The organism is Ornithinibacillus halophilus, from assembly GCF_900129485.1.
GTDB classification, from domain to species: domain Bacteria; phylum Bacillota; class Bacilli; order Bacillales; family Amphibacillaceae; genus Ornithinibacillus; species Ornithinibacillus halophilus.
On sequence record NZ_FQVW01000022.1, the window covers coordinates 1 to 48,773 of the forward strand.

At 34.7% G+C, this 48,773-nt stretch carries 48 protein-coding genes; 24 read left to right on the forward strand and 24 right to left on the reverse strand.

The annotated features are described in order from the left end of the window. Positions 1-129: 129 nt before the first annotated feature. The 5 genes from lpdA to BUB12_RS09990 form a co-directional block, all read right to left on the reverse strand. Positions 130-1,536 (reverse strand): dihydrolipoyl dehydrogenase, encoded by a 1,407-nt coding sequence (lpdA, locus tag BUB12_RS09970; RefSeq protein WP_072890549.1) that lies wholly within the window; start codon positions 1,534-1,536, stop codon positions 130-132. Positions 1,537-1,540: 4 nt separating this feature from the next. After that, the gene (locus BUB12_RS09975) at positions 1,541-2,821 is read right to left on the reverse strand and encodes a dihydrolipoamide acetyltransferase family protein (RefSeq protein WP_072890550.1); all 1,281 of its coding nucleotides are present in this window, start codon (positions 2,819-2,821) and stop codon (positions 1,541-1,543) included. Between the two features lie 14 nt (positions 2,822-2,835). Further along, positions 2,836-3,813: an alpha-ketoacid dehydrogenase subunit beta gene (locus BUB12_RS09980; RefSeq protein WP_072890552.1), complete on the reverse strand. Its 978-nt coding sequence runs from the start codon at positions 3,811-3,813 to the stop codon at positions 2,836-2,838. A gap of 3 nt (positions 3,814-3,816) precedes the next feature. Further along, positions 3,817-4,860 (reverse strand): pyruvate dehydrogenase (acetyl-transferring) E1 component subunit alpha, encoded by a 1,044-nt coding sequence (pdhA, locus tag BUB12_RS09985; protein WP_200801053.1) that lies wholly within the window; start codon positions 4,858-4,860, stop codon positions 3,817-3,819. A 463-nt stretch (positions 4,861-5,323) separates the two neighbouring features. Further along, the gene (locus BUB12_RS09990; protein ID WP_234982648.1) at positions 5,324-5,980 is read right to left on the reverse strand and encodes a YkyA family protein; all 657 of its coding nucleotides are present in this window, start codon (positions 5,978-5,980) and stop codon (positions 5,324-5,326) included. 273 nt (positions 5,981-6,253) lie between these two features. Between BUB12_RS09990 and def the strand changes: the two genes are divergently transcribed. From def to rnjA, 3 genes are all read left to right on the forward strand, one after another. Further along, positions 6,254-6,805, forward strand: coding sequence for a peptide deformylase (def, locus tag BUB12_RS09995; RefSeq protein WP_072890555.1), 552 nt, complete (start codon positions 6,254-6,256; stop codon positions 6,803-6,805). Between the two features lie 638 nt (positions 6,806-7,443). Continuing rightward, complete coding sequence (locus BUB12_RS10000; RefSeq protein ID WP_072890557.1) at positions 7,444-7,653, forward strand: DNA-dependent RNA polymerase subunit epsilon; 210 nt, start codon at positions 7,444-7,446, stop codon at positions 7,651-7,653. A gap of 3 nt (positions 7,654-7,656) precedes the next feature. Further along, the gene (gene rnjA, locus BUB12_RS10005) at positions 7,657-9,324 is read left to right on the forward strand and encodes a ribonuclease J1 (protein ID WP_072890558.1); all 1,668 of its coding nucleotides are present in this window, start codon (positions 7,657-7,659) and stop codon (positions 9,322-9,324) included. Between the two features lie 209 nt (positions 9,325-9,533). On the opposite strand, the gene BUB12_RS10010 is transcribed toward rnjA, so the two are convergent. The 9 genes from BUB12_RS10010 to cbpB form a co-directional block, all read right to left on the reverse strand. Further along, complete coding sequence (locus BUB12_RS10010; RefSeq protein WP_072890560.1) at positions 9,534-10,199, reverse strand: potassium channel family protein; 666 nt, start codon at positions 10,197-10,199, stop codon at positions 9,534-9,536. Between the two features lie 92 nt (positions 10,200-10,291). Next, positions 10,292-12,133 carry an ABC transporter ATP-binding protein gene (locus tag BUB12_RS10015; RefSeq protein ID WP_072890562.1) on the reverse strand — a complete coding sequence of 614 codons (1,842 nt, stop codon included), beginning with the start codon at positions 12,131-12,133 and terminating at the stop codon, positions 10,292-10,294. Positions 12,134-12,145: 12 nt separating this feature from the next. Further along, positions 12,146-13,894: an ABC transporter ATP-binding protein gene (locus tag BUB12_RS10020; protein WP_072890564.1), complete on the reverse strand. Its 1,749-nt coding sequence runs from the start codon at positions 13,892-13,894 to the stop codon at positions 12,146-12,148. A gap of 199 nt (positions 13,895-14,093) precedes the next feature. Next, complete coding sequence (locus tag BUB12_RS10025; RefSeq protein ID WP_072890566.1) at positions 14,094-14,546, reverse strand: TlpA family protein disulfide reductase; 453 nt, start codon at positions 14,544-14,546, stop codon at positions 14,094-14,096. A 104-nt stretch (positions 14,547-14,650) separates the two neighbouring features. Then, complete coding sequence (locus BUB12_RS10030; RefSeq protein WP_072890567.1) at positions 14,651-15,193, reverse strand: peroxiredoxin; 543 nt, start codon at positions 15,191-15,193, stop codon at positions 14,651-14,653. A gap of 994 nt (positions 15,194-16,187) precedes the next feature. Beyond that, positions 16,188-16,430, reverse strand: coding sequence for a YkuS family protein (locus tag BUB12_RS10035; protein WP_072890569.1), 243 nt, complete (start codon positions 16,428-16,430; stop codon positions 16,188-16,190). Between the two features lie 70 nt (positions 16,431-16,500). Next, positions 16,501-17,625 carry an N-acetyldiaminopimelate deacetylase gene (locus BUB12_RS10040; protein WP_072890570.1) on the reverse strand — a complete coding sequence of 375 codons (1,125 nt, stop codon included), beginning with the start codon at positions 17,623-17,625 and terminating at the stop codon, positions 16,501-16,503. Positions 17,626-17,637: 12 nt separating this feature from the next. Beyond that, a complete protein-coding gene (gene dapD, locus BUB12_RS10045; RefSeq protein ID WP_072890572.1) occupies positions 17,638-18,357 on the reverse strand; it encodes a 2,3,4,5-tetrahydropyridine-2,6-dicarboxylate N-acetyltransferase in 720 nt (239 codons plus the stop codon). Between the two features lie 154 nt (positions 18,358-18,511). Next, positions 18,512-18,958: a cyclic-di-AMP-binding protein CbpB gene (cbpB, locus tag BUB12_RS10050; RefSeq protein WP_072890573.1), complete on the reverse strand. Its 447-nt coding sequence runs from the start codon at positions 18,956-18,958 to the stop codon at positions 18,512-18,514. 468 nt (positions 18,959-19,426) lie between these two features. On the opposite strand from cbpB, the gene BUB12_RS10055 reads away from it, so the two are divergent. From BUB12_RS10055 to BUB12_RS10065, 3 genes are all read left to right on the forward strand, one after another. Beyond that, complete coding sequence (locus BUB12_RS10055) at positions 19,427-20,278, forward strand: metallophosphoesterase (protein WP_072890575.1); 852 nt, start codon at positions 19,427-19,429, stop codon at positions 20,276-20,278. 129 nt (positions 20,279-20,407) lie between these two features. Continuing rightward, positions 20,408-20,992: an SCO family protein gene (locus BUB12_RS10060; RefSeq protein WP_072890576.1), complete on the forward strand. Its 585-nt coding sequence runs from the start codon at positions 20,408-20,410 to the stop codon at positions 20,990-20,992. A gap of 113 nt (positions 20,993-21,105) precedes the next feature. Next, on the forward strand, positions 21,106-21,576 hold the full coding sequence (locus BUB12_RS10065) for a YkyB family protein (protein WP_072890578.1): 471 nt from the start codon (positions 21,106-21,108) through the stop codon (positions 21,574-21,576). A gap of 20 nt (positions 21,577-21,596) precedes the next feature. On the opposite strand, the gene BUB12_RS10070 is transcribed toward BUB12_RS10065, so the two are convergent. After that, positions 21,597-21,974 carry a hypothetical protein gene (locus BUB12_RS10070; protein WP_072890579.1) on the reverse strand — a complete coding sequence of 126 codons (378 nt, stop codon included), beginning with the start codon at positions 21,972-21,974 and terminating at the stop codon, positions 21,597-21,599. Positions 21,975-22,203: 229 nt separating this feature from the next. Here BUB12_RS10070 and BUB12_RS10075 point away from each other — a divergent pair, with 229 nt between their 5' ends. From BUB12_RS10075 to BUB12_RS10085, 3 genes are all read left to right on the forward strand, one after another. Continuing rightward, positions 22,204-23,124 (forward strand): DMT family transporter, encoded by a 921-nt coding sequence (locus BUB12_RS10075; RefSeq protein WP_072890585.1) that lies wholly within the window; start codon positions 22,204-22,206, stop codon positions 23,122-23,124. A gap of 76 nt (positions 23,125-23,200) precedes the next feature. Next, positions 23,201-23,902, forward strand: coding sequence for an iron-sulfur cluster repair di-iron protein (gene ric / locus BUB12_RS10080; protein WP_407668444.1), 702 nt, complete (start codon positions 23,201-23,203; stop codon positions 23,900-23,902). A 120-nt stretch (positions 23,903-24,022) separates the two neighbouring features. Next, complete coding sequence (locus BUB12_RS10085; RefSeq protein ID WP_072890587.1) at positions 24,023-25,186, forward strand: aminotransferase A; 1,164 nt, start codon at positions 24,023-24,025, stop codon at positions 25,184-25,186. A gap of 10 nt (positions 25,187-25,196) precedes the next feature. On the opposite strand, the gene BUB12_RS10090 is transcribed toward BUB12_RS10085, so the two are convergent. Continuing rightward, positions 25,197-25,364, reverse strand: coding sequence for an aspartyl-phosphate phosphatase Spo0E family protein (locus tag BUB12_RS10090; RefSeq protein ID WP_072890632.1), 168 nt, complete (start codon positions 25,362-25,364; stop codon positions 25,197-25,199). Between the two features lie 177 nt (positions 25,365-25,541). Between BUB12_RS10090 and lepB the strand changes: the two genes are divergently transcribed. The 3 genes from lepB to BUB12_RS10105 all read left to right on the forward strand — a co-directional run bounded on the left by lepB (position 25,542) and on the right by BUB12_RS10105 (position 28,724). Beyond that, on the forward strand, positions 25,542-26,075 hold the full coding sequence (lepB, locus tag BUB12_RS10095; RefSeq protein WP_072890588.1) for a signal peptidase I: 534 nt from the start codon (positions 25,542-25,544) through the stop codon (positions 26,073-26,075). A 304-nt stretch (positions 26,076-26,379) separates the two neighbouring features. Then, positions 26,380-27,561, forward strand: a complete 1,182-nt coding sequence (locus tag BUB12_RS10100; protein WP_234982650.1) for a zinc ribbon domain-containing protein — start codon at positions 26,380-26,382, stop codon at positions 27,559-27,561. A gap of 26 nt (positions 27,562-27,587) precedes the next feature. Further along, complete coding sequence (locus BUB12_RS10105) at positions 27,588-28,724, forward strand: S1C family serine protease (protein WP_072890591.1); 1,137 nt, start codon at positions 27,588-27,590, stop codon at positions 28,722-28,724. A 78-nt stretch (positions 28,725-28,802) separates the two neighbouring features. Here BUB12_RS10105 and BUB12_RS10110 read toward each other — a convergent pair whose 3' ends face one another. The 3 genes from BUB12_RS10110 to BUB12_RS10120 form a co-directional block, all read right to left on the reverse strand. Continuing rightward, complete coding sequence (locus tag BUB12_RS10110; RefSeq protein WP_072890593.1) at positions 28,803-30,767, reverse strand: GGDEF and EAL domain-containing protein; 1,965 nt, start codon at positions 30,765-30,767, stop codon at positions 28,803-28,805. A gap of 31 nt (positions 30,768-30,798) precedes the next feature. Further along, entirely contained in the window at positions 30,799-32,163 is a 1,365-nt protein-coding gene (locus BUB12_RS10115) for a TrkH family potassium uptake protein (RefSeq protein ID WP_072890594.1), read from the reverse strand. Between the two features lie 358 nt (positions 32,164-32,521). After that, positions 32,522-32,935, reverse strand: a complete 414-nt coding sequence (locus tag BUB12_RS10120; RefSeq protein WP_072890596.1) for a YwpF family protein — start codon at positions 32,933-32,935, stop codon at positions 32,522-32,524. 367 nt (positions 32,936-33,302) lie between these two features. Between BUB12_RS10120 and BUB12_RS10125 the strand changes: the two genes are divergently transcribed. The 12 genes from BUB12_RS10125 (at position 33,303) to BUB12_RS10180 (ending at position 42,590) form a co-directional block, all read left to right on the forward strand. Continuing rightward, entirely contained in the window at positions 33,303-34,043 is a 741-nt protein-coding gene (locus tag BUB12_RS10125) for a hypothetical protein (protein ID WP_072890597.1), read from the forward strand. Positions 34,044-34,055: 12 nt separating this feature from the next. Next, positions 34,056-34,799, forward strand: a complete 744-nt coding sequence (gene nfsA, locus BUB12_RS10130) for an oxygen-insensitive NADPH nitroreductase (RefSeq protein WP_072890599.1) — start codon at positions 34,056-34,058, stop codon at positions 34,797-34,799. Positions 34,800-34,926: 127 nt separating this feature from the next. Continuing rightward, positions 34,927-35,133, forward strand: coding sequence for a DUF1657 domain-containing protein (locus tag BUB12_RS10135; protein WP_072890600.1), 207 nt, complete (start codon positions 34,927-34,929; stop codon positions 35,131-35,133). Positions 35,134-35,209: 76 nt separating this feature from the next. Further along, on the forward strand, positions 35,210-35,674 hold the full coding sequence (locus tag BUB12_RS10140; RefSeq protein WP_159431566.1) for a YhcN/YlaJ family sporulation lipoprotein: 465 nt from the start codon (positions 35,210-35,212) through the stop codon (positions 35,672-35,674). A 19-nt stretch (positions 35,675-35,693) separates the two neighbouring features. Next, the gene (spoVAC, locus tag BUB12_RS10145; RefSeq protein ID WP_072890604.1) at positions 35,694-36,173 is read left to right on the forward strand and encodes a stage V sporulation protein AC; all 480 of its coding nucleotides are present in this window, start codon (positions 35,694-35,696) and stop codon (positions 36,171-36,173) included. Continuing rightward, positions 36,174-37,190 carry a stage V sporulation protein AD gene (gene spoVAD, locus BUB12_RS10150; protein ID WP_072890606.1) on the forward strand — a complete coding sequence of 339 codons (1,017 nt, stop codon included), beginning with the start codon at positions 36,174-36,176 and terminating at the stop codon, positions 37,188-37,190. It begins immediately after the preceding gene. After that, a complete protein-coding gene (spoVAE, locus tag BUB12_RS10155) occupies positions 37,187-37,537 on the forward strand; it encodes a stage V sporulation protein AE (protein WP_072890614.1) in 351 nt (116 codons plus the stop codon). Before spoVAD ends, spoVAE begins: the two co-directional genes overlap by 4 nt. A 15-nt stretch (positions 37,538-37,552) precedes the next feature. Continuing rightward, complete coding sequence (locus BUB12_RS10160; RefSeq protein ID WP_072890616.1) at positions 37,553-37,756, forward strand: DUF1657 domain-containing protein; 204 nt, start codon at positions 37,553-37,555, stop codon at positions 37,754-37,756. Between the two features lie 14 nt (positions 37,757-37,770). After that, complete coding sequence (locus BUB12_RS10165) at positions 37,771-38,628, forward strand: DUF421 domain-containing protein (protein WP_072890617.1); 858 nt, start codon at positions 37,771-37,773, stop codon at positions 38,626-38,628. 96 nt (positions 38,629-38,724) lie between these two features. Next, positions 38,725-40,242 (forward strand): spore germination protein, encoded by a 1,518-nt coding sequence (locus tag BUB12_RS10170; protein WP_234982652.1) that lies wholly within the window; start codon positions 38,725-38,727, stop codon positions 40,240-40,242. A 13-nt stretch (positions 40,243-40,255) separates the two neighbouring features. Then, positions 40,256-41,356 carry a GerAB/ArcD/ProY family transporter gene (locus BUB12_RS10175; RefSeq protein WP_072890619.1) on the forward strand — a complete coding sequence of 367 codons (1,101 nt, stop codon included), beginning with the start codon at positions 40,256-40,258 and terminating at the stop codon, positions 41,354-41,356. Beyond that, entirely contained in the window at positions 41,337-42,590 is a 1,254-nt protein-coding gene (locus BUB12_RS10180) for a Ger(x)C family spore germination protein (RefSeq protein WP_072890620.1), read from the forward strand. The genes BUB12_RS10175 and BUB12_RS10180 overlap by 20 nt, the downstream gene beginning before the upstream one ends. Before the next feature lie 202 nt (positions 42,591-42,792). Here the strand turns inward: BUB12_RS10180 and BUB12_RS10185 are convergent, their stop codons facing one another. The 5 genes from BUB12_RS10185 to BUB12_RS10205 form a co-directional block, all read right to left on the reverse strand. Continuing rightward, positions 42,793-43,776 (reverse strand): quinone oxidoreductase family protein, encoded by a 984-nt coding sequence (locus tag BUB12_RS10185; RefSeq protein WP_072890622.1) that lies wholly within the window; start codon positions 43,774-43,776, stop codon positions 42,793-42,795. Further along, positions 43,773-44,717: an ArsA family ATPase gene (locus BUB12_RS10190; protein WP_072890623.1), complete on the reverse strand. Its 945-nt coding sequence runs from the start codon at positions 44,715-44,717 to the stop codon at positions 43,773-43,775. The genes BUB12_RS10185 and BUB12_RS10190 overlap by 4 nt, the downstream gene beginning before the upstream one ends. 51 nt (positions 44,718-44,768) lie before the next feature. Beyond that, positions 44,769-45,026 (reverse strand): cory-CC-star protein, encoded by a 258-nt coding sequence (locus BUB12_RS10195; RefSeq protein ID WP_072890625.1) that lies wholly within the window; start codon positions 45,024-45,026, stop codon positions 44,769-44,771. Positions 45,027-45,087: 61 nt separating this feature from the next. Then, entirely contained in the window at positions 45,088-46,842 is a 1,755-nt protein-coding gene (locus BUB12_RS10200) for a carbon starvation CstA family protein (RefSeq protein ID WP_072890627.1), read from the reverse strand. A gap of 240 nt (positions 46,843-47,082) precedes the next feature. Further along, positions 47,083-48,462, reverse strand: coding sequence for a Glu/Leu/Phe/Val family dehydrogenase (locus tag BUB12_RS10205; protein WP_234982653.1), 1,380 nt, complete (start codon positions 48,460-48,462; stop codon positions 47,083-47,085). Between the last annotated feature and the right edge of the window lie 311 nt (positions 48,463-48,773).

A 48,773-nucleotide genomic window follows, 5' to 3' on the forward strand; every position in this document is an offset into this window, starting at 1 on the left:
TGTCATCCAGTCGTTTCACCTCAGTGACGTCTCTGTCCTAAAAGAGATAAAACAGGCGCTTAGTTGTCAGCGCCACGTGTAACTGCCCGTCGCACAAAAAAGAGCTGCACTCGCAGCTCTTTTTCTATCTTATAACATATGAATTGGTGTACCTATAGCAACTTCAGCTGCTTCCATTGTAATTTCACCTAATGTTGGATGCGCATGAATTGTTAAGGCAATATCTTCAGCAGTCATACCTGATTCAACTGCTAATCCTACCTCAGAAATCATATCACTTGCATTAGGACCTGCAATTTGGCCACCTAATACTAATCCATCTTCTTTACGAGTCACTAATTTTAAGAAACCATCAGCATTATTTAAGGAAAGTGCACGACCATTTGCAGCAAATGGGAATTTAGCAACTTTCACATCGTAGCCAGCTTCTTTTGCTTCACTTTCACTCATACCAACTGTAGCAAGTTCTGGTTCAGTAAATGCAACTGCTGGGATACCAATGTAATCAATCTCAGATTTTTCACCTGCAATTGCTTCAGCAGCAATCTTACCTTCGTAAGATGCTTTATGTGCAAGTGCAGGACCTGCAACGATATCACCAATTGCATAGATGTTCTCAACATTAGTACGACATTGCTTATCTACTTTAACAAGTCCTCGATCATCCATTTCAATACCCACTTGTTCTAAACCAAGTTCACTAGTGTTAGCACGACGACCTACTGTTACTAGCACATAATCAGCATCAATTTTTTCTTCTTTACCTTTTACTTCGTAAGTTACAGTTACGCCATCTTTTGTTTCTTCTACACCTTTAGCCATCGCTTCAGTGATAATTTTTGCACCTTTTTTCTTAAGGCCTTTTTTAACAAGTTGAGTCATTTGTTTTTCAAATCCACCCAAGATGTCTTTAGCACCCTCAAGGAACGTTACTTCTGTACCGAAGTTTGCATATGCAGTACCTAACTCGGTACCAACATAACCGGATCCAATAACAACTAATTTCTTAGGAATTTCTTTTAAGTTCAATGCACCTGTTGAATCCAATACACGGTCAGAGAATTTGAACGTTGGAATTTCAATTGGTGATGAACCAGTTGCAATAATACAATTATTGAATTTGTAAGTTTGAGAAGACTTCTCATCCATTACTTTTACAGTATTTTTATCAACAAAGTATACTTCGCCTTTAACGATATCTACTTTATTTCCTTTTAATAACCCTTCAACACCAGAAGTTAGCTTTTTAACAACAGAAGCCTTCCATTCTTGGACTTTTGAAAAATCAACTGTAACATTATCAGTTTTAATTCCTAAATCTTCACTTCCATGAGCATTCTCTACTTGGTGTCCTGCTTGAATCAGTGCTTTTGAAGGAATACATCCTACATTAAGACAAACTCCTCCTAATGCACCTTTATCAACAATCGTTACTTTTTGTCCTGTTTGAGCAGCTCTAATTGCAGCTACATATCCCCCAGGTCCTGCTCCTACAACTAAAGTATCCAATTCGATTGGAAAATCTCCTACTACCATAACCTTACGCCTCCATCATGATTAATTGTGGGTCATTCAATAAACGTTTGATTTGATTTAAGGCTAATTGAGCTGTAGCACCATCTACAATACGGTGGTCAAAGCTCAATGATAATGCAAGTACTGGAGCAATAACAATTTCTCCGTCACGTACAATTGGTTTCTCCGCAATACGGCCAATACCTAAAATAGCAGCTTCTGGATAATTAATAACAGGAGTAAACCACTGACCACCAGCAGAACCAATGTTTGTAATTGTACTTGATGCACCTTTCATCTCATCAGGTGCTAGTTTACCACTTCTTGCCTTATCTGCCAATTCATTAATTTCGGAAGAGATAGCAAAAATTGATTTACGATCCGCATTTTTAACCACTGGAACTAATAATCCTTTTTCTGTATCTGCAGCAATTCCAATATTGTAATAATGTTTTTGAACAATTTCGTCTGTAGCATCATCAATAGAAGCATTTAGAATTGGGAATTGTTTTAATGCAGAAACTAACGCTTTAACTACGTAAGGTAGATAAGTTAATTTAATTTCTTGGTCTAAAGCTACTTGTTTAAATTTCTTACGGTGGGCAACTAGCTCTGTTACATCAACTTCATCTAATAATGTAACATGAGGTGCTTTCGTTTTAGAATTAACCATAGCTTTTGCAATAGATTTACGAATAGGACTCATTTTCTCTCTAGTTTCAGGGAATTCACCTTCAACTGGAGCAGAAGAAGTTTTAGGTTGTTGTGCACTTTCTGCTGCTGGTTTTTCAGTTTCTTGAGCTTTAGGTACTGCCTGTTCCCCACCTAAGAAGCTGTTAATATCTTCTTTCGTTATGCGTCCATTTTTACCAGAACCATTTACTTGTGCAATGTTTACATTATTGTCACGAGCATATTTACGAACGGAAGGCATTGCAATAACACGTTTACCTTCTTCTTGTTCTTCGGTTGATTGTTCACTGTTGGTTTGAGGTGAATTCTCAGCAGTCTCTTGAGGAGCTTCTGAAACTTCAGGTGCTTCTTCCTCTTCACCTTCATCCTCATAACCTTCTGCATCAAAGCTAATTAATTTATCACCTACAACAGCTACAGTACCTTCTTCAACATGTATCTTAGTAACTTTACCTTCAACTGGTGACGGGATTTCTACAACGGCTTTATCATTTTGCACTTCACAAAGCACATCGTCTTCTTTTACTTCGTCACCTTCATTTACAAACCACTTTACAATTTCACCTTCATGAATTCCTTCACCGATATCCGGTAATTTAAATACGAAAGCCATAAACTACTACCTCCTTAAAAGTTCATTACGTTGTTTACTTTTTCTACGATGTCATTATGATTTGGTAGCCAAACTTCTTCAGCTTCAGAGAAAGAATATACTGTATCTGGTGCAGCAACTCGTAAAATAGGTGCTTCTAGGTGTAAAATAGCTCTTTCCTGAATTTCTGAAACAATATTAGCTGCAACACCTGCTTGTCTTTGAGCCTCTTGAACCACAACAACCCGATTAGTTTTCTTAACAGACTCTACGATTGTTTCAATATCAATTGGTGATACTGTTCTTAAGTCAATTACTTCAACACTAACACCATTTTTCTCTAATTCTTCAGCAGCTTTTAGAGAAGCATGAACCATCGCACCATAAGTTACAATAGTAACATCTGTTCCTTCTCTTTTTACGTCAGCTTTTCCTAACTCAATTGTATATTCTTCTTCAGGTACTTCCCCACGGAAAGAACGATAAAGTTTCATGTGCTCTAAAAATATAACTGGGTCATTATCTCTAATAGATGCGATTAGCAATCCTTTCGCATCATATGGAGTTGATGGGATTACAACTTTTAGTCCTGGTTGTTGTGCCATTAATCCTTCTAGAGAGTCAGCATGTAATTCTGGCGTGTGTACCCCACCACCAAAAGGTGAACGAACAGTTATTGGAGCAGTATGAGTTCCACCTGAACGATAGCGCATACGTGCCATTTGACCACTGATGGAATCAATTACTTCATATACAAAGCCAAAGAATTGAATTTCAGGAACAGGTCTGTAACCTTGTAATGCTAAACCAATTGCTAAACCACCTATTCCAGATTCTGCTAATGGCGTATCGAATACACGATCTTCCCCAAATTCTTTTTGCAGGCCTTCTGTTGCACGGAAAACACCACCATTTTGACCTACATCTTCACCAAATACGAGCACATTTTCATCTTTTTTTAGTTCTGTGCGCATAGCGTCAGTGATTGCTTGAATCATTGTCATTTGTGCCATGATTTACTTCGACTCCTTTGCTTTGTATTCTTCCATCTGCTCTTGGAGGTTAACAGGAAGTTCTTCAAACATATTTGAAATTAAATCCGTTACTTTTTGTTTTGGATAATTGTCTGCTTCTTTAATAGCTTTCTTGATTTCTTCTTTCGCTTCATCAATTACTTTGTTTTCTTCTTCTTCAGACCAAAGATTTTTAGATTCTAAATATTTACGGAAACGAACTAAAGGATCTTTCTTCTCCCACTCAGAATCCATTTCAGATGAACGATAACGAGTTGGGTCGTCCCCTGCCATTGTATGTGGACCATAACGGTACGTAATTGTTTCTATTAACATCGGTCCTTCACCATTGATTGCACGCTCACGAGCATGTTTAGTTGCTGCATAAACTGCTAGAACGTCCATACCATCAACTTGAATTCCTTCGATTCCAGCTGAAACTGCTTTTTGTGCTAATGTCTTTGCTGCTGTTTGTTTTTCACGAGGTACAGATATAGCAAAGCCATTGTTCTGTACTATAAATATATTGTTTGCTCCATAAGCTCCTGCAAAGTTTATCCCTTCGTAGAAGTCACCTTGGGAAGTACCACCGTCACCAGTGTAAGTAATAGCAACTGCTTTTTTACCACGTTTTTTCAAACCTAAACCAACACCAGCAGCCTGTACATACTGTGCACCAATAATAATTTGTGGAGGTAGAGCATTTACACCTTCAGGCATTTGGTTCCCATGAAAATGTCCTCTAGAGAATAGGAATGCTTGATAAAGAGGAAGTCCATGCCAGATTAACTGAGGCACATCACGATACCCTGGTAAAATAAAGTCTTCTTTTTCAAGAGCAAAATGACTCCCTAATTGTGAAGCTTCTTGCCCAGCTGTCGGTGCATAGAAACCTAAACGCCCTTGACGATTTAAAGCAATCGAACGTTGATCTAAAATACGAGTGTATACCATACGACGCATAAGTTCCTTTAATTCATCATCAGATAAATCAGGTACATCATCCTTATTAACTATTTCTCCATCTTCATTAAGAATCTGGAACATTTCGAACTGACTTTCCACACTTTCTAATACGTGTTTCAAAATAGTTCACCTCTTCCTTTCTTATATCCATTATTATTATCTTTACTATCCTTCCCAAAACATGAGAAATTCTGTACCATTTTTAAGCATATTTCTATAGTTGTAAAAAAGAGAGTGAGTAATTCGTTAAGTATAAACTGTTACATAAAAACCTTAAAAATAACTGGTACAATTTTTACTCATCTAAAGTTTATCTCATCACCACATTATCGGTCAACTACTTTGTTTATCAAATAATTATACTGATAACAAGTTTTTTCATTTTACAAATATCAATAATCTGTTACAGAGACATATTCACCTCTGTATCAATATCTTTACTACATTATTAATAAACATAGAAAAAGAGCCTGCCATCTTTACCACAGCCTTTTCTTGATAGGCACGTAGGTAATTGATTAGCAAACTCTTTCAATAAGTAAGCTTATTCAGAATAACTTACATTAATATCGGCAATTTCATAATATTCTTTCTTTAAATCATTATACTGTACAGTATACTCGTTAAATTGATTGTTAGCTTCGATCACAGTTTGGTAACTACTATTTACTTTCTGAATATGTTCGGTTATCTCTTCTTGTTTAATGTCCTCAGATTGTAGCATTGTATATAACTCTTCTTCTAATGACAATGAATCAGAATAGGCTTGATATAAATCATCGTACGCATTATAACGTTCTTCCATTGTCTGGTACATCTTTTCTGCCGTTTCTTTTGCTTTTTCTTCTTCAATTTCTGTAATTAATGATTCTGTATTCAGAAATTCCTCTCGAGCTGAATCAATGCTTTCTTTTTCAATATCAATTTTTTCCTGTCTTTCAGCAATAATAGCTAATGCTTCTTTTGATAGTTCTTTAATTTGGTCAAAATCATCTATACCAAGTTCAATTATTTGGCTATAAATTTCTTGTTCCTGCTTCTCTAACTTTGCAATAGTCTCTTGTTGTTCCTCATAACCCTCTTCTAAAGTCACTGCTTCTTCTAAGTGGTTATAGATTTCTGTATCGACAGACTCTCCACATGCAGTTAAAATAGCTGCCATACTTATTGTTAATGCAATAGCTGTTTTTTTAAATCTCACGTACCTTTCCCCCTCTTGTGTTCATGCTGAGTATCATATTATGTATGCATTTCATAATTTTTAGTATACCATATATAATACATTTATATCATAAAAATATTGATAGATTTTTACTAGGAGTTAATAGTTAATTTATGATTTATGTACAAACTTTATGATAAACTTAATAATTAGCACAACATATCATATTTATAGAATAAATTACTGTACATGGTTAATCGTGAAGTTTAACTTATAATTTATTTCTAATGACATACTGGGGGTATTATGAAGATGATAACAATGGAAAATATCGTAAGAGAAGGCCACCCTTCATTACGTAAAGTCGCAAAAGAAGTTAACCTTCCACCTACAGATGAAGAGAAACTACTTTTGGAAGATATGCTAACTTTTTTGAAAAATAGTCAAGACGAAAAAATTTGCTCACAATATAATTTGCGTCCTGGTGTAGGTCTAGCAGCACCACAGTTAGGAATTGAAAAGCGAATGTTGGCTGTTCATTTTGAAGATTTAAATGGGAAACATTATAGCTACGGACTTTTCAATCCTAAAATTGTTAGCCATTCTGTAGAAAAAGCTTATTTAGCTGCGGGTGAAGGTTGTTTATCCGTTGATAGAAATGTAGAGGGATATGTGCCACGCTACGCTCGAATAACTATAAAAGCAACTGACTTAGAAGGAAATCAAGTGAAATTACGACTTAGAGACTATGCTGCTATCGTATTCCAGCATGAGATTGATCATCTAAATGGGGTCATGTTCTATGATCACATCAATTCCGAAAATCCATTTTCAATTCCAGAAAACTCTAAAGCAATTGAATAAAGTCGAAATTAAAAGCCAGCAAAATGATGCTGGCTTTTTTATATCTAGTTGAATCATGAATAAGAAAGCTAACTTCGTAAAAAATATACGTAGATAAACACGAAACCTAGCCTAATTTCTAGTGTTTTCTTCTAGCTTTACGTTATAGAATATTGAATTTGGATAGAATAGGAAAGTTGATGAAAAAAGTTTTTTATTAAAATATAGGTGATTTTTATTTCAAAAAATCAAAATCCGTACTATACTATAACTAATAGGGATTGGATCGGTAGAACGTTTTTACGCTTTTCTTGAAATTAACGAAAGGAGATGGATCTTCCATGTTAAAGCGTTTGAAAGAAAAGCTAAAAAAACGCTGGAAGGATTTCATAGGCCAAGGACGTGTACCAACAACATATAAAGATTAAAGGTGCAACTATAACGTTGCACCTCATTATCTACCGCAATGATTAATATTACTCCCATCGAAATAGTCATCATATTCTTTAATCATGGTACTATTATGTTGATAAGTTAGGAGTTTCGGGAAAACATGTATTATGGCAACGGTAATAATTGTGCGTTTTTTTAACATAGTACATAGGCAGTTAAATACTTGAATGGTAATTTTTAGAGAAATAGATGTTAGGAGAGATAAAATGATTTTTAAAGTATTATATCAGGAAATTCCGAATGAAGTTCCTGTTCGTGAAAGAACAAAAAGCTTGTATCTAGAAGCAAATTCTGCTAAAGAAGTCCGACATAAACTTAGTGATCGCAAAATAAATATTGAATTTATCCAAGAGATTGATGGAGCACATTTAGACTATGAGAAAGATTCGGAAACATTCGAGTTGGAGACAGTTTAGATTATGAAATTTGTAAAAAATGATCAAGCAGCTGTTTTCGCACTAGGTGGACTAGGTGAGATTGGAAAAAATACGTATGGAGTCCAATTCCAGGATGAAATTATACTAATCGACGCTGGTATTAAATTTCCTGAGGATGAATTATTAGGTATCGATTACGTAATTCCTGACTACACTTATCTAGTTCAAAATCAAGATAAGATAAAAGGGCTATTTGTCACTCACGGTCATGAAGACCACATTGGTGGCATTCCCTATTTATTACGTGAAATAAATGTACCCATTTACTCTGGTAAACTTGCGATTGGACTCATTAGAAATAAATTAGAAGAACACGGTTTATTAAGAAATGCCAAGTTACACACCATTCAAGAAGACGATATTATTAAATTTAGAAAAACTGCCGTTAGCTTTTTCCGTACAACCCATAGTATTCCAGATTCATTTGGTGTAGTTGTTAAAACACCACCAGGGAACATTGTTCATACTGGGGATTTCAAATTTGATTTCACTCCAATTGGCGACCCTGCTAATTTAACAAAGATGGCTGAGATTGGAAAAGAAGGAGTATTATGCTTACTATCTGATAGTACAAATAGTGAGATTCCTGGCTTTACACTCTCTGAAAAGGTTGTAGAGGGTAATATTCATGATATATTCGGACGTGTTGATGGACGAATTATTTTTGCAACTTTTGCATCCAACATCTACCGTTTGCAGCAAGTCGTATCTGCTGCAGTGAAAAACAAACGTAAAATTGCTGTATTTGGCCGCAGCATGGAGTCTGCAATCAATCTAGGACAAGAACTTGGATATATCCAAGCACCAAAAGACACCTTTATTGATGCAAATCAGATTAATCGCCTTCCAGCAGATGAAGTAACGATTCTATGTACAGGATCTCAAGGTGAACCAATGGCTGCTCTTTCCAGAATTGCTAATGGAACACACCGTCAAATCCAAATACACCCTGGCGATACAGTTGTATTTTCGTCATCTCCAATCCCTGGAAATACAATTAGTGTTAGCCGAACTATCAATAAACTTTACCGCGCCGGTGCAGACGTAATACACGGAAAGCTTAGTGATATTCATACATCTGGTCATGGTAGTCAAGAAGAACAAAAATTAATGCTACGATTAATGAATCCAACCTACTTCATGCCTATTCATGGTGAATATCGTATGTTGAAAGAACATACGAAACTTGCTGAGCTTTGTGGAGTAGAACCTGACAATTCCTTTATTATGGACAACGGTGATGTATTAGCGTTAGGCAAAGACACAGCCACAGTTGCTGGTAAAATACCATCCGGCGCCATTTATGTTGATGGTAGTGGAATTGGCGATATCGGAAACATTGTTCTAAGAGATCGACGTATCCTTTCTGAAGAAGGGTTAGTAATTGTTGTAGTAAGTATTAATATGAAAGAGTTCCAAATCTCTGCAGGTCCTGATATTATCTCAAGAGGATTTGTTTACATGAGAGAATCAGAAGACTTGATTAATGAGGCACAAAAACTTGTTTCTAAACACTTGAATAAAGTTATGGAAAGAAGAACTTCTCAATGGTCCGAGATTAAGAATGAAATTATTGACACAATTGCACCATTCTTATATGAAAAAACAAAACGCCGTCCAATGATACTACCTATCATTATGGAGGTATAATAAGAAAAGCTAGAGAGCGCCCGCTTTGCGACGTACGGACTGGACTGAGGCGTAGGAGATAAAGGAAACACGACGACCAACGGGAGTCGATGTTGACTTATCGTACGGAGGCGAAGGAAGTCTCGCTAGTCGCAGGCGCTCGGAGCTAGACATCTAAAAAAAGAGGTAAGTACTATCACATTCGATAGTAACTTACCTCTTTTTTGATTTTAATCATCTATAACTAAGTGTTTTTCAAATCTAGAAATGTCCTTATCTGCACCAACAACAATCAAAATATCTCCTTCATATAAAACATCAGTTGGTCCTGGCGAAACATTGATTTGCTTGCCTTGCTTTATTGCTACAACGTTACAACCATAATTTGCACGAATATCAAGTTCTACCACAGATTTACCAACCATTCGCTTCCCTGCTTTAACCTCAACAATACTATGGTCATCGGATAACTCTAAGTAATCTAAGATATTATTAGAGATTATACTATGAGCAATTCTTTTCCCCATGTCTCGTTCTGGATGAACAACGGTATTAGCCCCTATCCTATTCAAAATCTTTTCATGGTAATCATTCTGTGCCTTAACTGTAATTTTTTTAATTCCGAGGTCGGTTAAGATTACTGTTGTTAAGATACTTGCTTGAATGTTATCCCCTATCGCCACAATAACATGATCAATATTTTTTATTCCTAACTCCTTAAGTGACGCTTCATCTGTAGAATCTGCAATAACAGCATGAGAAGCAATATTTTTAAATTCATTTACTTTATCTTCATCATTATCAATTGCCAGTACTTCCATTCCCTCTCTACTCAATTCCTGGCAGATACTTCCTCCGAATCTCCCAAGGCCAATAACCGCAAATTCTCTTTTCATAACAGTTCCTCCAAATACTTCTTTCTATAATAATTAACTCTACCAAGTGAACCAAAAAGAAGCAACCTCTTTCTAAGAGATTGCTTCCTAAATTATATGGCATCTAGCATTTGAAATTGTGATTTAACCAAATCATAGTATTCACCTTTTTGTTGCATTAGCTCTTGGTGATTTCCATTTTCTAATACTTTTCCTTGTTCAAGAACGAATATATTATCAGATTCACGAATAGTTGATAATCGATGGGCAATAATTATAGCCGTTCTTCCTTTTAATAATTTCTTTAATGCTAACTGAATTTTCACTTCTGTTTCAGTATCAATACTTGCTGTTGCTTCATCAAGAATTAGAATTCTCGGGTCAGCTAACAACGCTCTTGCAAACGACAATAACTGCCTTTCCCCAGCAGATAGAATGTTTCCTCGTTCTTCTACTTCCGTATGATAGCCATTTGCAAGCCTTTGGATAAATTCATCAGCCCCAACAACTTTTGCTGCTTCCATTACTTCTTCATCAGTAGCACCTGGATTACCAAAACGGATATTCTCAAGTATTGTACCTGAGAAGATAAATGTGTCTTGTAATACAACGCTAATTTGTTGGCGAAGACTGTCTAATTTTACATCTCGTAAATCATGGCCATCAATTTTAACGGCTCCTTTTGTCGGATCATAAAAACGACTTATTAAGTTAGCAATTGTAGATTTACCACTTCCTGTATGCCCTACAAGCGCTATTGTTTGCCCAGCTTTTATATCTAAGGAGATTTCATGCAAGGCAATTCGTTCTTCGTCATATGAGAATTGAACGCGTTCAAACTCGATATGTCCATCCATCTCTGTTAATTCTTTCGCATCTGTTTTTTCCTCTACATTTGGTTGCTCATCTAAATATTCAAAAATACGTTCTGATGCTGCCATTGCCATTAATAGTTGATTGTACATTTGGCCCAAGCGTGAAATTGGTTCCCAGAACATACCTAAGAAGAAAGTAAATATGACAAAGGTACCAATTGCTATTCCACCATTTTCTTCTCCTAACAGAATTAAGTACGCACCATAAGAAATTAATATAATTGTACCTATTGCATTACAAAGTTCCACCATTGGTCGGAACATCGCACTCTTTTTAGATGCTACTCTCCAACTTTCGAAGTTATCTGTATTTACACCATTAAAGAATTCTGTGTTTTCTTTTTCCTGAGAAAATGACTGTGTAATTCTAATTCCTTGGATGCTTTCATTTAAGTGAGAATTCATCCGTGATTGTTGGATACGAACATCTTGCCAAGAGCGACGAATATTCCTTCTTAGCTTCGTTGAAATATAGAACATTAATGGAATAATGACCATAATCGCTAATGCCAATTTTACATCTAATACCAGTAAAATTATGATAATACTAGTTAACGTAATAATATCCATAATTAGATTGATGATCCCATTTGTAAATAGTTCTTGTAATGAGTTTGTATCATTCATAATACGAACTAGAATTGACCCAGCTGAACGTTGGTCAAAGAAACGATGTGATAATCGTTGTACATGTGAAAATAATTTCTGCCTTAAATCATAAATTACATTCTGCCCTAAAATGTTTACCCATTTTATACGGAAAACATTTCCTATATAGCTAACTAGGTATAACGCTGCTATCCCAAATACCAAATAGGTTAGTAGAGTGGTATCCTCATTAGCAAGTGCAATATCAATAGCAACCTTACCAATTAAAATTGGAACAAGTAATCGTACAGCAGTAGATACCAACATCGCTAATAAAGATGCAGGCAAATAATTTTTAGAGTATGGTTTTAGGAAAACCAATAGTCTCCAAAGCTGCTTCCAGTTGAATGGTTTTTCAATTGCATGTTCAACAGTATAATGAAATCGTTTTAGGTGCCGATCTTCTTTTATTTTTTCCTTTGTTTTAGCCATTGATTTCCCTCCTTAATGCGCCACACTCATGATCGCTTCACGATCTTGATATTGTATGTCATAGATTCGTTGGTATGGTCCATTATTACTTAATAAGAAATCATGCTGACCACGTTCAATAATTTTTCCATCTTCTAACACTAATATTTCATCTGCATGTTTCAATGACGAAATTCGGTGAGCAATAATAAATGTTGTTCTACCCTTCATTACTTCTTTTAATGCTTTTTGGATCTTAAATTCTGTCTCCATATCGACAGCTGAAGTTGCGTCATCTAACACTAGAATACTAGGGTTAACACAGATCGCACGAGCAATCGCAATTCGTTGCTTTTGACCTCCGGATAATCCCATTCCTCTTTCACCGAGTAACGTATCATACCCATTTGGCATATCCGTAATAAAGTCATGGGCTTGCGCTCGTTTTGCTGCATCGATGATTTGTTCATCCGTTACATCAGGGTTTCCATAAGCAATATTTTCCCTAATGGTTGTGGAGAATAAGAATGACTCCTGTAAGACAAATCCAATATGGCTTCTTAACGTCTTCAATTGATAATCTGAAACAGGTCTTCCATCTACAAGTACTTCGCCTTCTTCTGGTTCGTAAAATCTAGTAATCAGTTGAGTAATACTAGTTTTACCAGAGCCTGTCGCTCCAATTAACCCGATTACTTTACCAGGTGGTGCGTCGAAACTTATATTTTTAAGGGCCGTATCATCATCTTCTACATACGTTAATGAAACATTGTTGAAAGTTACATGCCCTTTAATTGGTGTACTTACTGCATTTTCCTTTTCGGTAATATGTTCTTCTTGTTCAAGTATCTCTAATAATCGTTCCCCAGAAGCCTTTGCTTGTGAGAATTGGTTCACGACAAACCCTAAGTTCATAAGTGGTCCAAGTATATACCATACTAAGTTAAAGAATGCTACAAGTACCCCAAGTTCAATATTACCTGAGACTACAAGATACCCTCCAAATGCAAGCAAGGCAACCACACAAATATTCCCAATAAATTCCATGAACGGCATGTATTTAGACCATATATTCGATGTGAAAAGGTAATTTTGACGATAATTATCGTTGTTTTCCGAGAATCTTCCAATCTCGAAGTCTTCTCTTGATAATGATTTTACTGTATTCATCCCACTGACATTCTCTTGAACTCTTGTATTTAATCGACCAAATGATTTACGTATTCCTCTAAAAGCCGGGTGTACACGTTTATCAAACTTAAATACAACAATTGCTAGAAACGGCATCGCAGCCATAGTAACTACAGCAAGTGGTACTGAATAATAAAACATTACGCTTAAACTAAATAAGATTAGTAATGTAATTCTTATTAATTCTGCGAAACCAACGGAAAGGAAAAATCGAAATCCTTCAACGTCTGCTGTTAATCTGGACATGATGTCACCAGTTTTAGCATTATCATAATATTTAAATGACAATACCTGTAGTTTTTCATAAAGTCGATTTCTTACTTTATAAACGGATGTAATCCCAAATAAATCCCCTAAATACTGGTGAAAATAGGTTGATACACCTTTTACAATCATTAGTAGTAAAAATCCAATTGAAATATAAGGGATTAAATCATATTGGTCCCCCAAAACAACTTCATCAATTGTTAATTGTAAAATAATTGGATACACAACCGTTATCGCCGTTACAAATAGTAAGAAAAACAAAGATGTAAAGAAGTATTTCCTATAAGGCCAATAAAATTTCTTTAATTTTTTAAATGTATCCATTTAATTTCCCCTCCTCTAAGAAGTTTTTTTTATTACGTAATTACTAATATAACGGTTTCCGAAATAAATTGCTACACTTTTTACTTAAATTTTTAAAAATTATATTTAATCTAAATGGAATTATTAGTAAATCAATAATTTCTACACAAAAAAAGCGTCGCCACTTAAGTACGACACTTTTTCAGTATTGAAATATGTTTTATTTAACGGGTTTCCCCAACACCCTATTGACACGTTTACGAAGCATTTTCATGCCTCCACCACCCGCTTGGAAATGACGCAGCTTTCCTGTTCCGTCAAAGACATAATACGCTGGAACATATTTATTATCAAATGCATCTGTTAGTTTATGTTGGTTATCAACGAAGATCGGTTGTGTAATATCATGTTCTGCTGCTACTTCTTTAACTTGATCTAAGTCTGTATCTTTTTCAGAACGTGGCATATGAACGGCAATTACATTTAATTCATCTTTATACTCATCACGGAATTCATTTACGTTAGGCATTGCCTCTTTGCATAGCCCACAGCTAACAGACCAAAAATGAATTAATGTTGGTTTTTCCCCTAATAATTCATCTTTTGTTATTGGATTACTATTGTACCAAGTTGTAGCTCCCTCTAGCTCGGGCATCTGATCTCTTAACTTCATTTCGTTACCTCCTATAGTTGTATCAAAAAGAGCTGACTCACTTAAAATGCCTTATCAGAGTCAGCTATAATATACTATTCAACTTATCGATAAGTTGTCGATGCTTATAACGTTTCTTGACCCGGCTTCCAGTTCGCAGGACAAAGCCCACCAGTTTGCAATGCTTGTAGGACACGTAATGTTTCGTCAACATCTCGGCCAATATTATTATGAAAAACAGTTTGATATTGTAGTTCACCTTCTGGGTTGATGATAAACAAACCTCGAAGCGCTACACCTTCATCTTCAATAAGCACACCATAATCTTTTGCAACAGAATGATTTGTATCTGCAGCTAATGGATATGCTAATTCGCCTAATCCGTTGTCATCACGTGACGTATTAATCCATGCTAAATGAGTATGTATCGTATCAGTTGATACCCCAACTACCTCGGCATCTAGATCTTCAAATTCATCATATCGATCGGACATTGCTGTGATTTCAGTTGGACATACAAATGTAAAGTCCATTGGATAAAAGAATAGGACTGTCCACTTATCTTCTTTCATAATCTCTTCTAAACTAATTTTACCGAATTCCTTATCAGGCATAACAGCATCCATTTCAAATCGTGGTGCTTGTTTACCTACCATTCTTTCTGCCATATGTAATCCCTCCAATTAAGATATTTATCCGCCCCATCTATAATTATATGGAGCTATTTTTTTCAAAGTCAATGCAGTTTTGACTACCTTACTAACGATTCAATTTATTGTCACAAGAAAGATACATTATTTTCACAATTAGTAGTATAGCCAGTCCCTGAATTATATAAACATCTATTTGAAAGGAAATAGCAATCGTATAAGAATTGTGATTAATGATTGTTACTAGATTATAAAATTGGGCTAAGGGGCATTGAAGGGCTCTATCGATTACCGTAGCTTTGGTTTGAGTTGAGCTTCCGGCATCGAGAACCTTCCTCGGTTACCGTAGCAGCGGATTGAGTTGGGCTTCCGGCATCGAGAACCTTCTTCGGTTACCGTAGCAGCGGATTGAGTTGGGCTTCCGGCATCGAGAACCTTCTTCGGTTACCGTAGCTTTGAGTTGGAGTGAGCTTCCGGCATCGAGAACCTTCTTCGGTTACCGTTGCCTTGGATTGGAGTGAGTTTCCGGCATCGAGAACCTTCCTCGGTTACCGTAGCTTTGGATTGGAGTGAGTTTCCGGCATCGAGAACCTTCCTCGGTTACCGTAGCTTTGAATTGGAGTGAGCTTCCGGCATCGAGAACCTCCCTCGGTTACCGTAGCAGCGGATTGGATGGAGCTTCCGGCATCGAGAACCTCCCTCGGTTACCGTAGCTTTGGTCTGGAGTGAGTTTCCGGCATCGAGAACCTTCCTCGGTTACCGTAGAGCTGGATTGAGTTGGGCTTCCGGCATCGAGAACCTCCTTCGGTTACCGTAGCCTTGGATTGGAGTGAGCTTCCGGCATCGAGAACCTTCCTCGGTTACCATAGCTATGGATTCTCTTAGGCTTCCGGCATCGAGAACGACTTTCCTTTAACCAGAGTCCCTATAATTCTATAAAAAGCCAAACACTGCCATAATAAAAAAGCTACCTCACCTTAGCTATTACTATGGAGGTAGCTTTATTTAACGATTAGCTCAACTTATTATTAACCATTTGACAAACGTCTTCAGCGTTTTGTCCACCGGCATTAATGACAGGACCAGCCATACTTGCATTGGCAATACCCATTACGTCTTTATCCTGACCAGAAATCACACAACAATCACATTGTGCAGTATCTGCTTCTGAACGTAAATCTACAACTTCATGTCCCATTTCCATTAATGCATCTTTTACATCAGAAAGTGTACCTTCCACACCGATACGTGCCATTTACTTCACTCCTCTAAGTAAGTATGTAAATTTCTTACTTAGTTTGAGCGTTATAGAAGTAAATATTCATTTATTTTTTCGAAAGATATTTTAACGTGTTTACTACGGCCTTTACTCCTACTTCTAATGCTTCTTCTTTTGGATTTAATTTAGAACTATGTAATCCAAATGGAGAATCCACTCCAAGCCAAAACATGAATCCGGGAATTTCTTTCAACATATAACCGAAGTCTTCTCCAGTCATTGCTTTTTGTGCTTCCACATAGGATATACCTGTTTGATCAATGCTTTCTTTAAAATATTCTACATATTTTTTATCGTTATAAACTTGATAATAATTTGCGCCATAATCCACATCGATCTTACAGTCATAGCTTATTTCAAAACCACGCATTAAAGCTTCTAATCGTTCTTTTACAACATCAATAGTTTCAGGCTTTAAGGACCGAATGGTTCCTTCAAGGCGAGCTTGTTCTGCAATAGCATTTTGAACATAGCCACTTTCCATTTTACCTATAGTTACTACTGCACTATCTAATGGATCGATATTTCTTGATACGATTTGTTGAAGTTGAACGATAAAATTGCTCGCTGCAACTGTCATATCTTTTGTTAAATGCGGGAACGCAGCGTGTCCACCTTTGCCTTCAAAATCGATAAATAGCTCACTAGTATTTGCAAATAATAACCCTTCTTTTGTAGAAACGGTTCCAACAGGTAGTTCTGGAGCAATATGTAGAGCAAATATACAATCCGGTTTCCGTCTAGTAAATTCAGTAGATTGAATCATAGGTAATGCTCCACCAGGACCTTCCTCTGCAGGTTGGAAAATGAAAACAACATGATCATCAATAGGGTTATTAATAATAGATTGTAACGCTCCTAATGCAATCGTCATATGAAAATCATGTCCGCACGCATGCATTCTTCCTTCGGTTCGTGAAACAAACTCTAATTCAGTTTCTTCCATAATAGGAAGTCCATCAATATCAGCTCGATACCCAATTGTTTTTGACGGATTCTTACCAGAAACTTTTACAAGAATACCAGTCTTCCATGTTTCAATCTCAACACGTTCATTAGCGAATTCTTTAATTTTATTTAGCAAGTAATGCTGTGTTTCGTTCTCTTGGAACCCTAACTCTGGTATTTGGTGTAAATCACGTCTTATCGTTCTTAAAGTCGTTAAGTCCATGTATATCGCCTACTAATTATCTAATTTGCGTAACTCATGTTTAATCTCTGTTTTGGATTTCGTATTTTCATCAATCTCTTTTAATACTTTTGCAGGTGTGCCTGCTACTAGAGTATTAGGCGCAACATCTTTTGTTACAATTGCACCCGCTGCTACGATAGCACCTTTCCCAATCGTAACTCCTTCTAATACTACAACATTTGCACCAATTACAACATCATCCTCAACCACAACAGGTTTTGCTGATGGTGGTTCAATAACCCCAGCTAAAACAGTACCTGCACCAATATGACAGTTCTTTCCTACCGTAGCGCGACCTCCGAGTACAGCATTCATATCAATCATTGTTCCTTCTCCAACTACTGCCCCTATATTAATCATTGCTCCCATCATAATTACAACGCCATCACCTATTTCAACTTGATCACGAATTACAGCACCTGGTTCAATACGGGCATTAATATTCTTCAGATCAAGTAAAGGTATAGCCGAATTTCTACGATCATTTTCTACAACATAATCAGCGATCACTTCTTTATGGTTATCCAATAGTGAGGAAATCTCTTTCCATTCTCCAAATAAGACACCACTTTGTTGCTCAACAAAAGCTTGAATAGAATCACCATAATTTATAGAATCCAGTTTCTCACCCTTCACATATACTTTAACAGGGGTGCTCTTTTTACTATTTGAAATAAAGCTAATAATTTCATTTGCATCCATCATTTTCATATTCGGATAGCCTCCTTATGTAGTATTCTTTATTACTTTATCAGAGCACAAAAATAGTGGCAACAAATATTACCTAAAAAGTCGGAAGGTTATCTCATTTCTTTGCAAATACAAAAAATCACCCTTTACATAAAGGATGATTTTTTATCGATTATTAATTTGTATTATTTGTATAAAAATTTTTTCGAACTTGCTTTAAAATAGCACGTCTAGTTAATATTCCATCAAAATAGCCATCAGAGTCAGTCACACATATGAATGGATAATTTATTAATGCATGTAATCCATCTAATAATGAAGCTTCTTTTGATAAGCATGGTATATCGGTGTTCACAATTTCATGTACTCGCATATCGGATAATTTTTCGAATTCAAACCGCTCAAGACCTAATATTTGGTTTAATATAATTGTTTTGCCTAATGTACCAACTAATTTATAAGATGCATCTAATACAGGTACAGCAGAATATCCTGACTTCACAAGAACTAACAGCGCATGTTCTAAAGGATTGTTTACTTGGACGTGAGCTACTTTTTCAGATGGTATCATTAACTCACCCACTGTAATCGCTGTCAATTTTTCATCTTGAATAACACTCATTTCAATCGCTCCTTTTAAAACTGAAACTTTAAACGATCGGAGGGGATTAATTTCCTCCTTTTGTTACCGCTCCCTAAAAAATAAACAGACTACAATAAAGTGCGGTTTGCTTGGTAATTACAACCCTTCCTCAAAAAGGAGTTTTTGTATCTAATTATAGTGTAGCATAGTTCAAGCTGTAGAATCATTAATTACGTTGTAGTTAATTAAAAACAATACATTTTACTAATTAGAAAAACCGAGGCCAATAGATGTTAACAAATATTTATTAAGTAAAAGGTAACTCTGTAAATGGAATAGCAATAATTGTAATTTATACATTCTATGAATCGAAACACCATTTTGGTGCAGCATCGTATCCTAAGTCTCACTAGTATTTTAGTTTTCTTTTTTTGGAAGTATTGAATAGTTAAAATGAAATGAAACATGATATAATCTTTAAGAATGAATACGAGAAAGGTTGTCATTATGAACAGAAGATCTTTTCTTAAACGAACAATAGGTAGTCTTCTGACACTTGTCGGTGTAAGTGGTGGTACCTATTACTACGCTCGTGATATTGAGCCTTCCATGTTAGCCATTAAGCAAGAGACTATTCGTTCCCAAAAAATACCGAGTAGTTTTAACGACTTTAAAATTGTACAATTCTCCGATACTCACATTGGTTTTCATTATTCCATAGAACAATTTAATGATTTAATTAAGCAAATGAATACATTAAATCCTGATATAGTCGTTTTCACCGGTGACCTTGTTGATGAACCAAGTGAATATCAATGGGATAACCATATTATCCAATCACTAAAAAATATCAAGGCTAGTTATGGGAAATATTGGATATACGGAAATCATGACCATGGTGGATACGGGACTGATATTATTAAACAAGTGATGGAAAAAAGTGATTTTCAACTCTTAATGAATAACCATCATCAGATCGAAATTGGTAATGATCGAATTACTTTAGCTGGAATTGACGATGTTATGTTAGGGAAACCCAATTTAACAAAAACTTTAGATACAGCTAATCCCGATTTATTTACGATATTATTAGCCCACGAACCAGACTTTGCAGATCAAGCTGTTAATTATCCAGTCGATATTCAGTTATCTGGTCATAGTCATGGTGGACAAGTTCGATTTCCTTTTATTGGACACCTCTATACCCCTTCATATGCTGAGAAATATGTACAGGGAAAATATAGTTTAGACAATGGAAAATTATTATTATATGTCAATAGAGGAATTGGCACAACGAGAATGCCTTACCGGTTCTTATGTAAACCTGAAATACACATGTATACATTAAACAGAAAATAGATTTCAACTATTTCATGACAATTAATAGAATAAAATAGGATTAAAGTGTGAACTTACAATCTATAAAATAGTTTTGTGTATAAAAAAATGCTACACTGTTTTTGAGATTGTATTATGGAGGTACATATTATGAACATTAACTTTAAGAAGCTCATTCCTATTCTCTTGCTAACTCTTATTTTGGCTGCGTGTGGTCCGAAATATGAAGGTGACTTCTCCTATGAAATTCAAGATTTCACTTTCACCAATCAAGATGGTGAAGAAGTTTCAAAATCTGATTTTGAGGATAAATTCTGGATTGTTGATTTTATTTACACCACCTGCGATACGGAATGCCCGCAGATGACATATAATAAACAAAAAATCGAAAGTGCTTTAAATGATGCAGGAATCAATGATGTAGAATTTGTGTCATTTAGTGTCGATCCAGAAACGGATACACCAGAAGTATTGAAAGAATATGGTGAAGCTAGAAATATTACTTTTGATAATTGGACATTCCTTACTGGTTATGATTTTGAAACAATCCAAAACATAGCTGAAGAGTCTTTTAAAACAAGAGTTGAACAATATCCAGATGATGACGCATTACTTCACGGAGTTAGTTTCTATTTAGTATCACCTGAAGGAAATGCAATTAAGAGCTATAATGGATACATCTTACAAAAAGAACAAATTGACCAAATTGTTGATGATATTAAAAGCATGCAATAGACTCAAGAGAGCTACTAAGCTCTCTTTTTTGTTTTATTTTCCCTTGAATCCGGACAAGCATTCATATACTATATAGGTACACGTATTCTATTAGTTAGAGAGGGGGAAAAATAATGTCACAAGAAGCAATTCCTGTTAGTGAATTAGCTAAAGCAATCTATACGGTGAACCGTCATGCTAAAACTGCTCCTGAGCCAGGTCACCTTTATCACATTAAAAAAGAATCTATTAATCGTTTACTACAGGAAAGACGTGCCAAAAAAGTCGGCCTTCACTTTTCCGATCATCCTAAGTTTAGTAATCAGCATTCTACACTACTAGTAAAAGTGGACAATTATTACTTTCACATTCCTCCATCGAAAGAAGACTTCCAAGAGTTGGAGCATTTGGGTACACTCGATCACGACTATCGTAACCCCCAAACGAAAATGTCCTTATCCCAAGCCAAGAAACTAATCTATCAATATATAAATTGGCAACCAAAACCTAAGCAACGTAGGAAGAAAGAATATTCTTCATCCTACTTTACTCCATCTTCACTAGGTAAAATGGAATGGCCTCCTACCAAACGTTTTAGTAAATAAGAAAAGAGTGTATGATCCAATCATGCACTCTTTTTTGTCTTAACATTTAAAACAATCCATTTTACTCCATTCATTAGTAACAGTCCTCCACCTAATATGCTTAAACCTTGTAGCGCAAACCCAAGTACTTTATATGAATCTACTGTTATTTCTCCTTTAATTAGAATGACACTAAAGAATAAGACAAAAAATAATAAACTGCTAACTAAATAACTAAGTAACCGCTCAGCTTTTAAAGAGAGTATCAACCGAATAATTGGTTGAATAATGAAATAACATCCAATAATTCCGCCTATAACAATCCCGTATAATAATATTTCTTCCGTAATTCCTAATGATTGCAAATGTGGCATCTTAATCCATGGAATAAGTGAACTGATAACAATAGAATTAAACATCTCCCTCACCTCTCATCCCTGATTGAATCTTATCAACATCATTAACTGGAAATCATTCGATTATACATATACATATACTCTAAAACTTCACTCCCTCTTCCTTCTGTTACAAAATTTATAAAAAATCCTTTTATGCCAATTTATCAAAAAATTTGCTATAATTATTGTAATTGAAAAAATCCAACTATTTATATTAGGATTTATCATACATAGAATGAGGTGTACATTTATGAATAAAGCTTTCTTTTTCATCATTTTAGGAGCTGCTTTGTGGGGAACGATTAGTTGGTATGTTAAAAATTTGTATGCTTTTGGCTTCACACCTATGGAAGTTGTAACACTTAGGGCTTGGACAACTGCTATCATCCTACTAATTTATTTTCTTATTACTTCACCTAAGAAGCTAAAATTACAGTCTGTCGGTGATCTTAAATATTTTATAGGTACAGGTATATTAAGTATTATCTTTTTTAATTATTGTCTTTTTACTGCAATTGAGCTATCAACAATCCCTATTGCAACAGCATTACTATATACTGCACCTGCATTCGTAACGATACTATCGTTCTTTTTCTTCAAAGAGCCTTTAACTAAAGTAAAAATAGTTGCTTTAGCTATAACCCTTTTCGGCACCTGCTTTGTAGTTGGATTAATCCCTATCAACTTACAATCAATTCAGATAGGAAGTATACTCTTTGGGATTGGGTCTGGAATTGGATATGCATTTTATAGTGTTTTTAGTAAATTTGCTGCCAAGAAATATACTAGCTTAACAATTACAACATTTACTTTTATAGTCGCAGCAATTGCATTACTTCCATTCTTCCCTTATTCTGAAAAAATACATTTACTACTAGATCCAACTGTTTTGCTCTATGCATTTGGGTTAGGACTATTACCAACTGCTTTTGCCTATATCATATATACATATGGATTGATGCAAATAGAGGCATCCAAAGCATCTATATTAACAACTATAGAACCTGTTGTAGCGACGATAATTGGTATATTTATTTTCGAAGAGGCATTTAGTCTCCTTCAAATGGTAGGGATGGCTTGTATTATTGGAGCAGTTATTTTGATTCAACTATCCATGAAATCTAATAAAGAATCTCAGCTATTGGTAAATAAGAGGAAAAATGCTGTATAAGTGTGATACAGGTCACGACACAAAGTAATGAAAACCATTATCATTTAACTATATTCACCTATAGGAGGTCTAAATGATAATGAATACTTTTACAATTGAACAAACACCAGCTGATATAGTTAAAATTTTTCCGAAAGCAAGTGACTTCTTTAAAGAACGTAGAATCGACTTTTGTTGTGGTGGTGATAAACCATTAACTAATGTTTTCTCAGAAAAACAGTTAGATGGCGAGGTCGTATTAAAAGAATTAAACGACTTATATCAAGAGTGGAGCAAAGAAGACCATGATGTTACAGATTGGGACGCAATACCTGCATCACAACTAATCGATCACATAGTCCATACTCACCACGCATATTTAAACGATGAATTAGCACCACTAGGTCAGTTTGTAACTAAGATATTCCGTGTACACGGTGCGAAACATCCACATCTAAAAGAATTACATCGTATATATCATGAATTAAAATTGGAATTAGAAGAACATACAATAAAAGAAGATGAAGAAGTATTTCCATTAATTAAAGAATATGAATTAAACCCTAGTGAAGCATTACTAGAAAAGATTCGTATTGCAAATGGTGGTTTGGAAGATGAACACGATGTTGCTGGAGATTTACTAAAACGTATCAGAGTGATTACAAATGATTTCACACCACCAGTAGAAGCTTGTAATTCCTATAGAATTACGTATGCTAGACTAGCTGATTTAGAATCAGACACATTCCAACATATTCATTTAGAAAACAATGTCCTATTCAAAAATTTAGCTAAATAACGATAAATATATGTCCATATTACAGGAGGGTGTTTTTATATCCCTCCTGTTTTTTTACGCACTTTGATACTAATGTATGGTATGATATTGAACGTAGAATACATAGGTGGAGGGTTTAATTTGGAGAATTATTTAAATAGGCAAGTGAAGTCTATCGAGATTTCTGGTATAAGAAAATTCTTTAATATGGTTCAACATGAAAAAGACGTCATTTCCCTAACAATTGGGCAACCAGACTTTCATACACCAGAACATATAAAACATGCTACTACTCGAGCACTTGAAAATAATAAAACTACATATACAAACAATGCAGGAATTATTGAGTTAAGAAATGCCATATCTGATTTTTATGAGACTAAATATGGAATAAGTTATGATCCAAAAAATGAAATCATTGTTACAACTGGTGCATCACAAGCAATCGATATTACATTTAGAACGATACTAAATCCAGGTGATGAGGTACTATTACCAGGGCCAATTTATCCAGGATATGAACCCTTAATTACGTTAGCAAACGCCAAGCCAATTTATGTAGATACAACGAAAACAAATCTTAAACTAACGAAAGAAACTTTGAAAAACAACATAACCGATAAAACAAAATGTGTAGTGCTCCCCTACCCTTCCAATCCAACAGGAGCATCCTATTCGTACTCAGAATTAAAAGATTTGATTTCCGTTTTAAAAGATCGAGATATATTTATCCTTGCCGATGAAATATATAGCGAGTTAATCTATGATCAAACACACCATTCCATTGCAGCATTTTCAGAAGTTCACGACAAAACAATTGTTATAAATGGATTATCAAAATCTCACTCAATGACAGGATTTCGAATTGGTTACGTATTGGCACCACAGTGGCTTTCCAAACATATTATTAAAGTTCACCAGTATAATGTATCTTGCGCTTCGTCTATTAGCCAGTATGCAGCTCTCGAAGCTTTAACAACTGGAATCCATGATCCAGAAGAAATGCGTAATGTATATCATCAAAGAAGGGAATATGTTTATAGCAGATTAATTAAGATGGGTTTAGAAGTTAATAAACCAGAAGGAGCATTTTATTTCTTTCCTAAGTTCCCAGTCAAGGATATGTCATCCTTTGACCTAGGTTTAACCTTAGTTAAGAAGGGAAAGGTTGCTTTAGTACCGGGAAGTAGTTTTTCACACTTGGGTGAAGGATATATGCGACTATCTTATGCTTACAGCCTTGAAGCTTTAGAAGAAGGATTAAACCGGCTGGAAACATTTCTACTAAATGAAAAATTATATTAGCATACCCATATTACTTATGGATTTTAGAAATTTCATTATTATAGATGTTTAACAAACGGTCTAATTCCTGACTTAAGGCTATCGATTCTAAACTAGTTATCCCTTTAGAAAGAGCAACTTCAGACATCTGCTTTCGTACATTTTCTATCTCTTGAAGTAGTTTTTCAGTTTCATTCATAGGATTCACAAAGGTTGCCTCCTTAGCTTATTGATATAACTTTATCATAGGTTTGTATATTTATTCAATCAAGAAAAAGATTATTATGTTAAAAGTTTGTCTTCTTATTATTACTCATAAAAACTGGTATAATAATAGTAAAAGAACATGTACTAAACGTTCAACATATAAGAGAGGATGTCTCTAGTGCCAGAGAAAAAAGATAAAAAAGAATGGCTAGAATGGCTAAAAGCTATTGCAATCGCAGTAATATTGGCATTCTTATTACGTACTTTTGTTTTTGCAACCTCCATCGTAGAAGGTGATAGTATGGATCCAACTTTACAACATGGAGAACGAGTTATATTTAATAAAATAGTATACATAATAGGAGAGCCTTCTCGTGGTGATATTGTCATTATTCAGCGTCCGACGAAAAACTACGTAAAACGTGTTATTGGACTACCAGGGGAAACAGTTGAGGTAAGAAATCACATACTGTATATTAATGGTGAACCGTACGAACAGCGCTTTTTAACAGTTGATTCAAAAAATTACACAGGAAACTTTGGTCCTATTGAGATACCAGATGGTAAATATTTTGTCATGGGAGATCACCGAGCCATTAGTAAGGATAGTAGAAATGGATTAGGTTTTATTACAGAGGACGAAATTATTGGAAGATCAGAATTTATCATTTTTCCTTTTTCAGAGATTTCAAGGACAAAATGAAAAAAATAGGAGTCTGCCCCAATGGGACAGGCTCTTTTCTATTTACTTTTCATGATCGAAAAGACAGTAACCTATATTAAGTGCTAAAATCCCAAAACAAAGAATACCAAATAAAGTCATCATGAGCGTGCACCCCCCTTTTCCTTTCTATGTATACAGTAAGAGCTCTATATTGCCAAACCTGTATGTCATTTTAGATTTCCCAACATTATCATAACAAGATTACAACCCTAAATAAAGAGAAATATGATAAAATGGATAAAGATTATTTCCTATTGTTAAAAAAAGTTACTAGTTTCGTCATATGACTAGAAAGGTGATAGCCATGCTTTATTGTCCTCAATGTGGTAACAACGTAAAAGAAGATGAATTATTTTGTGTATCTTGTGGTAACAAATTACCTGAAGATAAAAATCAACGATATCCAGCAAAAAAATCATTAAATAAATTTTGGTATCTTCCAATTGCAACATTTATAGTATTAACAGTTGCATCGAGTTTATTTTATTTATTTCTTCAACATCAATCCACACAAGCAAAAGAGCTGTATGAACAAGGTGAACAAAAACTAATAAACGAAGAAATTGATCAAGCAGAAGCTTTATTTCAAAAAGCATTAAAACAAAAGCAAAACTTTTCCCAAGCCCATATAGGATTAGCTTTTATTGATCGTGCTAAAGAAATACAAATTGCAATCAAACAAGCAGAGTCTAATCTGGAACAAGGAAAGTTCCAAGAAGCTTTATCATTAATAACAAATGCAGAAAATAAATTAACGAATTACAATGGATCAGTTGTAAACAACTTAGTCGATGAACTGATATCTTTACAAAACCAAGTAAAGATATCCCAATTACTATTTAATTTAGAACAAAATCCAAGTATATCAGAATTAAAATCATTGCTTTGGGAAGCCGACTCAATCAATGAAGTAGAAGCTGAAGAAATAACAGAAAATATACGAGGGCAAATAATTGAATTTGCATATTCTCAAGCCAGTGAACAACTTTCTAATAACCATTTCAATGATGCTCAGGCCATTGTACAAGATGGATTAAAATACGCACCAAGTTCTGATAAACTATTAAGCTTACAAACTACAATCGAGAAAGAAAAAGTGTCTTTTGAAATCACTCAACAACAACGTATAGAACAAGCATTAAACACAGCTGAAGAAGAAAGAGAATTTAATGAAAATGACGCAATTGAATTGATTGATATTCATATGGAGGAAGATGATCAAGGTAATTTAGTGATTAAAGGGGAAGTCAAAAGTATTGCAACGGTCCCCCTTCAATCTGTACTTATTGATTATTCATTAATAAAAAATGAAGAATCGGAGCTTCTTTCAAATGAGGTCTACGTATACCCAGACACATTGTATCCAGAAGAGATTGGAAAGTTTGAATTTACACATTATGATGCTCCAGAAATAAAAGATGCAGAATTAATCGTAAACAAAATGACTTGGTACACAAGTTACTAAATATAGGAATATAACGGAGTGACAAAATGAAGAAGAAACGAAACCTCCCGATTATAATTACAATACTAATAAGTGTCATTGGATTTATTTTTATCGGGTATTTATATTGGTCTTGGCATATGGAAGACCTTGCTATTAACAAACCAGAACTTCAGCAAGTTAATGAAGAGAAACAAACATTGACACTTAAAAATATTATTCATGAAAACGAAAAGTTCGTGGTTCAAATAGAAGCACAAAGTGAGTACAATACATCTACAGGCTCTGGGTTTTTGTATAATCAAAAAGGTGATATTATAACGAATGCACATGTTATACGTGATTCTGAGATTATAACGGTTCGTACGGCTAACGCTCGAATTTATCCTGCTGCAGTAATAGGAATTGATAAGAAAACAGATATTGCGGTGATTCGTGTACCGCAATTAGCAGGTGAAAAAGGACTAGAAATGGAACGAGAAAAACCATCTGAAATTGGGGATGAAGTTATTGCTCTTGGTAGCCCACATGGCTTCCAAAACACGGTTACACTTGGTATCATATCAGGAACTGAGAGGAATTTTTCTGTAGAAGGATATGACTATGAAAATGCGTACCAAATTTCAGCCCAAATCACACATGGTAACAGTGGTGGACCATTACTAAATCGGGAATCTGGAAAAGTAATTGGGATAAATTCTGTTGGTACTGAAGACGGTACTCTTGGTTTTAGTATTCCAATAGCAGACGTATTGGATCAAGTAGAAAAGTGGTCGAATGAGGCTAGAAATGATTTATTGGACTTTACTAGCATGGACGATTTGGTTAATACGATTAATCCTGATCAGTTCATGCAAGACAGTGCATATTTAATTGAATACTTCTTCGATAGTATTCTTATCAGAGATTATGTAGGTGCCTATGCTTTACTAGGAGATTCCATACAGACCACAACTACGTATTCCGACTTTAGAAAAGGTTATATACAAATAATTAATTTAGATTATACAATTCTATCTGAAGAGGTTACTGAAGATAATAATTTAATAACAACAGTTGAAGTGACAATTGATACTAAATTACCAAACGAAGAAGAAACAAAGAAAGTTGAATTAATCTATACTTTAACGGTTGCTTATGAAAACGAGCAATTAAAAATAATTGAAATGGATATACAAGAGTGATTCAATCAGTGACACCTTATAAAGAATCGAGCTATAATTCATATTAACGAATTATAGCTCGATTTGATTTAGTTATATTTACACTTCTATAAAGAAGTTATTTAGTTTTTCTGGTGGTAAGGGCTTGCTAAAATAAAACCCTTGCATTTCATCACATTCCACACCCGCTAAAAACAATAGTTGATCTACTGTTTCTACCCCTTCGGCAATTACTTTCATATCCAAAGAATGCGACATATGAATGATTGACTTTACAATTGCTTTATTTTCCTTTTGAGCATCATTCAAAAACATTTTGTCTATTTTTAATTTAGTAACTGGGAATATACTTAAGTATTTAAATGATGAATATCCTGTCCCAAAATCATCAATAGAAACAAATACCCCTAAATCTCTTAGATCATGTAATGTTTTTAATATATCTTCCTCATTAGACATTGCCATGCTTTCTGTAATCTCAAGATCTAAGTAATGTGGTTCTAAACCAGTTTTATTCAGAACCTGTTTCACTTTGTCTACAAGATTACGCTGGTGGAATTGCTTTGCGGACAAATTAACACTAACAGTAACCGGTTCATATCCTGCATCCTGCCATTCCTTATTCTGCCTACAAGCCTCGTACAACACCCAATCGCCGATTTCGATAATTAGACCCGTCTTTTCCGCTAAAGGAATAAAATCTCCTGGTGAAATATACCCTTTTTCTGGATGGTTCCATCGAATCAGGGCCTCTAAACCAACTACTTTACCTGAACTCAAATTCTTTTGTGGTTGATAATGTAACTCGAACTGCTTTTCCTTTAAGGCTTTTCTTAACTCTGTTTCCATTGTCAACATCATTTTAAAATTCTCTGAAATTGATGATTCAAATAAATTGTAATTATTTCGATGTTTTTCTTTAATAACATACATTGCAGAATCTGCATGTTTAATTAAATCATTAGCTGTTTCCCCATTTTCAGGGTAAAGACTAATTCCGATACTTACCGAGGTGAAAATCTCATATTCACCAATCTTTATCGGGCTTTCGAATTCTTTAATTAACTGCTCTGCTAATAATACAGCAGTGTCCTTTGATGTTATATTACGCTGTAGTATTAGGAATTCGTCTCCACTCATTCTTGCTATAAATGTATCTGTTTCTAAAAAGGCTTTTAATTTATTTCCAAAAGCTTTTAATAATTTATCACCAAAAGAATAACCTAGTGTATCATTAATCTCTTTAAAATAATCTAAGTCTACAAAGAAAACTGCTAGTCCTTCATTGTTAAATTTAGACTCTCGGATTGCCTCTTTTAAAACTTTATGGAAAAAATTCCGATTCGGCAAATCGGTTAATTCATCATAAAATGCCATATATTCAATACGATTTTCATTTTCAACACGTTCAGTTATATTTTTAACACTTGCAATTCGTATAATTTTCCCATGGCTAGTATAAGGATACTCTATCAAATCAATATAAATCTTCTTGCCATCTTTTCGAATTCCTGTTAATTCAAATTGGTTTCCATTTTGTAGGTGGCTCTCTTCAGTTTTCGTGCTATTTTTATTCTTAAGATTTATAATATCACTTATTGGCTTCCCTTGTAATTCCTCTGGAGTATAACCAAACATATCAGCAAATACAGAATCACAGTCTAAGATATTTTTTTCTCCATACATTAATACGCCTTCGGTACTAGGTGCTGCTACTTCATTTAAGAACTGTTTTATCTCATCCGTTTGTTCTTGAAGGGACAACTGATTAAATATTATGCAGTAGTAATAGTTATCCAATAGGACAGATCTAACTTCTAGCAGTTTTCCACTTTGATTAAACTGTTCCATGACTATATGTGTCTCATCCGATTGCTTTATCAATTCGAAGTCAATAAAGCTTGAAATAGACAAGGACTCGGTGGTTTGATTTTGTAATTGTAGAATCTGAAAAGCTGCCTTGTTTCCACTAAGTATAGTACCGTTCGGGTCGAGAATAAGAATGGGCTCTTTTAGTAATGAAATAATTTGATTGTGTATGGGTAAATTAACCTTTTTATACATAGACTAGTTCTCCTATTCCTTTGTCTGTGAATTAACCAATAATGATTCGTTCTTTTGGATAGTGATAGTTGCCACTTCTCTTAGTCTTTTTAAACATAAACAAGAATGTAATAATCCCCACTCTACCAATAAACATTAAGAACATTAAAATGACCTTACTCACAGTCGTTAGTTCACTGGTAATTCCTAGTGAAAGACCTACCGTACCAAATGCAGATGTTACTTCAAAGAGTATTTGTGTAATTGTATATGGCTCTATACTGGATATAATGAGAACGGATGCAAATACAGTTAGAATGGCCATTAGCATTACTGTTACTGCTTTTAGTAAATCCTCTTCATAAACTTCTCTTCTAAAAATTCGTATACTATGCCCACCTCTTGCATACGTAATAATAAAAATTACTACTAATGCAAATGTGGTCGTTCGAATTCCCCCACCAGCACTACTAGGAGAAGCACCAATAAACATTAAAAAGGACATAAATAAGTGATTCTGTTCTGTTAATAAACTAACATCCATCGTGGACAGTCCACCACTTCTTGTGGTAACGGACTGAAACAAAGAATAAAATAAAATCTCATGCCATGATTTATCAGCGAAGAAATTCTTGCTGTCAAATAAATAGATAAAGATTGATCCTATAACGATTAAAATTAAAAAGGTACTAGTGGTTACCTTTGTAAATAGGCTAAAGCGAATGGTTCTTCGTTTATCGTATTTAGAAAATAGAAAATTCTTAACTTCAATTAGAACTGGAAATCCAATTGCGCCAAATATAATAAGTAAAATATTAATAAATTGTACGAAATAATCATTGCGAAAAGGCATTAAGGATTCGCCTGTAATGTCAAACCCACCGTTAGTAATTGCACTTATCGTACCAAAAAAACCGTGTAAATAAGCTTCTTTAACTGTAGGATAATATTGCAAAAAATATGTACCTAAAGTGATAAATCCTACAAATTCTATAATTACCAACACAATAATGATTTGTTTGATTAACCGAACCATACCTTCAAAATTAGTCATATTTTGATCCGTCATAATTAAACGACGCTCTTTAAGTCCTATTTTCTTACCGATTAATATCCATATAAATGTTCCAATTGCCATAACTCCAACTGCACCAAGTTGCAATATAGCTGCAATAATAATAAACCCAACAACACTAAATGAGTCCACAATAGTAATAGGTGTTAAACCTGTCACACTTAATGCGCTTACTGCAACAAATAAGACATCGATTAATGGTAGATTAATACCATCTTTGTGAGCAATTGGCATTGATAATAATAAAGTTGAAACAATAACAGCTAGCATATAAAAAAATAAAATCATTCGTACTGGCGATAAATGATTAAACCAGCGATTAAATGACTTAGTAAAATCCATGCGTTTCTCCTTACTAGTCAAAATACTTCATGTATCGACTAAGTTATTTTTATTATATCAGTTATATGTAAAAATTTCCTCTGTTTTCGACAACTTTATGTGCTTCGTTTTATAATTAGTCTAAAAGATGCAAAAATTATACATAATGTTATATGAATTTGTAAACCCTTTTACCTATATTATTTATATGATACCTATCATTTAAGAAGGAATCCTTCTAAGAATATAAATCCATAAATCCAAATCATCTATTAATCAAATTGTCATCATTTTAACAAATCATCGTTAAAACACAATTCCGATTACAAGCAGCCTATTGAATAGAAAGAATGAAAGCTAACCATTACAAGGTCAACTTTCATTCAATCTTATCTTTAAATTTATCAATTAATTCTTCGCCTTGGTATCCTTCTTGAACTAAATCCGTTAACAAGCCTTCAATCTTACTTTTACGTTGATCTACAATTTGACCAGATAACAGAACATTCATATTGGATTCAATCTTATTAATCCCAATTATGGAGGAAATAAATGTAGCAGGTTCATTACTTTCTTTTGTAATCCTTACCTCTACCATTATTTCATCTCTAGTACCTTTTAGTTGTTCGAAAAAGTCGAAATAACTTTGTTCTATGTATGCTTCAATTGTCCATCTGTTTTTTTCATCTTCCCGATTAATTATTAAGCCATCAATTAATTGAATAGGATGTTTAACGATATCACCATTTTTATTTACCAATATTTGAAATTCCTTAAGCTTGAATGTTTTCATAGTTGCCCCCTTTCCTAATACATAACAGTCACTAACTATTAATTACAAGTTTACCAAAAAAGAATATAATTGTAATCATTAATTAAATGAATTTGGGCAATCTAGTTACTAACAATATCCCTATAAGGAGTTGCGAAACATGATATCGGTTTTCATAACAGTTGGAGTTATACTGTCCTTAATCATATATTTAATTCTACGAATACGGAAAAAAGAGCAAGAAGAAAATACGGTATTAAAGTAAATTATTTCTCCTTGATATCTACTGAGAAAATACACATCACACCATTGTGATGTTTTTTTATTTAACAGAAATTAAAGAAAGCGTTATAATAATTATTAATTATGAAAATATGGGAGTGGCTTTATGTACAAAAAGTGGTTTAGCCTTTTTTGCTTACTCTTTCTCCTTTCTGCATGTATAAATGACGAACCAGCTATTATTAGAAAAGAAACGACACCACCTAACCCAAATAATGATCCAGAACTAATTGAAGAGGTTAATGAAGAAAAAGTGGATGAATTTATTGAATTTGCTCTGGAAGAAGAAATTGTAAGAATAAACTTGAACTTAGTACCAATCTTACAACAATATTTGACAGCTGCAAATCACCGTGAAGAAATGGTTGAAGCTATGCAATTACAAAATATCCATCAGGAAGATGAAAATAGTATTTACTTGCTTGAATTTTCTTGCAATACTAACAGAAGTAAATGTTCTTATTTATTATTAGACCAATCCAAAGATAATTCTGGCCATTTGCTTACCGATTTAGCCGAACTCAAAAATGTACAGTTATCACCTGATGAAACGAAATTGTTCTTTCATTTTAACCGATTAACATTAGATTCTCCTCTTCCAGTATCGAAGGTTGTCACAATTGATTTAGGTACATGGGAAAGATTACCATTAAACACTACAAATGATAATCGTATGGTGAACAACTACAAGTGGCCAATTATCTCTGCAGAATGGCTAGATAATGAGACATTAAGTTTTTACATTCCAGACGTGTTACATGCAGACATAGAACATTTAAATGATTGGCTAAACACAGCAAACTCACAAACAACGAACATCATACTAACAACTAATAAAACAAACTAAAGGAGTTTTACTTTGAATAACACCACCATCGAAACCTTACAAAATCATCGCTCTATTCGTAAATTTAAAAAGAAACAACTTTCAAATAATCAAATAGAAGAAATTATTAGATCAGCACAACAAGCATCCACTTCAAGCTATGTGATGGCTTATTCCATTATAGGAATTACGAAGCCTAAAATAAAAGAAGAGCTTTCATTAGTATCTGGTCAGTCTTATGTAAAAGAAAACGGACATTTTTTAGTATTTTGTGCAGATTTACATCGTGTATACAGTCAAGCATCTATTCAAGATCAAGAAAAAATGATTGCAAGCCTAGAGAGTACGGAACAATTTATAGTAGCAACAGTTGATGCGAGTCTAGCAGCACAAAATGCTGTTATAGCAGCAGAATCAATGGGATTAGGTGCTTGTTATATTGGAAGCTTAAGAAATAACATTAATAAAGTAAATGATTTATTAGAACTTCCGGATTATGTAATTCCACTGTTTGGTTTAGCTCTAGGTTATCCTGATGAAGAACCAGAGTTAAAGCCAAGATTACCAATGGAAATCATCTACCATGAAAACCAATATAACACCAATCAAAATGGTAAAGTTGCTGAGTTTGATGAAAAGTTAAAAGATTATTACCAAAGTCGTTCAACAAACAAAAGATATGATACGTGGACCAATCAGATGATAAGAAAATATTCCCATCCTGTACGACTAGATGTTGGTCCCTTCGTCAAGAATAAAAACATGAATAGAAGCTAAAAATATAGGTGCTCCATATGGGGGCACCTTTTTTCGTTGTATGTTCAAGTAACTAATTAATTGCGAATAAAATTGCACAAAAATTGAAAGATAATAAGAACCCTATCATAAAGGAGGGGAAAATACCATGACTGTATCTAGTCAGGTAAAGCAAACAATTGCTGGTCTAAAAAGTGCACAAGCAAGTTTTGAGCAGTTTGCATTACAAACTGAAAATAAGCAAGCAAAAAAATTATACGAAAATGCAGCACAACAAACTCAAAGTATCTTGAATTCAGTTGAACCACGTGTTCAGCAAATAGAACAAGAAGAACCACAATATAAAGGATTTTAGTATATATAACTAGTTAGCAGGGGCGAACATGTTTTCTTTCTCCCCTGCTAACTGACAGGAATAGGTGAAGAACATGTTGTACATTAGAATAACGATTTCATTTTTACTTGTTATTGGCTTACTAACTAGCTGTGGTACCGAAATGAATAATTCATCTGGCAGAAATTCTCAGGATATTCAACTAACCAAAATTTCAACTAAGGGTAATATCCATGATCAAACTGCAGCAAATCGGGCAAAAGAAATTCTAAGTAAGAATGATTCAGTTACCGCTGTTCAGGCAGTAAATACTTCTAACAAAATGTTAATCACAATTGAAATCCCACATCATGAACGATTCCTATTAGAGAAAAAAAGAAAAGAACTTCAAAAAAAGATGGAAAAAGAATTTCCTGATTATAAGGTAGAACTATCCACTGATAAGAAAATCATCTTGGAATTAGAAGACTTAGAAAAGAAATTACGTGAAGATAATATTTCAAATAAGAAATTAGAAAAAGAACTTAAGCACATCATTAAACTATCGAAAGACCAAGCATAAAAGAAAGAGTGAAGAGTTTATGGCAGATAAGAAAAAGAAAAACTTACCTCCTATTGCACAGAAGTATCAATCCTTTCAAGATAAAAGAGAAGTAAAACGTCCAGTTGTGAAGAACTGTATAAAAGCATTTTTTGTAGGTGGGTTTATTTGCTTTATCGGCCAACTTATAACTACTTTTTATATACATTTCTTCCACTTTACCGAACAAACAGCTGGAAACCCTACTGTTGCTACATTAATTTTTATTACGATGCTATTAACTGGTTTTGGTGTTTATGATCGATTCGGTCAATTTGCTGGTGCAGGCACAGCTGTTCCTGTTACTGGATTTGGTAATGCAGTAATATCTGCCTGTATTGAACATCGTACAGAAGGATTTGTACTTGGTGTCGGTGGAAATATGTTCAAACTAGCTGGTTCTGTTGTGTTATTTGGTGTTTTTTCTGCATTCGTTGTCGCACTTATTAAAACTCTTTTATCAAATTGGGGTGTCATATAAATGTTACTTGGGCATCGAACTTGGAAATTTGAGAATAACCCAGTAATTATCTCAAAAGGGACAGTAGGCGGACCTTTTGAAGCGAACGGAAATATACCGAAAGATATTGATATTCTTCACGAAGATATGTGGTTAAATCAAGATTCATTTGAAAAAGCACAACAAACCATGATGGAAGAAGCATGTCAATTTGCATTAAAAAATAGTCCTATTGAAAAAGAACAAGTCTCCTATTTCATAAGTGGAGACTTAATTAATCAAATTACACCTACTAGCTTTACAGCAAAAACAATAGGTGTTCCATATTTCGGGTTATTTAGTGCATGTGCAACTGCAATGGAAAGTCTCGCATTAAGTGCCTTCCTCATAAATGGGAATGGAGCCAATTACATCCTAAGTGGAGCATCCAGTCATAATGCTGCAACAGAAAAACAGTTTCGCTATCCTACTGAATATGGTGGTCAAAAGCCACCGACTGCTCAGTGGACCGTAACCGGAGCTGGCTGTGCATTAGTTGCAAAAGAAGGCAATGGACCGATTATCACTTCGGCTACTATTGGCAAAATAGTTGATATGGGTATGTCCGATCCTTTTAATATGGGAGGAGCAATGGCACCAGCTGCCGTTGACACGATAACCGCTCATTTAAAAGAACGTAACGTAGATCCTTCTTATTATGATTTAATTATAACCGGTGACCTTGGGCATATCGGTCGCGAAGTATCCTTAGATATGCTACAAAAGAACGGGATTCCAATTGAGGAAGAGAAATATGTTGACTGTGGACTAACTATCTATCGAGAAGATCAGCCTGTTTTAGCAGGTGCAAGTGGTGCAGCATGCTCTGCTGTTGTTACCTATGGACATTTTTTAAATCGGATGATTAAAGGTGAATTAAACAGGATATTGGTTGTTGCAACAGGAGCGTTACATTCCCCACTAAGTGTCAATCAAAAGAATCCGATTCCATGTATTGCACATGCCGTATCTATTGAGTCAGGGAGTGATTCTTTATGATTTTTTTCTGGGCCTTTGTTGTCGGCGGTATAATTTGTGTGATCGGACAAATCATGTTTGATGTTTTTAAATTATCTCCTGGTCATACGTTAAGTATTTTAGTTGTTGCCGGAGCAATTTTAGATGGATTAGGCTGGTATGACCCTCTTATTGATTTTGCAGGAGCCGGAGCTACCGTTCCTATTACAAACTTTGGAAATTCACTAGTTCATGGTGCCATGCAAGAAGCGGATAAACATGGAATTATCGGCGTAATTACAGGTATGTTTGAAGTTACAAGTTCAGGGATTTCTGCTGCAATAATTTTTGGCTTTATCGGTGCATTATTGTTTAAACCTAAAGGGTAACATAGGAGGGGTAAGATGACTGTTGGCTCCCAAGTTAAATCATGCTATGCCAGTATTAAAGGAATTGAAGCAACTCTATCTACTTTAGCATCCCAAACAAATGAGAAAGAAGCACGTGAAGTATTTAGAAACGCAGAAACAATTATTGCTGAAATCAAGGAAGATATGGAGAAGCAAGTTATTTGGCTTTCTCAAGAAGAACCACAATACAAACAATAGAAAGGATATAAAACATGCAAGATTGGGTACAAATATTGATACGATCTGTTACCTTATTAGTAGTATTATTTTTTTTCACTAAATGGTTAGGTTCGAAACAATTATCACAATTAAATATATTTGAATACATTACAGGTGTTGTACTAGGTGGTGTAGTAGCGATTCATATTAGTACCCTGGATAGTCCAATCTATTATGCGCTAATTGCAATGTTTGTATGGTTTTTAATTCCTTATTCGGTTGAATTAATCTCTTTAAAAAGTAAAACCTTTCGAAACTTCATGCAAGGAAAAAGTACCGTTGTCATTCAAAATGGAAAAATTATGGAAGATAACTTAAAAAAAGAACATTACTCTACAGACGACCTTTTAGAAAGTTTACGTAAAAAGGATATTTTTAAAGTTGCAGATGTGGAATTTGCTTTGCTAGAACCAACTGGAGAGCTTTCTGTCTTACCTAAAAAAGAAAATCAACCACTTACTGCAAAGGACGTTGGTTTAAAAGTCGCACCTGAAAGAGAACCACAAACCGTAATTATGGATGGTAAGGTGCTACTTGAACCATTGGCAAACCTATCATTAAACACAAATTGGCTAGAAACAGAATTAGAAAAGCTCAATGTTAGTATTGAAAATGTCTTTCTTGGCCAAGTTGATACTCACGGACAATTAACGGTCGATTTATATGATGACAAAATAGCAGTACCTACTCCATCTCAAAAACCACTATTACTAGCAACAATGAAAAAATGCCAAGCTGATCTAGAAATGTTCGCCCTTGCAACTGAAAACGAAAAAGTAAAACAAATGTATGAAAAGAATAGCCAAAACCTCCAAAAAGCAATAGAAAACGTACAACCCTATTTAAAGTAATCCTACCCATAACAATGTGGGTAGGATTTTTACATAATAGGATCGTAATTCGTTAAAACTAAATAATGTAGAAAAGTCTAAACTGGAGCTGATATCTTGTTAAAACAATTCCTACAAAAAACATTAAAGAAGATACCAACTGTTCCAGAAGAATCTTCAACTGAGGAAATAGATAAAAAGCAATCAAATTTAAATGCTAGTCTGAAGAAGAATCTTGATCTGTTTAAAGAAATCTATCAGTATCCATTAAACACTGATATACAATTTAGAGAATTTTTATTAGGCAATCGAAAAGCCTTACTCATATTTATAGATACGATTACAAAAACGGATATTGTTGAAGATCATATTTTAACCCCATTATTAGCTAGTGAAGATACAAATAAAAAGATTGAAGACTCTATTCCTGTAAAATCCATCATAACGAAAACAGTTGTAAAGGATATTCTAATTGAAATTAGTAAAGGATACATTGCCCTATTTATTGATGGGGAGGAAAAAGCGTATTTATTTAGTGCACCTAACTTTGAAGGTAGAAATATTGAGAAATCTGAAAATGAAACAGTTGTTAAAGGCCCTAAAGAAGCATTTAATGAGCTGTCCTCAACAAACATCTCAATGATTCGAAAGAAAATAAAGAGTGAAAGCCTTGTTGTGGAGTCCTCAGTTATTTCTCAACGTTCAAATAATGACGTTTACATACTCTATCTTAGCGATGTGGTTAATGACAAGATGCTTTCTAATGTTCGAGAACGTCTAAAAAAAATAGAGGTAGATACTGTACAAACCCTTGGTCTTTTAGAACAACGTATTGAAGAGAGACCAAAATCGATTTTCCCAACAATATTATTTACGGAAAGACCAGACCGTGCAGCTTCTTATATTGAAGATGGTTATATTGTATTGTTGATGGATAATTCTCCTGCATCCCTAGTACTTCCAGCAACTTTTTGGTCATTTTATCATTCTAGTGAAGACCATTACTTACGTTTTCCATACGGTAATTTCACTAGGATGTTGCGTTTATTGGCATTATTTATGACGCTTTTTATTTCTGCAGCTTATGTTGCAATTGTTACCTATCATGCAGAAATGATTCCACCAGACTTATTATTAGCAATTGCTGCTACAAGGGAAAAAGTACCCTTCCCTGCTGCTGTTGAAGTATTAATGATGGAACTTGCTTTCGAGTTAATTCGAGAAGCAGGACTGAGAGTCCCAAGCCCAATCGGTCCAACTATTGGAATTGTTGGGGCCTTAATACTTGGTCAGGCTGCTGTTCAAGCTAATATTGTTAGCCCAATAGTTGTCATCGTCGTAGCTTTAGGTGGCTTAAGTTCATTTGCAATTGGGGATTTAAGTATGAATTTTGCAGTAAGAATGAGTCGCTTTTTATTGTTACTAGCAGCTAGTTTTTTTGGAATTTATGGTATTGCAGCGTTGTTTACGGTTGGTATCTTTTATTTAGTGTCGATAAAATCATTTGGTGTACCTTACTTATCACCATTAACACCAAAGTATGTATCTTCTAAAGACACAATTTTTAGGAGACTGTTGCAAAATGAATTTTTTAGGCCTGGATATGTTAAACCAAAGGATATAAAGAAGCAATAAGGAGCATACAACATTGCAACAATCACAAGAAAAAATTGGTATACGAGAATATATTGCGATAATTACAATAATGATAGCAACCAAAGTAACTGATGACACTCCCATTCTTTTCTTTGATACTCTTGACACGGCAGGGTGGATTGCTCCTTTTTTTAATGCACTAATTGTAGTAATCCCTCTAATTTTCTTAATGAAAGTTGTTACAAGATATAACAAAGGGTTAATTGAAATAATAGATGGTTTATTTGGAAAATATTTAGGCTTTTTACTGTTATTTATTATATGGTTTATAAGTATAAGCGCTTTGATTATAGATACTGCCATCTACACTGACATTATTGGTACAATGTATTTCATTAGAACACCAACTATCATTATATATGGTTTGATTATGGCGGTTTGTGCTTATGGTGCCAAACGTGGGTTTGCACAAATAGGCTCAGCAGCTTGGGTAGTATATCCATATTTACAAGTATCATTATTGTTTGTATTTATATTAACTTTAAGTGATTCTAATCTATCTTTTATTCATCCTATCTTTGGGCCTGGTCCAATAGAAATTGTCAAAGAAAGCACATTTACGTTATCCATATACGCAGACTTTCTTTATTTATTTCTTATAGTCCCATTTATTAAAGACATCCATGTTTTTAAGAAAGGAACTTGGGCTGGTTTTATTATCGTTATTATAAACGTAGGTATTGCATTTTTACTTTTTCTGCTTTTATTTGATTATCAATCATTAAAAATGGTGAATTATCCATTTCATGAAGTCATTCGTTACATCGATACCGGATTCTTAACGAATATGGAGTCCTTCTTTCTTCCATTTTGGGCCATTGCCTCCTTTATAAGATTTACAGTCTATATATGGATCAACGCGCTTCTATTTGGACATCTATTTAAAATTAAGCAATTCGAATACGTAATCCCATCGATAGCTACTTTAATTGTTTTTATAGGTATACTGCCAGAAAGTCCAACTTATGCAATCTTTGAACTAAGGAAGACTCTATTTCAATTTACTACACCTATCTTTTTCTTTCTACCTATACTCATATGGATTGTTGCAAAATTAAAAGGAGATTTTAGTAATGATGACAACAATAACTAAATCAATATCTCTATTTGCAATGTTAGTATTCCTCAGTGGTTGTTGGGATCAAGTAGAATTAGAAGGTAGAGCTTATGTTGTTGGACTGGGGATGGATAAAATTGATGATGAAACTAATCAAATAAGGATAACATTTCTAATCTCAAACCCTGAATTTGGTTCATTAGCTGAAGGAGGAGGTGGTGATGAACCTCCTCAAGAGATTATCTCATTTGTAGCCAATGATATGGAATCTGCAAAAGATGTAGCAAATATGGTCGTAGCTAAACAAGTTACTTATGATTTATTAAGAGTGCTATTCATTTCAGAAGAGTTTGCAAAGGATCCCGAATTCATAAGATGGATGTATGACTTGACTAAATCAAAAGAGATTCGAAGAGATATTCGTTTAGTTGTTTCCAAAGAAAAAGCAAGTACATTTATTCAAAATATTAATCCATTGTTAGAATCTCGCCCACATGAATATTTCGAAAAAATATTTGAACGTTTAAATGCTACAGGTATTGCCCCAACATCTGATTTGTTAAAATTTTTTCGAATTACAGAATCAGATGCTGATTTATTCTTATCTATCTACGGAACTTCTTTACAAAAAAATAATTCTGGTTCAGTTCAAAACCCCCTGAATATTACTGCCGGAGAGTTTCAATATGAAGGTATGACAAGTCCTATTCAATTTGCAGGGGCAGCTGTCTTTAAAGAAGGAAAAATGATAGGAACTATCACCACTCGAGAAACTAGATTAGCTTATTTATTAAACCCTACTTTACCAATTAAAGATATTCTTACTGCGTATCCTGATCCATTTTCAGAAGACCACAAACTGGCAATTCGAGTTGAAAAACAAGGGAAAGTTAAAACAAAAATGGATTTGAAAAAGGAAGTGCCCTCAATTGATGTCAGTCTACCTTTAGCTGTAGAGGTCTTATCAAATCATAGTATGGTGGACTATCCAAAAGAAGCTGAAAAAAGAGAACAATTGAAAAAACATCTTGATGATGAAATTACGAAGGTATTTGAGGATTTCATAAAAAAAACTCAAGAAGAATATGGTACGGAACCATTTGGTTGGTCCTTAGAAGCTAGAAAACATTTCCGTACACTACCAGAGTTTGAAAAATTCGATTGGATGAAAACATATCCCAATATGGACATTAATGTAGATATTTCCATTAGATTTTCAAACTTTGGTAGACAAGGTGAAGTACCAAAACTAGAGGAACTGAGGGATTAAATTGCGATTAATAATATGGTCCGTAATGATTATTATGTTTTTCTATACATTGGGATTTTCCATAACATTATGGAAGGACAAGAGTAAACTTGGATCCTTTGTTGTATTACTGCTGGCAGTAGCAATCGTAGTTGTCCCCTTCATTTCCGCATTACGTTAGAAAAAATAGATACAGGGAAGCTCTTTATTGAGCTTCCCTGTATTATTTGTCCATTACTATCGATACTTTCCCAAAGTTATTATGATCCTCTAGGTAATTAAAAGCTTCTAGTGTTTGATCAAGAGAATATGTGCGATCTACAACAGGCCTGATTTTTTGATATTCCATTAGCTCAATTAATGCAAGTAATTCTTCTCTAGATCCCATTGTCGAACCGAACAACTGATATTGCCCATAGAAAAAGGCACGTAAATTAAACTCAATCGTATCTTCGGTTGTTGCACCAAACGTAACAATTCTTCCACCTTTTTTCAATACATTTAATGAACGATTAAAAGTAGCTCTTCCTACACTATCGATGACAAGGTCAATAGTTTCTCCTTCCAACTCTTCTAACCAATCACTATTTGTATCGATTGCTTGATCTGCACCAATGGCTAATGCTTGTTTACGTTTTTCAACACTTCTAGATGTAACAATTACTTTAGCACCTCTACTTTTTGCGAATAAAATTAAGAAAGTTGCAACACCACTCCCTGCTCCTGGGATAAATACGGTGTCATGTTCTGTTAACTGTCCTTTTGTGAATAATGCACGATATCCAGTTAATCCTGATAAAGAAAGGACACCTGATTCTTCCCAAGTAAGGTAACTTGGCTTTTTTTCAACCTGTTCAGCTGATATTGCAATTTTCTCTGCAAAAGTTCCATGGTCCGGCATTCCTAAAATATCGAAACCTTCTGGAGGAGCATCACTATTTTTATTCCAACGTAATGCCGGATTAATGATAACTTCCTCTCCTACTTTTACATTAGTTACATCATCACCTATTGCTTCAATAACTCCAGCACCATCTGACCCTAATATGAGTGCTTCTTTTTCTGGTCCTCTTCGATTAGGTATGTACAAATCTCTTCGATTTAATCCTGCCGTTCTTAATTTAACAACAACCTCACCTTTATCTGCAGTGGGGTCAGGCATTTCCTTTATTTTTAATTCTCCAAATTCATGTACAAATGCTTTCAACTTTGTTTCATCCCCTCTTTTATGTGTTGACTGAAATGGTCCAACTCTTCTTTGCTCGTTATATCGTGTGGGTACAATGGAACAGTAATTAATTCTTGTTTACGAAAAGTTTCTTTTATCAGCTTTACATATTTATCTTCATGTCTTTTTCGTTGTATAAAAAATTCACCATCTGTTTTTTCAGGCAACACTTTATTTACTATTAATGTTTTCACATGTAGATGGTACTTATCAAGTAATTCGATTGCCTTTTTCGTTTCCAGAATCGGTAGACGTTCAGGATTTAAGACAAAAATAAAGCCAGTAACTTTCGGATTAAGTAAAACTTCTCTAGCTTTAGAAAAACGTTCTTGTCGTTCCCTTAACACATCATAGATAGGGTCCTCAATAGGCTCTCCATCATTTAATAATTGTGTATAATTTTCATTGGTTTTCTTTCTTCGTTGAAGTAACCCTTCTATCCAAACTCCCATCAATTCTGGTAAAGACAGCAATCGGATGGTATGGCCAGTCGGTGCTGTATCAAATATTAATCGTTCATATTGATGGCTTTCTTCTATTATAATGGAGATTAGTTTATCAAATAATGCTGCTTCATCGGCTCCCGGTGAAGCTTTAGCAGTGTCAAGTTGTCTATGTACTTCTTCCATCATATGAGAATGAACGACACCTTTTATATTTTCCTTCACACTTTTTATGTAGTTAGAGGTTTCTACCTCAGGGTCAATTTCTAAGGCAGATAGATTTTCTGCTACTTGCTTTACTTTCCCACCTATTTTCTGATCAAATATATCTCCTAGGTTGTGAGCAGGGTCTGTTGAGATTAATAGTGTCTTGTGACCTGATTGGGCTGATTTCCATGCAAGTGCAGCAGCGGAAGTAGATTTTCCTACTCCACCTTTTCCGCCGACAAACAGAATCTTTTTATCTAGCTCTTCCATAACCTTGCACCTCAAATCTTTATAGGTTTTTAGACCTTTTAGTTTTTGTTCTTAACAACATCTGATCCCTGTTAGTGGGGATTTTTCCATGCCCATTCGTAAATGCCAATCGTGAAATTTTTCGATCATGTATGGATATAGTTCTAATGTGTAGTAATATACAGGGTTTGGTATCCCTATCATTTCAGAATATAAAAGTAATAGAAATAAGTCTTCCTCATTTCGTAGTTCACGTGCTATTTCCTGCCTGTGAGGCATACTTAATACTTCTTCATAATACTCAATGAGTTTTTTTACTTTATCTAGCATAAGAAACACCTCTTTCATAGTAGAAAGGGACCATGAAAATGATCCCTTTCCATCAAACTATTTAACCCACATCTTTTTTATCTTCATCAACTGGTGGCGTTATTCTACCACTTAATGCTTGGAATGCTGTTAATACTATCCAAACTGCAAACACAAAGATAATTGCACCTAAAACAAACAGTAACATATTTGAATCTGAACCAAACCATGACCATTGGAATACGACTTGTTGGAACATCGCCCAAAGAGTCATAAACATCAGGAAGATCATCGGTATGAGTGTGACTGCATAGTTCCTACCTTGTCGCTTAAGCCAAATAGAGATTAGTAGTAAACTAATACCAGCTAACAACTGGTTTGACGTTCCAAATAGTGGCCATAATAAATATCCACCAGCACCAAAACCTCTTCCACCACCTTCAGGAAGTACAACCAAAATTGCACTTGATACTACTGCAATTGATGTAGCAACATGTGTTTTAGTTAAAGTAGGAACTTTATACTCAACACCAAGTTCAGCAATAATGTATCGCATTAGACGAACAGAAGTGTCTAGTGTCGTTGCAGCAAAGCTTACAACAATTACGGAAACAATCGTTGCTGCAATATCAGATGGAATGGCTAAGCCTTGTGCAAGAACTGCTGCCCCCTCTACAAAGTTTCCAAGCCCTGAAGCACTAGCTTCTCCAAAACTACTATAGACTGCAGAAAAAGCATCCGTACCTGAGAATAAGGTAACTACAGCAATAATTGAAATTAATGCAAGAATCCCTTCACCAACTGCTCCACCATATCCAACAAATCTAGCATCGGTTTCCTTATCTAATTGTTTCGATGAAGTCCCTGATGAAACTAATCCATGGAACCCAGATATTGCTCCACAGGCAATTGTTATAAATAATAATGGGAACCATGAAACATCAGTAGCATTACTGTTAAATGCAGGTGCAGCTACTTCAGGATTTGTGAATACTAATCCTAAGTATAAAATAAGCAAACCGACTACCAATTGATGGGAATTAATAAAATCCCTCGGTTGTAATAGCTTCCACACTGGTAATGTCGATGCTATATAAACATAGATCATTAAAATGACTATCCATATTAAGAATGCAGAGTTTCTTGCTCCCAATCCAAATAAGCCATCTGCATCAGCTCCACCCATATAAGCAACTAAGTCAATTTGCAAGAAATCCACTCTACTTGCTATTACTGCAGTCACATACATGACTACTAATGCAGCCAAGGAAGGAAGTAACATCTTCTTACTTCGCTTATAAACGGCATACCCTATCCAAATCGCTAAAGGAATTTGAATGAAGACCGGAATAACACTAGATGGGTAACTTACGAACAGGTTAGAGATAACCCAAGCAAACACAGCATTAACCATTAATACCAAAATCAGTATGATAAATAAAAATAAAATTTTTGCACGCTGACCAACTAATTTGTGAGCTAGTGTTCCAACTGATTGTCCCTTATTTCTTACAGACAATACTAAAGTACCGAAATCATGAACACCTGCAGCAAACACCGTACCTAGTACTACCCATAGTACAGCAGGTAACCATCCCCAATAAACGGCGATTGCGGGCCCAAGAATTGGTGCAGCCCCGGCTACAGAAGTAAAATGATGCCCCCATAAGACAAATTTGTTGGTAGGCACATAGTCTACTCCATCTTTATAACGATGTGCTGGAGTAACATAGTTTGGATCTAAACGAAATATTTTTTGAGCAACATATTTCGAATAGAACCGGAATCCAAGTGCATAAACTACTAAACCAATAAGTGCTAATAAAATTCCATTCAACCTTTTCTACCTCCTTATTTTTTTTGGATTTACCATCAAAACAAGAGTGATTCTAGGTGAAAATAAATGGATGAATCCTAGTTAAACGCTATGTGTAAGCGCTTAAAAATAGTACAACTTTATTTTAATCTATTGTTCTTAAAATGTAAATATTTAAACTATTTAAAATTAATATATATTTTCACCAAACAAAAAACATCCCGGAGTCTACTTATACTCCAGGATGTTTACATTTACATTCTAATACAGTTTTCCCTGACGATACAGTATGGTTGAAAGTTTCATGACAGCGTGTATATAACAGTTTTCTCGTAATGGAAATGGATCGCCAAAGAATTGAGGATAGACTGTATCAAAGGTTTTTTTCATTTTATTATAAAGCTTTTCAAATATTACTTCCTCACTATAAAACTGTGTTTCTTTTCCTTGTAGCCATTCAAAATAGGATACTATTACACCACCTGCGTTTGCTAGTATGTCTGGTACAATAATTATTCCTTTATCACTTAAATATTCATCAGCATCATTTGTTACAGGTGCATTGGCACCTTCCACAATGATTTGAGCTTTTACATCTTCCATATTATTACTATTGATTTGATTTTCTAATGCAGCTAAAAATAGAACACCCACATCTAAAGTTAAAACGTCATTTCGATCTTTAATGATCGCCTTTACTTCTGCTTCTTCAAGCTGTTCGTCAGTTATTGGTAAATCTCCTCGATTTCCCTTAGTAAACTTAATTAGATTAGGAATATCCAAGCCGTCAGAATTATATAAAGTCACATTACGATCACTAACTGCCACAATTTTATTATTTAAATGATTACATTGGTATGCTGCTAGCGCTGCCACAGAACCAACATTTCCGAAACCTTGAATTGCTAACGTTAAAGATTTATCTTTTAAAGACAAGGCTGTTTTAGCAAAAATATTGTCTCTCTCCGACAACCATTGTTCTTGTTTTTTTACAAAATCATACAATAGGTAGCGAAAAGTGTAGTAAACTCCTTTACCAGTTGCTTCTCTTCTTCCTAACGATCCACCGTTCTCTACACTTTTCCCCGTGAAACTACCACGATATGTTTCACCTGGTCGTATGGTTTTATATTCTCCCATCATCCAATCCATTTCTCTTGCACCCGTTCCAACATCAGGTGCAGGTATATCTTTGTCAGGACCAAGAATATCACTAAAATACTGAACATATTTTTTACAGATAACATAGAGATCCTTTTCACTGAATTCCCTAGGGTTAATTACTACGCCACCTTTTCCACCACCGAAAGGTACTTCGTGCAATGCATTTTTTAATGTCATCAGTGCTGCTAAGTTTACCACTTCATCTTCATTTACAGATTCATGGAAACGAATCCCACCTTTATATGGTCCAAGGACATTATTATGCTGCACTCGAAAAGATGGAACCCTGATCACCTTACCATTTTCAAGCACCACTCTTAAAAATGATTTATTTACATGGTTGGGGGTGGAAAGAATGGAGACCAAAGAAGAAAACGCTCTTTCTCTAGTCTCTCCCTTTAACTCAGGTAAAAATTCCTTATCGTCCATCAAAGCATTTAGTGAATCATTTACTATATCTACCGTACTATTTGTCACACCATAACCTCCAATTTATTCATACTTTGGTTATGATTGTATCAAAGTTCTGACAAATTACAATGAAAAGGTTACATAAGAAAAGCGCAGAGCGCCCGCTTTGCGACGTACGGACTGGACTGCGGCGAAGGAGATAAAGGAAACATGCCCCTTCATAGGGGTATGTCGACGTTGGACGCAAAGTCCGGTTATAGTCGACCTTCCTTTTTATCGGAGTCGATGTTGACTTATCGTACGGAGGCGAAGGAAGTCTCGCTAGTCGCAGGCGCTCGGAGCTAGACATCTCTGAAATTTTATACATTCTTATCTTT

What these genes read in the sequence shown, in the direction of transcription:
- lpdA (WP_072890549.1), bottom strand. Translation starts at nt 1,536, where the DNA reads ATGGTAGTAGGAGATTTTCCAATCGAATTGGATACTTTAGTTGTAGGA.
- BUB12_RS09975 (WP_072890550.1), bottom strand. Translation starts at nt 2,821, where the DNA reads ATGGCTTTCGTATTTAAATTACCGGATATCGGTGAAGGAATTCATGAA.
- BUB12_RS09980 (WP_072890552.1), bottom strand. Translation starts at nt 3,813, where the DNA reads ATGGCACAAATGACAATGATTCAAGCAATCACTGACGCTATGCGCACA.
- pdhA (WP_200801053.1), bottom strand. Translation starts at nt 4,860, where the DNA reads ATGTTCCAGATTCTTAATGAAGATGGAGAAATAGTTAATAAGGATGAT.
- def (WP_072890555.1), top strand. Translation starts at nt 6,254, where the DNA reads ATGATAACAATGGAAAATATCGTAAGAGAAGGCCACCCTTCATTACGT.
- BUB12_RS10000 (WP_072890557.1), top strand. Translation starts at nt 7,444, where the DNA reads ATGATTTTTAAAGTATTATATCAGGAAATTCCGAATGAAGTTCCTGTT.
- rnjA (WP_072890558.1), top strand. Translation starts at nt 7,657, where the DNA reads ATGAAATTTGTAAAAAATGATCAAGCAGCTGTTTTCGCACTAGGTGGA.
- BUB12_RS10010 (WP_072890560.1), bottom strand. Translation starts at nt 10,199, where the DNA reads ATGAAAAGAGAATTTGCGGTTATTGGCCTTGGGAGATTCGGAGGAAGT.
- BUB12_RS10015 (WP_072890562.1), bottom strand. Translation starts at nt 12,133, where the DNA reads ATGGCTAAAACAAAGGAAAAAATAAAAGAAGATCGGCACCTAAAACGA.
- BUB12_RS10020 (WP_072890564.1), bottom strand. Translation starts at nt 13,894, where the DNA reads ATGGATACATTTAAAAAATTAAAGAAATTTTATTGGCCTTATAGGAAA.
- BUB12_RS10025 (WP_072890566.1), bottom strand. Translation starts at nt 14,546, where the DNA reads ATGAAGTTAAGAGATCAGATGCCCGAGCTAGAGGGAGCTACAACTTGG.
- BUB12_RS10030 (WP_072890567.1), bottom strand. Translation starts at nt 15,193, where the DNA reads ATGGCAGAAAGAATGGTAGGTAAACAAGCACCACGATTTGAAATGGAT.
- BUB12_RS10035 (WP_072890569.1), bottom strand. Translation starts at nt 16,430, where the DNA reads ATGGCACGTATCGGTGTGGAAGGTACACTTTCTGATGTAAAAGATGCA.
- BUB12_RS10040 (WP_072890570.1), bottom strand. Translation starts at nt 17,625, where the DNA reads ATGGACTTAACGACTTTAAGAACGATAAGACGTGATTTACACCAAATA.
- dapD (WP_072890572.1), bottom strand. Translation starts at nt 18,357, where the DNA reads ATGAAAATGATGGATGCAAATGAAATTATTAGCTTTATTTCAAATAGT.
- cbpB (WP_072890573.1), bottom strand. Translation starts at nt 18,958, where the DNA reads ATGAGTGTTATTCAAGATGAAAAATTGACAGCGATTACAGTGGGTGAG.
- BUB12_RS10055 (WP_072890575.1), top strand. Translation starts at nt 19,427, where the DNA reads ATGAACAGAAGATCTTTTCTTAAACGAACAATAGGTAGTCTTCTGACA.
- BUB12_RS10060 (WP_072890576.1), top strand. Translation starts at nt 20,408, where the DNA reads ATGAACATTAACTTTAAGAAGCTCATTCCTATTCTCTTGCTAACTCTT.
- BUB12_RS10065 (WP_072890578.1), top strand. Translation starts at nt 21,106, where the DNA reads ATGTCACAAGAAGCAATTCCTGTTAGTGAATTAGCTAAAGCAATCTAT.
- BUB12_RS10070 (WP_072890579.1), bottom strand. Translation starts at nt 21,974, where the DNA reads ATGTTTAATTCTATTGTTATCAGTTCACTTATTCCATGGATTAAGATG.
- BUB12_RS10075 (WP_072890585.1), top strand. Translation starts at nt 22,204, where the DNA reads ATGAATAAAGCTTTCTTTTTCATCATTTTAGGAGCTGCTTTGTGGGGA.
- BUB12_RS10090 (WP_072890632.1), bottom strand. Translation starts at nt 25,364, where the DNA reads ATGAATGAAACTGAAAAACTACTTCAAGAGATAGAAAATGTACGAAAG.
- lepB (WP_072890588.1), top strand. Translation starts at nt 25,542, where the DNA reads ATGTCTCTAGTGCCAGAGAAAAAAGATAAAAAAGAATGGCTAGAATGG.
- BUB12_RS10100 (WP_234982650.1), top strand. Translation starts at nt 26,380, where the DNA reads ATGACTAGAAAGGTGATAGCCATGCTTTATTGTCCTCAATGTGGTAAC.
- BUB12_RS10105 (WP_072890591.1), top strand. Translation starts at nt 27,588, where the DNA reads ATGAAGAAGAAACGAAACCTCCCGATTATAATTACAATACTAATAAGT.
- BUB12_RS10110 (WP_072890593.1), bottom strand. Translation starts at nt 30,767, where the DNA reads ATGTATAAAAAGGTTAATTTACCCATACACAATCAAATTATTTCATTA.
- BUB12_RS10115 (WP_072890594.1), bottom strand. Translation starts at nt 32,163, where the DNA reads ATGGATTTTACTAAGTCATTTAATCGCTGGTTTAATCATTTATCGCCA.
- BUB12_RS10120 (WP_072890596.1), bottom strand. Translation starts at nt 32,935, where the DNA reads ATGAAAACATTCAAGCTTAAGGAATTTCAAATATTGGTAAATAAAAAT.
- BUB12_RS10125 (WP_072890597.1), top strand. Translation starts at nt 33,303, where the DNA reads ATGTACAAAAAGTGGTTTAGCCTTTTTTGCTTACTCTTTCTCCTTTCT.
- BUB12_RS10135 (WP_072890600.1), top strand. Translation starts at nt 34,927, where the DNA reads ATGACTGTATCTAGTCAGGTAAAGCAAACAATTGCTGGTCTAAAAAGT.
- spoVAC (WP_072890604.1), top strand. Translation starts at nt 35,694, where the DNA reads ATGGCAGATAAGAAAAAGAAAAACTTACCTCCTATTGCACAGAAGTAT.
- spoVAD (WP_072890606.1), top strand. Translation starts at nt 36,174, where the DNA reads ATGTTACTTGGGCATCGAACTTGGAAATTTGAGAATAACCCAGTAATT.
- spoVAE (WP_072890614.1), top strand. Translation starts at nt 37,187, where the DNA reads ATGATTTTTTTCTGGGCCTTTGTTGTCGGCGGTATAATTTGTGTGATC.
- BUB12_RS10160 (WP_072890616.1), top strand. Translation starts at nt 37,553, where the DNA reads ATGACTGTTGGCTCCCAAGTTAAATCATGCTATGCCAGTATTAAAGGA.
- BUB12_RS10165 (WP_072890617.1), top strand. Translation starts at nt 37,771, where the DNA reads ATGCAAGATTGGGTACAAATATTGATACGATCTGTTACCTTATTAGTA.
- BUB12_RS10180 (WP_072890620.1), top strand. Translation starts at nt 41,337, where the DNA reads ATGATGACAACAATAACTAAATCAATATCTCTATTTGCAATGTTAGTA.
- BUB12_RS10190 (WP_072890623.1), bottom strand. Translation starts at nt 44,717, where the DNA reads ATGGAAGAGCTAGATAAAAAGATTCTGTTTGTCGGCGGAAAAGGTGGA.
- BUB12_RS10195 (WP_072890625.1), bottom strand. Translation starts at nt 45,026, where the DNA reads ATGCTAGATAAAGTAAAAAAACTCATTGAGTATTATGAAGAAGTATTA.